This window comes from Escherichia sp. KCJ4928, from assembly GCF_004352695.1.
Lineage (GTDB): Bacteria > Pseudomonadota > Gammaproteobacteria > Enterobacterales > Enterobacteriaceae > ECMA0423.
This window is the reverse complement of the sequence record NZ_SJWV01000012.1, coordinates 1-48444: the sequence shown is the minus strand read 5'-3', so window position 1 is coordinate 48444 and position 48444 is coordinate 1. Positions and strand designations below refer to the sequence as shown.

The window sequence follows — 48444 nt, the reverse complement described above, 5'->3', positions numbered from 1 at the left end:
CATATCCTTCTGTTTACTTAGGATAATTTTATAAAAAATAAATCTCGACAATTGGATTCACCACGTTTATTAGTTGTATGATGCAACTAGTTGGATTATTAAAATAATGTGACGAAAGCTAGCATTTAGATACGATGATTTCATCAAACTGTTAACGTGCTACAATTGAACTTGATATATGTCAACGAAGCGTAGTTTTATTGGGTGTCCGGCCCCTCTTAGCCTGTTATGTTGCTGTTAAAATGGTTAGGATGACAGCCGTTTTTGACACTGTCGGGTCCTGAGGGAAAGTACCCACGACCAAGCTAATGATGTTGTTGACGTTGATGGAAAGTGCATCAAGAACGCAATTACGTACTTTAGTCATGTTACGCCGATCATGTTAATTTGCAGCATGCATCAGGCAGGTCAGGGACTTTTGTACTTCCTGTTTCGATTTAGTTGGCAATTTAGGTAGCAAACATGCAGACCCCGCACATTCTTATCGTTGAAGACGAGTTGGTAACACGCAACACGTTGAAAAGTATTTTCGAAGCGGAAGGCTATGATGTTTTCGAAGCGACAGATGGCGCGGAAATGCATCAGATCCTCTCTGAATATGACATCAACCTGGTGATCATGGATATCAATCTGCCGGGTAAGAACGGTCTTCTGTTAGCGCGTGAACTGCGCGAGCAGGCGAATGTTGCGTTGATGTTCCTGACTGGCCGTGACAACGAAGTCGATAAAATTCTCGGCCTCGAAATCGGTGCAGATGACTACATCACCAAACCGTTCAACCCGCGTGAACTGACGATTCGTGCACGCAACCTGCTGTCCCGTACCATGAATCTGGGTACTGTCAGCGAAGAACGTCGTAGCGTTGAAAGCTACAAGTTCAATGGTTGGGAACTGGACATCAACAGCCGTTCGTTGATCGGCCCTGATGGCGAGCAGTACAAGCTGCCGCGCAGCGAGTTCCGCGCCATGCTTCACTTCTGTGAAAACCCAGGCAAAATTCAGTCTCGTGCTGAACTGCTGAAGAAAATGACCGGCCGTGAGCTGAAACCACACGACCGTACTGTAGACGTGACGATCCGCCGTATTCGTAAACATTTCGAATCTACGCCGGATACGCCGGAAATCATCGCCACCATCCACGGTGAAGGTTATCGCTTCTGTGGTGATCTGGAAGATTAATCGGCTTTACCACCGTCAAAAAAAACGGCGCTTTTTAGCGCCGTTTTTATTTTTCAACCTTATTTCCAGATACGTAATTGATCGTCCATTGTAACTTCTTTACTGGCTTTCATTTTCGGCAGTGAAAACGCATACCAGTCGATATTACGAGTCACAAACATCATGCCGGCCAGCGCCACCACCAGCACACTGGTTCCCAACAACAGCGCGCTATCGGCAGAGTTGAGCAGTCCCCACATCACACCATCCAGCAACAACAGCGCGAGGGTAAACAACATGCTGTTGCGCCAGCCTTTCAATACCGCCTGCAAATAAATACCGTTCATTAACGCCCCAATCAGACTGGCGATTATCCATGCCACGGTAAAACCGATATGTTCAGAAAGCGCCAGCAAGAGCAAATAAAACATCACCAATGAAAGCCCCACCAGCAAATATTGCATTGGGTGTAAACGTTGCGCGGTGAGCGTTTCAAAAACAAAGAACGCCATAAAAGTCAGTGCAATCAGCAGAATGGCGTACTTAGTTGCCCGGTCCGTTATTTGGTATTGATCGGCTGGCGTCGTCACTGCGACGCTAAACGCGGGGAAGTTTTCCCAGCCGGTATCATTGCCTGAAGCAAAACGCTCACCGAGATTATTAGCAAACCAGCTGCTTTGCCATTGCGCCTGAAAACCTGACTCGCTAACTTCCCGTTTGGCTGGCAAAAAATCACCTAAAAAACTGGGATGCGGCCAGTTGCTGGTTAAGGTCATTTCGCTATTACGCCCGGCAGGCACCACAGAAAGATCGCCGGTACCGCTTAAATTCAGGGCCATATTCAGCTTCAGGTTCTGCTTCCGCCAGTCCCCTTCGGGTAAAGGGATATGCACGCCCTGCCCGCCTTGCTCTAACCCGGTGCCGGGTTCAATGGTCAGCGCCGTTCCGTTAACTTCAGGCGCTTTCACCACACCAATACCACGCGCATCCCCGACGCTAATCACAATAAATGGCTTGCCAAAGGTGATATTTGGCGCGTTGAGCTCGCTAAGACGCGAAACATCGAAATCGGCTTTTAGCGTTAAATCACTGTGCCAGACCTGACCGGTATAAATCCCTATCTTGCGTTCTTCCACGTTCTGATTGCCATCAACCATCAATGACTCAGGTAACCAAAAATGGATAAAACTTCGTTTCCGCTCCACGGTTTTATCCTCTTCCTGCACCGTATAAAGCTCGGTCACAGGAATAGCGATAAGCGGCCCAACGAGTTTTTGCGGCCCGCTGGTACTTTGGCGAATCGCATCTTCCACATCGCTACGGTAATCGGCACGTTCGACAATCACTTGCCGAATCAGCATTATCGGAATCAACAACAGCAATACTGCAACAAACAGGGTGGTCATTTTCCAGAACAGGGGGGATTTCAACATAGTCTTCTCCTTTGCAATGGCAGCAGGATACGAAGGCTATGTGGGAAGAATTTGAAGCTATGTGAAGTGACGGTGAAGTCGTAGCGAGGCCAGCACGCCACCTTCCTGCACGTTGCGCAGCGTGACTTCGCCGTTAAACAAACGGGCGACCTCACTGACGAACGCCAACCCCAGACCGCTGCTTTTTTGCCCATTTGCACGCGGCAAAGAGTAAAAGCGTTCAAAAATACGTGACAGCGCGTAGTCAGGAATACCACTACCGGTATCCAGCACCTTAAGCGTGACGTGTTCCTGATCCACTTCGGCGCTTAGCGTTATACGACCGCTCTCGGGGGTAAAATCGATGGCGTTATCCAGTAAATTCCCCAGCGCCTGATCCAGTAACGCCGGTTCAGCAGCAACATTAACCTCGGTGGGCGTAACATGTAGAGTGATGTTTTTTTCTGCCAACTGCACGGTGCGCGCTTCGCTGACGCGGCGGAATAATGCCGCCACATCAACAGCAGTCAAAACGACTTCCTGACGATTCTCCAGTCTTGCCTGGCGTAGTAACGTTTCCACCAGTGCCTGCATTCGCGCATTTTGCGTCAGAATGTTGTCAGTAAAACGAGCCACTACTTCAGGCGGCGGACCTTCGCGTAAAATTTCCGCCGCGCCACGAATCGCCGCCAGTGGGCTTTTTAGCTCATGGGTTAACGCATAAACATACTGCTCAATATAGTTTTTCCCTTCCAGCTTCACGCGCATACTTTCCAGCGCCTGCGCGAGTTTACGCAGCTCGCTACTACCGAGATCGGGAAGAGGAACGGGCTTATTGTCAGTGACGGAATCAGCATAGCGAGTGAGCCGGGCAATGGAGCGGTTGATCCACCAAACCATGCCTGCGCCAATCACCAGTGCGATCCCCAACAAAATGGCGCTGGCCCATAAAATTCGCCGCTCGCTGCGTTTAATGACCGGAGCCATCGCCGCGTTCGGTTTGCCTACGCTCAAAACGCCAATAAGCCGCGAGCCGTCCATAATCGGCGCGGCAACATACATCACCGAACTTTCGGGATCGGCAGGATTTTGCAACGTGCTGCGCGCACCATACTGACCACGCAACGTTAGCCAGACGTCATTCCAGCGCGAATAATCCTGCCCAACGGCTTTATTTGCCGAATCGAACAATACTTTACCCTGCGAATCGGTCATATAGACATGATATTCATTGCGCACTTTGTTAATGCCACCGATATTGGCGCGAAACGGGCGATGTTGTAGCTGATTAAACGCCTGCGCCAGTTGCCCATGCGTTGGGTCCCCAGAGAGCAAATCGGGACGCGCCAGCTCCGCCAGCAACGTTGCGGTATCGATTAACGTCCCCTCCGTTGCTCTTCGCACGCCCGGTTTAACTTCTTTGACAAAAATAGCCAGTACGAACCAGGCCGCCACCGCCACCAGTAAAAAATAGCCCAGCAGCAACCGCATGCCGATACGCATTACAGGCCCCTCAGGCTATATCCCATGCCGCGATGAGTATTAATCGGTGAAAGATCGGGGTTGATGGCGCGCAGCTTGGCACGCAACGTTTTAATGTGGGTATCAACGGTGCGATCGTAGGTGTCCTGCGCATCTTCCCACACGCTATCCATCAGTTGCTGGCGGGACCAGACGCGGCCTGGCGACTTGAGTAACGTCTTCAGCAATAAAAACTCATACCGCGTCAGCGTTAATGGCGTGTCAAACCAGCTGATCTGCGCCGCGGGTTCATTCAATTCAAAATGACCAATACGGATGACGGGAGACGGCGACGAGAACTTCTTCACCCGACGCAGTAAGGTGCGCACCCTGGCGCACACTTCGCGGGGTGAAAACGGTTTAGCCACATAGTCGTCAGCGCCAATTTCCAGCCCAAGCAGGCGATCGACCTCTTCACTTCGGGCCGTCAGGAACAGTACAGGTAACGCCGGATGGAGCGCCAGTAACTGGCGGCACAATTCAAAGCCGCTGATATCAGGCAAACCAACGTCGAGAATCATGACGTCGGGAACCAGCTGGCGAGCTTTATCCAGCACCGGCAAGCCTCGCTCAAAGACCTCGACGGCAAAACCTTCCTGCTGCAACATGTAGACCAGCGTGTCGGCTATCCCTTGCTCATCTTCCACTAACCAGACCGTTTCCCGTTGCATAAATCGCCTCTGTTATTGCCGCCACGGCATGACAGGAACCGCGCTAATCGCGTTTTTCGGCGAACCTTCTACAACTTTGTCGGAGTAAGCCAGATAAGCGAGCGCGTTGCGTTTGGCGTCATAAAAGCGCACGACCTGTAACGACTTAAAGACCAGGGACGTGCGTTTTTTGAATACTACCTCGCCCTGAGCTTTGCCGTTTTTAATACGATCCGACAGTTCAATCGGCCCGACTTGCTGACAAGAAATAGCCGCATCGGAGGTATCTTCCGCCAGACCCAATCCCCCTTTAATACCACCTGTTTTCGCCCGGCTCACATAACAGGTGACATTTTTCACATCGGGATCGTCAAAGGCTTCCACAACAATTTTGTGATCCGGGCCGATCATTTTAAATACGGTGTCGACCGAACCAATCTCTTCTGCATGAGCCAATGGCCCCAGCATTATCAGGCTTAAAGACAGGATCAAATGCTTGTATTTCATATTGTTACCATTTTTATCTATTACACGAGCAATTAGTTCGTCACGGTAAATAACATATTGATTAAGAACAAAATCTCAATACTTTTATTTCCGTCAAGCCCTAAAACATACTCTACTAAGAAAAAAACACTGAATGCTAAAACAGCAAAAAATGCTATTATCCAATTACCTGATGTCAGGTGCTCGTTGTTGAAAGGATGAGGATATTTTATGGATCAGGCCGGCATTATTCGCGACCTTTTAATCTGGCTGGAAGGTCATCTGGATCAGCCCCTGTCGCTCGACAATGTAGCGGCGAAAGCAGGTTATTCCAAGTGGCACTTACAGAGAATGTTTAAAGATGTCACTGGCCATGCTATTGGCGCGTATATTCGTGCTCGTCGTTTGTCGAAATCGGCGGTCGCACTACGCCTGACTGCGCGTCCGATTCTGGACATCGCGCTGCAATACCGCTTCGACTCTCAACAGACATTTACCCGCGCATTCAAGAAGCAGTTTGCCCAGACTCCTGCACTTTACCGCCGTTCTCCTGAATGGAGCGCCTTTGGTATTCGCCCGCCGCTACGTCTGGGTGAATTCACAATGCCAGAGCACAAATTTGTCACCCTGGAAGATACGCCGCTGATTGGTGTTACCCAGAGCTACTCCTGTTCGCTGGAGCAAATCTCTGATTTCCGCCATGAAATGCGTTATCAGTTCTGGCACGATTTTCTCGGCAACGCGCCGACCATTCCGCCAGTGCTCTACGGCCTGAATGAAACGCGTCCGAGTCAGGATAAAGACGACGAACAAGAGGTATTCTATACCACTGCGTTAGCCCAGGATCAGGCAGATGGCTATGTACTGACGGGGCATCCGGTGATGCTGCAGGGCGGCGAATATGTGATGTTTACCTATGAAGGTCTGGGAACCGGCGTGCAGGAGTTTATCCTGACAGTATACGGAACGTGCATGCCAATGCTCAATCTGACGCGCCGTAAAGGTCAGGATATTGAGCGATACTACCCGGCAGAAGATGCCAAAGCGGGAGATCGCCCAATTAATCTGCGCTGTGAACTGCTGATTCCGATCCGTCGTTAACGCTGCAACTCATCTAATGCAGGGGCGTCCAGATGCGAGATGTCCCCTGCGGTTTCAACAACCCAGCCAGACGCCAGCCACAGGCTTTCCTGATAATCCACGCGCGAAATAGAACAGTTACGCAGACGTAAGCGGCGCTCTGCCCATGCTGGTAATCCGAGAATCGTACTCACCAGACATCCCAGTGCAATACCATGGCTCACCAGCAGCGGTCGGCTTCCCTGCGGTAAGTCCCGGCAAGATTCCAGTGCCGCATTGACGCGATCGCTGAGCTCCTGCATTGACTCGCCTTCAGGAATACGCCCGTCAACGGTGCCATTGACCAGCTGCCGACGCCAGTTCTCTTCTTCTTCGGTCAGAGAATCGATATGTCTTTTTTCCAGCACACCCATGTTTAATTCACGCAGGCGAGAATCAAAGATGATGTCACAGCCGCAGGCCTGGGCGATGATTTCCGCCGTACGCCGGGTGCGTCCTAAATCGCTACTGATAATATGCGTAATGCCAAGCTCTTTGGCACGGGTTGCCACCTGCATCGCCTGTTGCTCACCTTTGGCGGTCAGCGGGCTGTCAGACTGGCCCTGAATACGTCGCTCGGCGTTCCACTGCGTTTCACCGTGGCGGACTAGGTATACCTGTAACATGCTTTTTTTCCGTATACTGCTGTAACGTTAATTTTCTGAGTAATGCTGATTATGCACCAAGTTGTCTGTGCGACCACCAATCCCGCTAAAATTCAGGCCATTCTGCAGGCATTTCACGAGATCTTCGGCGAAGGATCCTGCCATATTGCATCCGTTGCCGTCGAGAGCGGTGTACCGGAACAGCCCTTTGGCAGTGAGGAAACGCGCGCTGGCGCACGAAATCGGGTAGCAAATGCCCGCCGTTTACTTCCAGAGGCTGATTTTTGGGTGGCGATTGAAGCTGGCATCGATGGTGACAGCACTTTCAGTTGGGTGGTGATTGAAAACACCAGCCAGCGCGGCGAGGCGCGTTCGGCTACTTTGCCGTTACCTGCGGTGATTCTGCAGAAAGTGCGTGAAGGTGAGGCGCTTGGTCCCGTAATGTCGCGTTATACCGGTATTGATGAGATTGGTCGTAAGGAAGGGGCGATCGGCGTGTTTACCGCCTGGAAACTCACTCGCGCCAGCGTCTATCACCAGGCGGTGATCCTGGCGCTGAGTCCGTTTCACAATGCCGTGTATCAGGCATTGTAGGACGGATAAGGCGTTCACGCCGCATCCGGCATTCGGTGCACGATGCCTGATGCGACGCTGCCGCGTCTTATCAGGCCTACAAAATCAATCGCTTTTCAGCAACACCTCTTCCAGCCACTGGCGCAGCTCCACGGGCGCGGCTTTCAGGCTGTTAGATCCACGCGTAATCGTCGCGATGCCCGCGCCGAGTTCATTTTTTAACTCACGCTGGCTCATTTCGCCGCGCAACAGCTCTTCGACAATACGCACGCGAGTCCCCAACGCTTCGCGCTCATCTGGCGTCAGCATCAGATTTAACAACGGTAAATGGAGATCGTTTTGGTAGGCATTCTTAAGCAGGTCGACAAAACGTAACCACTCCTGGTGACGCTGTTCTGCCATCGCTGCTGAATAGGGTGATTGTTGGGCCATAATATGTCGCCATTGTTAGCGGGGGAAGCAAAATGCCTCCCCCGGTTGTACTCGCTAAAGAGTACGATAGCATATCATAAACGTGCGGATCAGTAACGACGTCCCCATTCCGTGGCGCTCATCAACGTCGGTTTATCCCCCATGAAATAGCGGTAGTAAGCGTCATAAGCCAGCACGTTCTTCACATAACCGCGCGTCTCGGAGAACGGAATACTCTCGACAAATGCCACAGCGTCGATACGCCCGGCGCTGTTGCCAAGCCAGGTTCGCACCCGCCCTGGTCCGGCGTTATAAGCTGCTGAGGAGAAAATACGGTTATTGCCAAACTGCTGATAAACATATTGCAGATAACTGGTGCCAATGTTGATATTCGTTTCCGGATCCAGCAATTGCCCAGGGCTACTATAACCGGGAATAGAGAACATCTTCACCGTATGGGTCGCTGTACCAGGCATAATCTGCATCAGGCCGCTGGCCCCTACCGGTGATTTCACTTTTGGATTCCAGGCGCTCTCCTGACGGGCAATCGCCATCGCATAGCTTTGCGGGATCTCCTTACCGCTGGTGTAGCGTTTGAAAAGATCGTTGTAAGCCAGCGGGAATCGCTCTTCCAGATGATCCCATAGCTTCCCGGCGATCGTTGCCTGAACGCTAAGATCCCACCATTGGTTGTTGAAAGCATACCGCGCCAGTTGAGCCTGCTCTGTTTTTGACTTGCTCTTCACCAGATTGGCCCACTCGCTACGCGCGGTGTTATCGAGATTCCAGTACATCAACTCGCGCACGCGCGCCATCTCCGGCCCCTGAGTCAGGGCGCTGTCAACATTCTGCGGCGCTTTATCAATCTTCAGCTCATACTCTTCTCCGATGCGTTGTGCTGCAACCATCGGGTAGAAACCACGCTGTTGCATGAGTTGATGCAAAATCTCTTTCGCTTCAGCTTCACGTCCGCGTTCCAGCAATAAATCCGCCTGCCAGTAACGCCATTCATCTTTCTCTTTTGCTTCCATCGGCAGACGCGCCAGCCAGGTATTCAGGCCGCGACGATCGCCGGTGCCAAGTGCCATTCGCACACGGCGTTCAATCAACGACGTGGATTGCGAGCGCATAATGGCGTCATCGCGCCATTTCGCCTGCTCGTCGGTGACATCGTTGCCCATCAAACGCCAGGCGACGATATCGCGCAGCTCCTGAATCTGATCTTCATTAAGCTGCTGCGCCTGGGCAAGCGACGGGATCATCAGCCGTGCATTTTCAGCATCCTGCCGCGCCACACTGGCAAACGCCACCGCTGCCATTTGACGGGTAAAATCGGTCGCTCCGGTTGTACGCGCGAAGGTCAGTACCGTATTAGGGTTGTTCGCCAGTGAAATGATTGCCGAGGCGATAGTCTGGTAATCGGCAGGCATCTGCCCTGCCAGCACTGTTACCAGGCCAGTGTTACCCGCTTTCATCGCCAGACGGATACGCTCTAAATACGCCAGCGGATCTTGTTTACCTGACGCACGCCAGACGCTAAATAACTTGTCACAGGCGTTAGGCTGGCTCTTGCCGGTTAGCCACAGCTCTTTCGCCCCTTGCCAGGCTTCTTCACTCTGCCCGGTGTTCCATTTCGCATAGTAGTAATTACATTGCGCTTCGGTAGTTCCGGGCTTTTCCGGGCTAAAGGCTAACAAGCCACGCCAGTCTTCACGCCGCGCCAGTTCATTGACGAAACGAGATTGCAGCGTGCGAGCGGGAGGAAGCGTGGGGTTAGCGCGAACAAAGTTAGTGACCGTCACCGCCGGTTGATTCATCAGATCATCGGTGATCTGGCGGTATTCCAGGTAGGGATAAAGCGGATAATCCTTCAGTCCAGGCATCATTTGTTCGACCACATCCATTTGTCGATTATCCCAGGCCTGCTTGATTTGCGCGTAACGGCTACGCTGCTCATCCAGTGAGTCGGCTCGCGCCACGCTGCTGACCGTCAGCAGACAGACACCGGCAGCCAACAGCCGCCAGGTAACTTGTTTGGCTTTTTCCACAAGCGCATCCTCTAAGTGTAAATACATCAATGCAGCGTCATGCCGCGTAATAGATTTATGCTAACCAGTCATTGCCGTTTACGCCACGTTACGGACACTTTTTTACTTTTACTGCGAAGGTGATCGACCAACTGGGATTAGGCGGGGAAAAAGGCTACACTTCGCCTTTGAAAACTCATCATCACGATAAACATAGAGGCGAAGTCCAACGTGGCTCAATTCGTTTATACCATGCATCGTGTCGGCAAAGTTGTTCCGCCGAAACGTCATATTTTGAAAAACATCTCTCTGAGTTTCTTCCCTGGGGCAAAAATTGGTGTCCTGGGTCTGAACGGCGCGGGTAAGTCTACCCTGCTGCGCATTATGGCGGGCATTGATAAAGACATCGAAGGTGAAGCGCGTCCGCAGCCAGACATCAAGATTGGTTACCTGCCGCAGGAACCGCAGCTGAACCCGGAACACACCGTGCGTGAGTCCATTGAAGAAGCGGTTTCTGAAGTGGTTAACGCCCTGAAACGCCTGGATGAAGTGTATGCGCTGTACGCCGATCCGGATGCCGATTTTGACAAGCTGGCCGCTGAACAAGGCCGTCTGGAAGAGATCATTCAGGCTCACGACGGTCATAACCTGAACGTACAGCTGGAGCGTGCGGCGGATGCGCTACGTCTGCCGGACTGGGACGCGAAAATCGCTAACCTCTCCGGTGGTGAGCGTCGTCGCGTAGCGTTGTGCCGCCTGCTGCTGGAAAAACCAGACATGCTGCTGCTCGACGAACCGACCAACCACCTGGATGCCGAATCCGTGGCCTGGCTGGAACGCTTCCTGCACGACTTCGAGGGCACCGTGGTGGCGATTACCCACGACCGTTACTTCCTCGATAACGTTGCAGGCTGGATCCTCGAACTTGACCGCGGTGAAGGTATTCCGTGGGAAGGCAACTACTCCTCCTGGCTGGAGCAGAAAGATCAGCGCCTGGCGCAGGAAGCTTCACAAGAAGCGGCGCGTCGTAAGTCGATCGAGAAAGAGCTGGAGTGGGTACGTCAGGGAACTAAAGGCCGCCAGTCGAAAGGTAAAGCACGTCTGGCACGCTTTGAAGAGCTGAACAGCACCGAATATCAGAAACGTAACGAAACCAACGAACTGTTTATTCCACCTGGACCGCGTTTGGGCGATAAAGTGCTGGAAGTCAGCAACCTGCGTAAATCCTACGGTGATCGCCTGCTGATTGATGACCTGAGCTTCTCGATCCCGAAAGGGGCAATCGTCGGGATCATCGGTCCGAACGGCGCGGGTAAATCGACCCTGTTCCGTATGATCTCTGGTCAGGAACAGCCGGACAGCGGCACCATCACTTTAGGTGAAACGGTGAAACTGGCATCGGTTGATCAGTTCCGTGACTCAATGGATAACAGCAAAACCGTTTGGGAAGAAGTTTCCGGCGGGCTGGATATTATGAAGATCGGCAACACCGAGATGCCAAGCCGCGCCTACGTTGGCCGCTTTAACTTTAAAGGGGTTGATCAGGGTAAACGCGTTGGTGAACTTTCCGGTGGTGAGCGCGGTCGTCTGCATCTGGCGAAGCTGCTGCAGGTTGGCGGCAACATGCTGCTGCTCGACGAACCAACCAACGACCTGGATATCGAAACCCTGCGCGCGCTGGAAAACGCCCTGCTGGAGTTCCCGGGCTGTGCGATGGTTATCTCGCACGACCGTTGGTTCCTCGACCGTATCGCCACGCACATCCTGGACTACCAGGATGAAGGTAAAGTTGAGTTCTTCGAAGGTAACTTTACTGAGTACGAAGAGTACAAGAAACGCACGCTGGGCGCAGACGCACTGGAGCCGAAGCGTATCAAGTACAAGCGTATTGCGAAGTAATGCGTAAAATGCCGGATGCGGCGTGAACGCCTTATCCGGCCTACAAACCAAGAAATTTCAATACGTTGTGAATCTCCAGGCCTGATAAGACGCGGTAAGCGTCGCATCAGGCATTGAGCACCGAATGCCGGATACGGCGTGAACGCCTTTTCCGGCCTACAACAGCCTTAGTATCCGCAAATTCGTAGCGGGTCACCCGTGCTGATTCTTTTAAACCTTGTTTAATCTCGACAGCCTCTTCCAGAGAGGTTTTCAACTCATCAAAAAACTTATTTTATACCTCGCCTTTGAGCCGTTTCATCGCGGTTATCTCTGCTCCCCCATCATCTCCCGCACCAGCTCCACGCAGCGCAGGAAACGGCTGTCATAATCGTCCTCTTCAACCCGCACGAATTCGATATTGTTCTCTTCCAGCATCTCCACCAGCAAGTTCTGGAACTCTTTGCGATCCACCGAACTGCCGAGGCTGCGTAAACCATCCGCCACCCACGGCGTGTTGTTCTCCAGCAGGATCACCAGATCGAAACGGTATTCATCAATCAACGCCTGTACGAACGGATGCTCACGCCCTTCGTACTTTTTGCAGAACGCCTGGGTAGTGACAAAATCAGTGTCAATAAACGCCACTTTATTGGCATATTTCACTGCAAAATCAATGTATTGTGCGTGGCCCAGCGCGATTTTATCGTAATCGGAATACTGCAATGCGATCTCATCACCGCCGAGGTGTGAAAAGACATAATCGCGACCATATTCCCACGCACTGGTGGTATTGAAGATATTGGCAAGTTTGTTTACCAGGGTGGATTTACCGCTCGACTCGCCACCAAGGATCGCCACGGTACGTACAAAGAACGGCTTCACTTCCGTAGGAATATATTCCCAGTAGCGGAACGGGTTTTCGCGGATCTGCGCACCGCTGATACTCATAAAGGTACGTTTCGGATCGACCAGCACCGTATCGATCCCCAGATGTTCCATATACTGTGGCGCATCGGCTTCTTCCGAGGTGTAGATCAGGTCCGGCTGAATCCCCTTTTCAGCCATAAACTTTTTGATGCCGTTGCTCCACACATCCCAGCCGTGCGGATACGGCTCCATGCCCTCTTCGTTGAAAGCATGAATGCGAATATTTTTCTGATATTTAAAAGTTTGTAATAACCAGCGCAGACGATCCGGCACCGTGGGCTGCTGCGACATGGCGCTGTCTTCAAACAACGCGCGGTCGCGGGTATCGTCAAAACCCATAATGATATGCAGCTCGTCAACCTGGCTACAGGCGCGCTGGATAAGGTAGATATGTCCGGTATGCAGCGGGTAGAACTTACCGAATACGACACCAATGGTTTTCTTCTGTCGGGGAAATTCAAGCCCCAAAAAACGGTGCAACGCCTCCAGCTTTTGCGCGCTGGGGCTTTTAATTTTGGCATTCAGTAACTGGCTTAAATACCCTTTGGTCATACCGCTGGCATCAGCTACCTGCTGTAGCGTGCAGCCCTGTTGCTTGATGGCAGTTTTCAGGTAATCAAATGACGACATATCTCCCTCCGTATCTCTCATTATAAGTCGTCGAACACGCTAAGCGCGTCGGAGAGTTTTTTAACGCCAAAAATCTGCATCCCTTCCGGCGCTTTTTTCGGTACGTTAGCCGCCGGAACAATCGCCCGGCGAAAACCGTGTTTCGCCGCTTCTGAAATTCGTTCCTGACCGCTGGGCACCGGGCGGATCTCCCCTGCCAGCCCGACTTCACCAAACACCACCAGATCCTGTGGCAGCGGTCTGTCACGCAGGCTGGAAACCATCGCCAGCAGTAACGCTAAATCGGCACTGGTTTCGGTTACCTTCACGCCGCCGACCACGTTCACAAATACATCCTGATCGGCCATTTGCAGACCACCGTGACGGTGCAAGACAGCCAGCAGGATTGCCAGACGGTTTTGTTCCAGCCCCACTGCCACGCGGCGCGGATTCGCCATCATCGAGTGATCGACCAGCGCCTGAATCTCCACCAGCAACGGACGCGTTCCTTCCCACACCACCATCACGGAGCTGCCGGAGGTCACTTCATCTCCGCGACTTAAGAAAATTGCCGAAGGGTTGCTGACTTCACGCAGCCCCTGTTCGGTCATCGCGAAGACGCCCAGCTCATTCACCGCGCCGAAGCGGTTTTTATGGCTGCGCAAGGTGCGAAAACGGGAGTCGGCATCACCATCCAGAAGCACCGAACAGTCGATACAGTGTTCCAGCACTTTAGGGCCAGCCAGCGAGCCATCTTTGGTTACGTGCCCAACCATGACAATCGCCACACCGCGCGTTTTGGCGAAGCGCGTCAGATAAGCCGCCGTTTCACGCACCTGCGCCACGCTGCCAGGCGATGACTGTACATCCGCCATATGCATCACCTGGATCGAGTCAATTACCATCAGCTTCGGTTGCTCTTCTTCGGCAATCAGGCAGATCTGCTCGATGCTGGTTTCCGACAACATATTGAGATTGTCAGTCGGCAGGCCAAGGCGATGAGCGCGCATTGCCACCTGTTGCAGCGACTCTTCGCCGGTGACATACAGCGTTTTCATCTGCTGGGCCAGTTTGCACAGCGTTTGCAGCAACAGCGTGGATTTCCCCGCACCAGGGTTACCGCCAATCAGAATGGCACTTCCTGGCACCACGCCGCCGCCTAGTACGCGGTCGAACTCTTTAAATCCGGTGGAAAAACGCGGCAGCTCTTCAAGGCTGATATCGGAGAGTTTCTGGACTTTTGCCACCCCGGCGCTACCGGCATAGCCGCTGAGACGCTCGTTACGCGCCACCGTTGGCGACGCAGCAAGACGCACCTCGGTGATGGTGTTCCAGGCATGACAGGCACTGCACTGCCCCTGCCAGCGCGGATAATCGGCCCCGCATTCATTACAAACAAAGGCGCGTTTTGGAGCTTTTGCCACGGTGTACCTCGTTAATGCTGTGCCGCCCGCAGGATGGCGGGCGAGCAATTACTTCTGATTCAGGCTGCCTGAGAGGATGCAGAATACCCCCATCAGGTCAGCGTGACGGATGGTGACTTCCGCCTTTTCATTCACTTTTGGCTTGGCATGGTAGGCAATCCCCAGCCCTGCTGCTTTGATCATCGGCAGGTCATTAGCTCCATCGCCAATCGCCACGGTCTGCGCCAGCGGGATTTCATACTCCTGCGCGAGGCGAGTCAAAGTTTTCGCTTTGTACTGCGCGTCTACGATGTCGCCGATCACATTGCCGGTAAATTTACCGTCCATGATCTCCAGTTCATTGGCTACCACGGCGGTCAGGCGCAGCTTGTCGCGCAGATATTCAGCAAAGAAAGTAAAGCCGCCGGAGGCAATCGCCACTTTCCAGCCCAGCGTTTCCAGCTTGAGCACCAGTTGCGTTAAGCCTGGCATCAGCGGCAGATTTTCACGCACCTGTTGCAGAATATTGGCGTCAGCGCCTTTCAGCGTCGCCACACGGCTGCGCAGGCTGGCGGTAAAATCGAGTTCGCCGCGCATCGCCCGTTCGGTTACTTCCGCCACCATCTCGCCCGTTCCGGCCAGTTTGGCAATTTCATCAATACATTCAATCTGGATGGCGGTGGAATCCATGTCCATCACCAGCAAACCCGGCGTGCGCAGGTGCGGGATTTTCCCCAGCGGGGCGACATCCAGTTGCGCTTCATGGGCCAGGCGCGTAGCCCGTGCGGTGAGTGAACCTGCCAGACGAATCACCTGATAATCTTCCACGCACCAGGCGGCAACAATCACCATCGCCGCACCCAGTTTGCTCTGGTATTGGGTCAGACGCTGTTTATCCAGCCCACGACCATACAGCAGCCAGCCGCTACGACCTGCGTGGTAATCCAGTGGCATCACTTCATCACCACTTAATGAAAGAGGCAGACCAGGCCATAAAGAGACATCTTCAGGCAGGTCGCACCAGGTAATGTTAGGCATTAAGGCTCCTGTAAAATCGTTCGAAGCAGGGAAAATAACGCATGAGGCTACCTTGTATCCATTGCTTCTGGCAACATTAAGTCTCAAATTTTCAAAGGGTGGAAGATGGCTCGCACAAAACTGAAATTCCGGCTGCATCGGGCAGTGATTGTCCTGTTCTGTCTTGCCTTGTTAGTGGCGCTGATGCAGGGAGCGTCATGGTTTAGTCAAAACCACCAGCGACAACGTAATCCACAGCTGGAAGAACTGGCCCGCACCCTGGCGCGTCAGGTAACGCTGAACGTTGCACCGCTGATGCGTACCGACTCACCGGATGAAAAACGCATTCAGGCGATCCTCGATCAGTTAACGGATGAAAGCCGTATCCTCGACGCGGGTGTGTATGACGAACAAGGCGATCTTATCGCACGTTCTGGCGAAAGCGTCGAAGTGCGCGACCGGCTGGCGCTCGACGGTAAAAAAGCGGGCGGCTATTTTAACCAGCAGATTGTCGAACCAATTGCCGGGAAAAACGGACCGCTCGGCTATCTGCGCCTGACGCTCGACACCCATACGCTCGCCACCGAAGCCCAACAGGTGGATAACACCACTAACATTTTACGCCTGATGTTGCTGCTTTCACTGGCAATCGGCGTAGTGCTGACCCGCACGCTGCTACAGGGTAAACGTACCCGCTGGCAGCAATCGCCCTTCCTGTTAACCGCCAGCAAACCGGTGCCGGAAGAGGAAGAAAGCGAGAAAAAAGAGTGACCCATTACTACAAGAAAGGAAATCGTTATGTCCACATTACGCCTGCTCATCTCTGACTCTTACGACCCGTGGTTTAACCTGGCGGTGGAGGAGTGTATTTTTCGCCAGATGCCCGCCACGCAGCGCGTTCTGTTTCTCTGGCGCAATGCCGACACGGTAGTGATTGGTCGCGCGCAGAACCCGTGGAAAGAGTGTAATACCCGGCGGATGGAAGAAGATAACGTCCGCCTGGCACGGCGCAGTAGCGGTGGCGGCGCGGTGTTCCACGATCTCGGCAATACCTGCTTTACCTTTATGGCTGGCAAGCCGGAGTACGATAAAACCATCTCCACGTCGATTGTGCTCAATGCGCTGAACGCGCTTGGCGTCAGCGCCGAAGCGTCCGGGCGTAACGATCTGGTGGTGAAAACCGCCGAAGGTGACCGCAAAGTCTCAGGATCGGCCTATCGCGAAACCAAAGATCGTGGCTTCCACCACGGCACCTTGCTGCTCAATGCCGACCTTAGCCGCCTGGCAAACTATCTCAATCCGGATAAAAAGAAACTGGCGGCGAAAGGCATTACCTCAGTGCGTTCCCGCGTGACCAACCTCACCGAGCTGCTGCCGGGGATCACCCATGAGCAGGTTTGCGAGGCCATAACCAAGGCCTTTTTCGCCCATTATGGCGAGCGTGTAGAAGCGGAAATCATCTCCCCGGACAAAACGCCAGACTTGCCAAACTTCGCCGAAACCTTTGCCCGTCAGAGTAGCTGGGAATGGAACTTCGGTCAGGCTCCGGCATTCTCGCATCTGCTGGATGAACGCTTTAGCTGGGGCGGCGTGGAACTGCATTTCGACGTTGAAAAAGGCCATATCACCCGCGCCCAGGTGTTTACCGACAGCCTCAACCCCGCGCCGCTGGAAGCCCTCGCCGGGCGACTGCAAGGCTGCCTGTACCGCGCGGATATGCTGCAACAAGAGTGCGAAGCGCTGTTGGTTGACTTCCCGGACCAGGAAAAAGAGCTACGGGAGTTGTCGACGTGGATAGCGGGGGCGGTAAGGTAACTCGCTGATTAAAATACCAAAGGAAGGGAATATGATCGATCTGGAAAACCAGGAGCGGGAGATTATCAATTTAATGTTAAGCCAGCGTATTTCCTGGCTAGCCGCCGTGCGTATCAGGCATAAATTATCGCTTGCTGAAGTAAGTAAAATGTTAGGTATCTCGATTAATTCTCTAAAATAGATCGAAAAGACGGAACGGTTTAGCTCAAACATCAAAAGCAAAATGGCAGAAATTTATGGTTGTCCACCAGAGTTGCTGATATGCCCTTCCTGGATGACGGCTGAACATAAATGAATAGATTCGTGAATAGATACTTGAATAGATTTTATTTTCTATCCATATGAAAAATAATAGTAAATCTATAAATCAGTTGCTATTGATGAATAGATACTAAAAAGCCGGAGCAGTCTCCCACTCCGGCTTCACACGACAATCGCCTTTCAGCGAAACACAATTACTCTTTATCGCCCAGCAGAACGGATTCCAGTGCGATTTTGATCATGTCGTTGAAGGTGGTCTGACGCTCAGCGGCAGTGGTCTGCTCGTGAGTGCGGATGTGGTCAGACACGGTACAGATGGTCAGGGCTTTCGCGCCAAATTCTGCAGCGACGCCGTAGATACCAGCCGCTTCCATTTCCACGCCGAGGATGCCGTATTTTTCCATCACGTCGAACATTTCGCCGTCCGGAGAGTAGAACAGGTCAGCGGAGAACAGGTTACCAACGCGAGCATCAATGCCCAGTGCTTTAGCCGCGTCTACCGCGTTACGCACCATGTCAAAGTCAGCGATAGCGGCAAAGTCATGATCTTTAAAACGGATGCGGTTAACTTTGGAATCGGTGCAGGCACCCATACCGATAACGACGTCGCGCAGTTTTACGTGCGGCAGAACTGCGCCACAGGAACCCACGCGGATAATTTTCTTCACGCCGAAATCGGTGATCAGTTCTTTGGTGTAGATGGAGCAGGACGGGATACCCATACCGTGACCCATTACGGAAATTTTGCGGCCTTTGTAAGTACCGGTGAAGCCCAGCATACCGCGAACGTTGTTCACTTCACGGGCATCTTCAAGGAAAGTTTCAGCAATATACTTCGCACGCAGCGGGTCGCCTGGCATCAAAACTACGTCAGCGAAATCGCCCATTTCTGCATTAATGTGTGGGGTAGCCATTGTTTTATCCTTATCAACATGTTTTCACCCTCTCCCTGTGGGAGAGGGCCGGGGTGAGGGCATCAAGCCGCACCCATTATCAGAACATGGCTTTGCCATATTCCATATCAGAAGTACCAAAATATTTTGCCAGAGTCTGGCCGATATCCGCGAAGGTTTCACGGTGACCCAGTGAACCCGGTTTTACTTTCGGGCCGTAAACCAGTACCGGAATGTGTTCACGCGTGTGGTCAGTACCGGTCCAGGTCGGATCACAACCGTGGTCAGCAGTGAGGATCAGGATGTCGTCATCGCGCAGCAAAGACATCAGCTCCGGCAGACGGCGGTCGAACAGCTCCAGACCCGCAGCATAACCGGCGACGTCGCGACGGTGGCCCCAGGAAGAGTCGAAGTCAACGAAGTTGGTGAAGACGATGGTGTTATCACCCGCTTCTTTCATCTCTTTGATGGTGGCGTCAAACAGCGCGTCCAGGCCAGTTGCTTTCACTTTCTTGGTGATACCGCAGTTGGCGTAGATGTCTGCAATTTTACCGACAGAAACCACCTGACCGTGTTTTTCATCAACCAGTTTCTGCAGCACGGTCGGTGCTGGCGGCTCAACAGCCAGGTCGTGACGGTTACCGGTACGCTGGAAGTTACCGGCTTTGTCACCGATAAACGGACGAGCGATAACACGACCGATGTTGTAGCCGCCGTTGGTCAGCTCTTCACGGGCGATTTCGCACAGTTCATAGAGTTTATCCAGACCGAAAGTTTCTTCATGGCAGGCAATCTGGAACACGGAGTCAGCGGAGGTATAGAAAATCGGCTTGCCGGTTTTCATGTGCTCTTCGCCCAGTTGATCCAGAATGACCGTACCGGAAGAGTGGCAGTTACCGAGGTAACCCGGCAGATTAGCGCGTTCGACCAGTTTATCCAGCAGCTCTTGCGGGAAGCTGTTTTCGTGATCGGAGAAATATCCCCACTCAAACAGAACCGGGACACCGGCGATTTCCCAGTGACCAGACGGGGTATCTTTACCGGATGACATTTCGTGCGCCCATGCGTACGCGCCGATAACTTCAGCGTTGCCGTCCATTCCCGCCGGAATGAAACCGGTAGAACCTTCGTGTGCTTTCGCCAGCCCCAGACGGGTCAGATTTGGCAGATTGAGCGGGCCTTTACGACCGTTATCAGCTTCGCCTTTGGCACAAGCTTCTGCGATATGACCCAGGGTGTCAGCCCCGACGTCACCAAAGCGTTCTGCATCTTCTGTAGCGCCGATGCCGAATGAGTCCAGCACCATAATAAATGCACGTTTCATATGTTCTCCGTACTCAGTGCTTCAAATTTAAATGATCAGATCAGTATACCGTTATTCGCTGATACGGCGATAGACAGTTGGTGTGCTTTCCGGTGCTTTATCGGCAAGTTTAATTGCCGCTTTCACCGCTTTCGCCGCTTCCTGCCAGCTGTTTTCGTCTTTCGCGTGGATAACCGCCAGCGGACGCTGACCGTCTACCTGGTCGCCCAAACGCGCCATATCAGTAAAGCCGACGCTGTAATCAATGGTGTCAGATGCCTGACGACGACCGCCGCCCATTGCAACCACTGCCATCCCCAGCGCGCGGGTATCCATTTCACTGACAAAACCTTCGGTATCAGCATAGACTGCTTTCGTCAGCATCGCTGTCGGCAGATACTTCGCGTAGTTCTCAACGAAGTCGGTTGGGCCTTTTTGTGCCGCTACCATACGACCAAAGACTTCTGCCGCTTTACCGTTGTCCAGCACCGCCTGCAATTTCGCGCGCGCTTCGGCGTCATCTTTCGCCAGTTTGCCGGAGATAAGCATCTCCACGCACAGCGCCATCGTGACATCAAACAGACGCGGGTTACGATACTCACCCGTCAGGAACTGCACCGCTTCACGAACTTCAACCGCGTTACCTGCACTGGAGGCCAGTACCTGATTCATGTCGGTGAGCAGCGCGGTGGTGCGCACGCCAGCGCCGTTAGCCACGCCAACAATCGCTTCGGCAAGGGCTTCAGAGAGTTCGTAGGTCGGCATAAACGCGCCGCTACCCACTTTCACGTCCATCACCAGCGCGTCCAGACCTTCCGCCAGTTTCTTCGCCAGGATCGAGGCAGTGATCAGCGGGATGGAGTCCACGGTTGCGGTAATATCGCGGGTCGCGTAGAAACGTTTATCTGCCGGAGCCAGTGAGCTGGTCTGGCCGATAATCGCCACGCCGACGTCTTTAATAATTTCGCGGAAACGGTTGTCATCCGGGAAAATGTCGAAGCCAGGGATGGATTCCAGTTTGTCGAGCGTACCGCCAGTATGACCGAGGCCGCGACCAGAGATCATCGGAATATAGCCGCCGCAGGCTGCGACCATCGGCCCCAACATCAGCGAAGTCACATCGCCGACGCCGCCGGTGGAGTGTTTATCAACAATCGGGCCATTCAGATGCAGGCTTTTCCAGTCGAGAACGGTTCCTGAATCTCGCATCGCCATGGTCAGCGAGACACGCTCAGGCATTGTCATATCGTGGAAGAAAATGGTCATCGCGAGGGCGGCAATCTGCCCTTCGGAGATAGTGTTGTCGCGAATGCCGTTGATAAAGAAACGAATTTCTTCATCGCTCAGCGCATGACCATCACGTTTTTTACGAATAATTTCTTGTGCGAGAAACAAGGTAACCTCCCGAGGAAAAGAGTATGAGGCGGCTTTTGCCGGATGCGTCTACGCCTTATCCGGCCTACGGGTAGATACGTCTCGTAGGCCTGATAAGCGCAGCGCATCAGGCGTAAAGCATCTTACTTAGTAGCTGCTGGCGCTCTTACCGTCACCGTGGCCCAGCGCTTTCAACAGGCTTGCCAGCAGGCTGGAAGCACCAAAGCGGTAGTGACGCGCATCTGCCCAGTCAGCACCGAACAGTTCATCTGCGATGGCGAGATATTTCTGCGCATCTTCCGCAGTACGCACGCCGCCCGCTGGTTTGAAACCAACGGTTTTTTCTACGCCCATATCACGGATCACTTCCATCATGATGCGCGCGCTTTCCGGCGTCGCGTTCACAGCCACTTTACCGGTAGAGGTTTTGATGAAGTCCGCACCCGCTTTGATGGAGATTTCAGACGCTTTACGGATCAGCGCTTCGTCTTTCAGTTCGCCGGTTTCGATGATCACTTTCAGCAGTACATTCGCTGCCGCGCAAGCCTCTTTACAGGCTTTCACCAGGTCAAAACCAACCTGCTCGTTACCCGCCATCAGCGCGCGGTACGGGAACACAACGTCAACTTCATCAGCACCGTAGGCGATTGCCGCACGGGTTTCTGCCAGCGCGATTTCGATGTCATCGTTACCGTGTGGGAAGTTGGTTACCGTAGCGATTCGGATTTCCGGGGTGCCCTGCTCTTTCAGCGTTTTGCGAGCAATCGGGATAAAGCGAGGATAGATACAGATAGCGGCGGTATTGCCGACCGGAGTTTTGGCCTGATGACACAGAGCAATTACTTTCTCGTCGGTGTCGTCGTCATTCAGGGTGGTCAGGTCCATCAATTTCAGTGCACGCAGGCTGCTTGCTTTCAGATCAGTCATTTCATTCTCCTGGCTTGTCGCCAATAAAATTCACCTTGCGAGTTTGTTAGTATTCTAACATCTACTCCGCAACACACTTCGATATACATCACAATTAAGGAAATCTACTTACAAGTTTGCATCACTGTAATGCGATCTGGTTCAAATAATTCACTTTCAAATGAATGCGTCAGTGGTGGCAAACGCATCAGGATCAAAGTGAACATCACGAAACTTCTTACAATGGCGCATCACCTTCGGCATAAAAGGAAAAGAAGATGCCCACTTCTCATGAAAATGCACTGCAACAACGTTGCCAGCAAATTGTCACCAGCCCAGTGCTTAGCCCGGAGCAGAAGCGCCATTTTCTGGCTCTGGAAGCAGAAAACAATCTGCCTTATCCGCAGCTTCCTGCCGAAGCCCGCCGCGCGCTGGATGAGGGTGTAATCTGCGATATGTTTGAAGGTCATGCGCCGTACAAACCGCGCTATGTCTTACCCGATTACGCCCGTTTTCTGGCGAACGGTTCCAAATGGCTGGAGCTGGAAGGCGCGAAAGATCTTGATGACGCACTCTCTCTGCTGACCATTCTTTACCACCACGTACCGTCGGTCACATCGATGCCGGTCTACCTGGGGCAACTGGATGCGTTGTTGCAACCGTATGTTAGAATTCTAACACAAGACGAGATCGATGTTCGAATAAAACGTTTCTGGCGTTACCTCGACAGAACCCTGCCAGACGCCTTTATGCACGCCAATATCGGCCCATCTGATTCGCCCATTACCCGCGCGATCTTACGTGCAGACGCAGAGTTGAAGCAGGTTTCACCGAACCTGACCTTTATCTACGATCCTGAAATCACCCCTGATGACCTACTGCTGGAAGTGGCGAAGAACATCTGTGAATGTAGCAAACCGCACATCGCCAACGGTCCGGTGCATGATAAAATTTTCACAAAAGGGGGCTACGGGATTGTGAGCTGTTACAACTCACTGCCGCTGGCGGGTGGTGGCAGCACGCTGGTACGCCTTAACCTGAAAGCCATTGCCGAGCGCAGCGAATCGCTGGATGACTTCTTTACGCGCACTCTACCGCACTACTGCCAGCAGCAGATCGCCATCATCGATGCGCGGTGTGAATTCCTCTATCAACAATCACACTTCTTTGAGAATAGCTTCCTGGTGAAAGAAGGGCTGATTAACCCTGAACGTTTTGTGCCAATGTTTGGCATGTATGGGCTGGCGGAAGCGGTTAACTTGCTGTGTAAGAAAGAAGGGATTGCCGCGCGCTACGGTAAAGAAGCCGCCGCAAATGAAGTGGGTTATCGCATCAGCGCGCAACTGGCGGAGTTTGTCGCCAATACCCCCGTGAAATATGGCTGGCAAAAACGCGCCATGTTACACGCACAGTCGGGGATCAGTTCCGATATCGGCACCACGCCGGGCGCGCGTTTGCCGTATGGCGATGAGCCAGATCCGATCACCCATCTGCAAACTGTCGCCCCGCATCATGCTTATTATTATTCCGGCATCAGCGACATTCTGACGCTCGACGAAACCATCAAACGTAACCCGCAGGCGCTGGTACAGCTTTGCCTCGGTGCCTTTAAAGCCGGAATGCGTGAATTTACTGCCAATGTCAGCGGTAACGATCTGGTTCGCGTTACCGGTTATATGGTGCGTTTGTCGGACTTAGAAAAATATCGCGCCGAAGGTTCACGCACCAACACCACCTGGCTGGGCGAAGAAGCCGCACGCAACACTCGTATTCTGGAACGCCAGCCGCGCGTGATAAGCCATGAACAGCAGATGCGCTTTAGTCAGTAAGATTATCCCCTTCTCCTGCGTTGACGGGCCAGGCAGTCGTCTGGCTCTGTTTTTGCAGGGCTGCAATCTGCGCTGCAAAAACTGTCACAATCCGTGGACGATGGGACGTTGCAATGACTGTGGGGAGTGCGTGCCACAGTGTCCGCATCAGGCGTTGCAGATTGTTGACGGCAAAGTGGTGTGGAACGCTGTGGTTTGCGAGCAGTGTGATACCTGCCTGAAGAGGTGTCCGCAACATGCCACGCCAATGGCGCAATCCATGAGCGTGGATGAGGTGCTTAGCCATATCCGCAAAGCGGTGCTGTTTATTGAAGGGATAACGGTAAGCGGCGGCGAAGCCACGACCCAACTGCCGTTTGTAGTGGCGCTATTTACAGCCATCAAAAACGATCCGCAACTGCGCCACCTCACCTGCCTCGTGGACAGTAACGGTATGTTGAGCGAAACCGGCTGGGAAAAATTACTCCCGGTGTGCGACGGCGCGATGCTCGATCTCAAAGCGTGGGGGAGCGAATGTCATCAGCAATTAACCGGACGCGATAATCAGCAGATTAAGCGCAGCATCTGTTTGCTGGCAGAGCGCGGTAAGCTGGCGGAACTGCGTTTGCTGGTAATTCCAGACCAGGTGGATTATTTGCATCACATCGATGAGCTGGCGACGTTTATCAAGAGACTTGGCGATGTTCCGGTTCGCCTGAATGCGTTTCATGCCCACGGCGTGTATGGCGAGGCGCAAAGCTGGGCGAGCGCCACGCCGGAAGACGTTGAGCCGTTGGCTGATGCGTTAAAGGTGCGCGGGGTGAGCCGGTTGATATTTCCGGCGCTCTATTTGTGACATGCCGGATACGGCCTACGGTTCGGCACAAACCTGTAGGCATGATAAGACGCGACAAGCGTCGCATCAGGCATTATGCGCCGACTGCCGGATGCTGCCTACGAAGGGTAAACTACCCACTAACGCTAAACAACGCATACGTATTATTAAGCAACACTTCGGCAATCTCATCTTCTGGTTCCGGGCGCAACTCGCAAAGCACGTCAAACACCCGCACAGCCTGTTCCGGTCGGTTAGGCTGCCCCTGAAAGCCGTTGAGCGGCATATCCGGCGCGTCGGTTTCCAGCAACAACGATGCCAGCGGTAATTTTGCGATGACATCGCGGGTTTTACTGGCGCGTGGATAGGTGATAGTACCGCCTACGCCGATTTTGTAGCCCAGCTGTACAAACCGCTCGGCCTGTTGCAGGCTGCCGGAAAAACCGTGAACCACGCCAGTGCACGGTAAATCGTGACGTTTAAGATACATCGCCAGTTTGTCGTGTGTACGCCGGGAATGAAGGATCACCGGCAGATCGTAGCGTTTCGCCAGTTTCAGCTGTTCGTCGAGTAACCACTGCTGCCTCTCAAATTGCGGATCGTCGCCGAAGAGATCCAGACCGATCTCCCCCACCGCCACCACCTTCGCCGGACGCCTTTCCAGCGCCTGCTGTAGCTGATCAAGAGACACATCGCTATGTTTTTCCAACATCCCCGGATGCAACCCCAATGCGGCATACAGCGGTTGATATTTTTCCGCTAACGCCTGCACGCGGGCAAAATTTTCCGCCTCTGTCGCCGGAACAATGATCTTGCCTACGCCCGCTTGTGCCGCGCGTTGCAGGCTGGCCTCTTCATCGCCACTAAACGGCGGGAAATCAAAATGGCAGTGGGTATCGATAAAACGGCAAATCAAGCCAGATCCTCATTGTTAAATGTCGGGTCGTTCGCCTGCGGAGCATCGCTCACTTCGGCAACCAGCGTATCGTTGGCGACTGGCGCAGGCGGAATAACGATCGATTCCGGCGTCACCACTGGCACCAGATGGCGGGTAAGCGGCGCTTTTTCAGTTAATAGCTTGCCAACCGTGGCGAGGAAATAACGACCGCATAAACGCCCAAGTTTATAGTCTTCACGCAGCGCCGGAATCCGACTGCCAAGCGCGATACTATGTAATGGCTTCGGTGGATAAATTTCGAATATCCGCAGCTTGCCCGGTGGTTTCTCAATAAATTGCTGAATGTCACGATAGCTGGTTTCATGATGCTGCACCAGATTGACCAGCGGCTGCAGGCTACTGTCACCCAGCCAGCGTTCCATGCGTTTGAACCACTGCGGCGTGTAGTACATTTGTGACGGCACAGTGCGGATGACGACCAACGTTTTAGCGCCCTGCCTTGCCGCCTCTTTAACCGGAATCGCATCACTGATCCCGCCATCCAGGTAGTTAATGCCTTCCAGCGACACGCCGCTACGATAAAAGCCAGGTATCGCACTGGAGGCGCGAATCACATCCAGCCAGTTTTGTTTGGTTGGTAAAAAGTAATTAGGCGCGTAGTCATCCTGACGACAGGCGCACATATAAAACGATTTGCCGCTGTCAAACAACCGCGCGGCGGTATCCATTTGCAACGGCATCTGGCTTGCGGTGGCCTCCACCAGCCAGTCGAGATCGATAAGATTTCCTCCACGGACAAAGCGCAATGGATCGAAAAATTCGCGTTTTGTGGTATAGCGCATGATGACTTTGCGCGCGTAACCGGGCTGATTGCAGATAAACGCCGAGAGGTTCTGCGCCCCGGCAGATGTGCCGAGATAAAGATCGAAAGGATTAAACTGCGCGCGCATAAACTCATCCAGCACGCCAGCCGTGAAAATTCCACGCTGTCCGCCGCCTTCGCACACCAGAGCTATTCGTCCAGGCTGGAACGGCCTTAGCGACAACGGCGCAATATTACCAAGCGTTACAGGTATTCGCTGCCCCACCTCTGCCTTCCTGTTTTTGTTGTGAAAGAATGACAAAGTAACGCAATTTATTATTCGCTAAAACCGCAAAAGCCAGTCCGCTGGACTGGCTTTGGATAAAATTTTCTTAATGGTCTGAAATCTAGGGTCGTTTTCGGCCCATGAACAAACTCACCAGGAACAGAATAATCCCGACGACAAAGACAATTTTAGCTGCGCCTGCAGCGGTACCGGCCAGACCACCAAACCCAAGTGCGGCGGCGATTAACGCGATAACCAGAAATATGATGCCCCAACGAAACATAAGCGTCTCCTTTACCATAGTTAATGTCACCGCTTGATATGAGCGTGAAAATCACTCAATGCGATATTTTTAGTGTGGTGCACATCGCGCCTCCCGACAAAGTTCGGGAGGACGAATTACGACGAATTACTTAGTTTTCAGATCATTTTTAACGCTTTTCACACCATCTACCGCTTTGGCGATACTTTCAGCACGGTCGCTCTGTGCCTGGGAATCGACGGTACCGGAGAGCTGAACCACGCCGTCGGTGGTTTCAACTTTCACATGACGGGAAGGGACGATATCGTCCGCCAGCAGTTTGGCTTTGATTTCACTGGTGGTGGCGGTGTCACCCGCGTAGCCCTTCACCGAGCCTTCTTTAGCGTCGCGAACGTGCAGTTTGTCGCTGACAGAGGTCACCCCTTCAACGCCTTTCGCCACTTTCACTGCCTCTTCGGCCTGAGCCTGGCTTTCAACGAAACCGCTCAGGGTCACGACTTTTTGATCGGTTTTGACAGAGATATCGGTGCTCTTGATGTTGTCATGATCCACCAGCGCCGCCTTCACTTTCGCGGTGATGGCGCTGTCATCCATGAAATTACCGACTTTATTCATAGAGCTATCGACTTTTTGCCCTGCGCTTTCATTGGTAGTCTGTGCATTGTTTTCCGCGTAGGCAGAGCCGGTCGCGACGGCAGAGGTCAACATTACAGCCAGCAGAGTTTTCGAAATCTTCAGTCTTGTCATAGTCATCGATTTATTCCTGTATGTTTGCTCGTAATTTGAGCCTGGCAACACGAGGTTGCATTGCTGAATAGGGAGAGACTTCACCCTCTACAGAAGTCAATGGTCGCCATCACAAAAGCGATGGGTGATGAATAACGACCATTACAGCCTCTGAATCAGTTATTAATATCGGTAGAATGACAATCGACGGCTTTAGATACTGATATCTACGCATTGAACGGTATTTAACGCCGTCAGAAATGTCATTACTTTGTTAAATATAGATCACAATTTTGAAACCGCTCGGGATATCAGCGAAAACATAAGCAAAAGTGAATGTTTTAAGAACATTCCGTAAGCGGCTAATAAGGAAGGGAAATTGACAGGGCGCAGCGGCTACCGCGCCCTGGAGGCAAGAATTAATGCTCGCGGGTCTGGTGGAACTGAACGTCGGGATAACGTTCCTGCGCTAGGCGCAGGTTGACCATGCTGGTAGCGATGTAAGCGAGGTTATCGCCGCCATCAAGCGCCAGTTGGCTTTCGTTCTTACGCTTGAACTCTTCGAATTTCTTCGCGTCCGCACATTCTACCCAGCGGGCAGTGGCAACGTTGACTGATTCATATACTGCTTCAACGTTGTATTCGCTCTTCAGGCGCGATACCACCACATCAAACTGCAGCACACCAACAGCACCAACGATCAAATCGTTGTTGGAGATCGGACGGAACACCTGCACCGCGCCCTCTTCGGAAAGCTGTACCAGCCCTTTGAGCAGCTGTTTTTGCTTCAGCGGATCTTTCAGGCGGATACGACGGAACAGTTCTGGTGCGAAGTTCGGAATACCGGTGAACTTCATCATCTCACCCTGGGTAAAGGTGTCGCCGATCTGAATAGTGCCGTGGTTGTGCAGGCCGAGGATATCGCCCGGATACGCTTCTTCAACGTGCGAACGGTCGCCCGCCATAAAGGTCAGCGCGTCGGAGATAACCACATCTTTCGCAGTACGCACCTGGCGCAGCTTCATGCCTTTTTCATATTTACCGGATACTACGCGCATAAACGCCACGCGGTCGCGGTGTTTCGGGTCCATGTTGGCCTGAATTTTAAATACGAAGCCGGTAAATTTGTCTTCGCTCGCCTCTACGGTACGGGTATCAGTCTGACGCGGCATCGGCGCAGGAGCCCACTCCACCAGGCCATCCAGCATATGATCAACGCCGAAGTTACCCAGCGCAGTACCGAAGAATACCGGAGTGATTTCGCCCGCAAGGAACAATTCTTTGTCGAACTCGTTAGACGCGCCTTTCACCAGTTCCAGTTCGTCACGTAGCTGCTGTGCCAGATCTTCACCAACCGCAGCGTCGAGATCCGGGTTATTCAGCCCTTTAACAATACGGACTTCCTGAATCGTGTGGCCTTTACCGCTCTGATAGAGATAGGTTTCGTCTTTATAAAGGTGGTAAACGCCTTTAAACAGCTTGCCGCAGCCAATCGGCCAGGTGATCGGTGCGCAGCCGATTTTCAGCTCGTTCTCAACTTCATCGAGCAGTTCCATCGGGTCGCGGATATCACGGTCAAGTTTGTTCATAAAGGTGAGGATCGGCGTGTCGCGCAGACGGGTAACTTCCATCAGCTTACGGGTACGATCTTCAACACCTTTTGCAGCGTCGATAACCATCAGGCAGCAGTCCACCGCCGTCAGGGTACGATAGGTATCTTCCGAGAAGTCTTCGTGCCCCGGGGTGTCGAGCAGGTTAACCAGGCAATCGTGATACGGAAACTGCATCACAGACGTAGTAATGGAGATCCCACGCTGCTTTTCCATCTCCATCCAGTCCGACTTAGCGTGCTGGTTGGAACCACGGCCTTTTACTGTACCGGCGGTCTGAATGGCCTGTCCGAACAGCAGCACCTTCTCGGTGATGGTAGTCTTACCGGCATCCGGGTGAGAAATAATGGCAAAAGTGCGGCGCTTCGCCACCTCTTGCAAATAAGGAGACAACGTCATAATTCTTTCTTCTTGAGTAAGCGGCATCGCGCCGCGCTTGTTGAAAACGAAAAATTGCGGCTATTTTACCCATCAACGGGGGGGAGGCAATCAGTGTTTACACAGGAGCTGCTCCAGTTCGTGCAACGAAGAAACGGTCCAGGTGGGCGCGATGCCTTCTGGTTGCTCGCGATGGTGCGCATTCAGCCAGCAGGTCGCAAGCCCGGCGTTGATGCCACCGAGAATATCGGACTCGGCAGTGTCGCCAACCATCAGCACGCGTGAACGGTCAGGATTGCCCGCCTGTTCCAGCGCATAATCGAAAATTTTCTTATTCGGTTTGGCAACGCCAACTTCTTCGGAAATCACCAGCAAATCGAAGTAATCACGCAGGCCCGTGCGTTCCAGACGCACTTGCTGCAAGGCGCTAAAGCCGTTGGTGATGATGCCGATTTTGGCGTTGCCACGAATGGCGTTAAGCAGAGAAACCGCGCCCGGCAGCGGCGTGCAGATTTCCGCCATCGCATTAATAAAGGCATCGTTAAGCAAGCCTGCTTCAACTTTCAGCCGTTCGGCCCAGCTCTCAAAACGCCCGTGCTGAAGCTGTAATGAAGTGATCGCGCCGTTTTGATAATCCACCCACAGTGGCTTGTTAACGGCCTGATAGTCCTGAAAATCTTCAGCGGTAAAGGTGACGCTGTAATCAAGAAACATCCGCTGCAGGCCGGTGAATGAGTCAAAGGTAAACAGCGTTTCATCGGCATCAAAGAAAATCCAGTCCCACTTCATTATTCCACCTTGTCTTACATACTGATTGGCAACGCCATGATGATGGCGTCTTCGCGACCGTCCGTGGTGGGGTAGTAATTGCGGCGAATCGTCGCCTCGTTAAAGCCTAAACTTTCGTACAGGGCAATGGCGGCAGCGTTTGAAGCACGGACTTCCAGCCATAGTGTCGCCACGCCGCGTTTTTCCAGTTCGTCGATCAGATGTTCCAGCAGCGCCCTTCCCAATCCCTGACGCTGATAGTCAGGATCGACCGCAATATTGAACAATGTAGCTTCATCCAGCACCACTTGCGTAATCGCAAACGCCGCCATTTTGCCGTTTTGCGTTAACTGAAAGTTGAGATAACGCTCGCCCTGGTTGCTGGCAAAGGTTTTTTCACTCCACGGAAAGGCGTGGGCGCGTTGTTCAATGTGGTAAGCCGCCGGTAAATCAGTCGTTTCGAGGGAAGAAATCGTGTTCATATGTGCAAATTTGTTGCCATAACGCGGCGCGTGCCGTTGGGTTTGCCCGTAAATCGGTGAGCGCCGGTGATGCCACCTGAGCGCCTTCCAGTGATAGCGGTTCGTCAGTACCCAACCGCCAGCTGTTGCAGCGACTGCCTTGCGGCAGCATCGCGATTTTTTCTGGCGTCAGTTGCAGCACCTGGTCGGGGCTGACGGTTAATGCGCGCAGAACATCGCTCACTAAAGGATCAGTCAGGGCGGGAAGATCGTTTGCCACCATCACCAGACGGACGTGTGCCGGGATCGCAATGGCAATCTCCCCCTGCAACGCGCCAGGGCGACGCAGCGACCACTGGGTAATGCCCAGTTGCTGTAACTGCCAGTCTCGTCGGGATGTCATAGCGAATCGCTCCTGTTGTCAGGGGCGCAAATATAGCAAATTCGTCGATACCGCGCCAACATATGGCTATAATCGCCGCCAGTATCAATTGAGGAGCATTCCATGTCTGCATTTACCCCGGCAAGTGAAGTCTTGCTGCGTCACAGTGATGATTTCGAACAAAGCCGTATTCTGTTTGCCGGAGACTTACAGGATGACCTGCCCGCGCGTTTAGATACCGCGGCCAGCCGTGCTCATACCCAGCAATTCCACCACTGGCAGGTATTAAGCCGCCAGATGGGGGATAACGCCCGTTTCAGTCTGGTCGCCACGGCGGATGACGTCGCAGATTGCGATACGCTGATTTACTACTGGCCGAAGAACAAACCGGAAGCCCAGTTCCAGTTGATGAATTTACTTTCTCTGCTGCCGGTGGGGACGGATATTTTTGTCGTTGGCGAGAACCGCAGCGGCGTGCGCAGCGCCGAGCAGATGCTGGCAGATTATGCGCCGTTGAATAAAGTCGACAGCGCTCGTCGCTGTGGCCTCTATTTTGGTCGTCTGGAAAAACAGCCGGTATTTGATGCCGATAAATTCTGGGGCGAATACAGCGTCGATGGCCTGACGGTCAAAACGCTGCCTGGCGTGTTTAGCCGCGACGGTCTGGATGTCGGTAGCCAGTTGCTGCTCTCGACGTTAACTCCGCACACGAAAGGTAAAGTGCTGGATGTCGGCTGTGGCGCGGGGGTGCTTTCAGTTGCCTTTGCGCGCCATTCGCCGAAAATTCGTCTCACCTTGTGCGATGTCTCTGCGCCAGCGGTAGAAGCCAGCCGCGCAACACTTGCGGCCAACTGTGTTGAAGGTGAAGTCTTTGCCAGCAACGTCTTTTCCGAGGTGAAAGGTCGTTTTGATATGATCATCTCCAACCCGCCGTTCCACGATGGGATGCAAACCAGCCTGGATGCGGCGCAAACGCTGATTCGCGGCGCGGTGCGTCATCTTAATAGCGGCGGCGAGCTGCGAATTGTAGCGAACGCCTTCCTGCCTTACCCGGACGTGCTGGATGAGACATTTGGCTTCCATGAAGTGATTGCGCAAACCGGGCGTTTCAAGGTGTATCGCGCCATTATGACCCGCCAGGCGAAGAAAGGTTAATTATCTCGCCGAATACCGTGTCGGATGCGGCGTGAACGCCTTATCCGACCTACAAAACCTGCACGTTAGCCCTTCGTAGGCCAGATAAGACGCGCCAGCGTCGCATCTGGCATCTGCCCCCGCATGCCTACCAAACCTGCACGCTAGTTTCCTGATGGACATTTTTCCAGCAATTACACCTCCGGCGATAATTAACTATTGACGAAAAGCTGAAAACCACTAGAATGCGCCTCCGTGGTAGCAATTCTTTTTAAGAATTGATGGTATGCGAAGGTGGCGGAATTGGTAGACGCGCTAGCTTCAGGTGTTAGTGTCCTTACGGACGTGGGGGTTCAAGTCCCCCCCCTCGCACCAAAAACCACGTTGATATTACTCGCACTGGGCGAAGGTGGCGGAATTGGTAGACGCGCTAGCTTCAGGTGTTAGTGTTCTTACGGACGTGGGGGTTCAAGTCCCCCCCCTCGCACCAAACGAGGCGATATCAAAAAAAGTAAGATGACTGTGCGAAGGTGGCGGAATTGGTAGACGCGCTAGCTTCAGGTGTTAGTGTCCTTACGGACGTGGGGGTTCAAGTCCCCCCCCTCGCACCAATTATCTTTACTTCCTTTCTTGTTTCTTCCTTGATTTTTCATCCCTGATTCAAATTCATTATCATCAGCATGATGCCAGCAATAAGCGCCAGGCACGATGGTAGCAAAACGTAATGCCGTAACTGTTTGTGATACAGCATCACCGGCGTCAATACTAATCCCATCAGAATGACAATCCGCCATTGATCAGGCGATAAATCCGCATACATCAGCCCTGCAATCAGCAATCCTGGCAGCAACACTCCCCAGCCACTGCCCAGCGTACGTTGCAACATGGTTTCATCTCTTTCATTGATAATGATAACCAATATCATATGATAATTTTTATCATTTGCAAGCCAGAGAAATCCCTTGCTATCGGATAAACCTATCGCTAGGATTAGCAATCATTATCATTTAGATTACTATCCCGATTATGGCCTATCGTTCCGCACCGCTCTATGAAGATGTTATCTGGCGAACGCATCTCCAGCCACAGGATGCTGGGCTTGCACAAGCCGTACGTGCGACGATCGCCGAACATCGTGAACATTTGCTGGAGTTTATCCGCCTGGATGAACCCGCTCCGCTTAACGCCATGACGCTGGCGCAATGGTCATCACCGAATGCGCTAAGTTCTCTACTCGCGGTCTATTCCGATCATATCTATCGCAACCAACCAACGATGATCCGCGAGAACAAACCGCTGATCTCACTATGGGCACAATGGTATATCGGCCTGATGGTGCCACCATTAATGCTGGCGCTACTGACGCAGGAAAAGGCATTAGATGTGTCGCCGGAACATTTCCATGCTGAGTTTCACGAAACCGGCCGTGCCGCCTGTTTCTGGGTCGATGTGTGTGAAGATAAAAACGCAACACCACATTCGCCGCAGCAGCGAATGGAAAGGTTAATCAGCCAGGCGCTGGTTCCGGTTGTGCAGGCACTAGAAGCGACCGGAGAGATCAACGGCAAACTTATCTGGAGTAATACCGGTTATTTGATCAACTGGTATCTTACTGAGATGAAGCAACTGCTCGGCGAGGCGACGGTTGAATCGCTGCGCCATGCCCTCTTTTTTGAGAAAACGCTTACTACCGGTGAAGATAATCCACTCTGGCGTACCGTGGTGCTACGCGACGGCCTGCTGGTGCGCCGGACCTGCTGCCAGCGTTATCGCTTACCGGATGTGCAGCAATGTGGCGATTGTACGCTGAAATGAAAGCACTGCCGGGGAAGTAAACCCGGCATCATGCGGATTAATAGGGATGCAACACATTACTTGCTTCGCAATGCCGCATACATAACAGAATATCTGCGGCCTCCAACAACCCTGCATCAGAACTGACGCCCAGTTTCGACATCACATTAAATTTATGTGCACGGATCGTTTTGATATTGCGTTTAAGCTGCTCGGCAATTTGTGTCATTGAGTAGCCACGCGACATAAAGCGCAATATTTCTCTCTCCGTCGGGCTTAGCGTCCGGCTTTGGTTAATGTACCACTGATTGTTCAGTCGGTCGGTCGCCTGACGTACACCATTTAATGACAAAAAGAGTTCCTGATGAAAAATCTCCAGCGTTGACGCTTTACTTAATACACCGTCCAGCGGTGATGGCGACAATGAACCAATCAGCCGAGCTTCAATATCATCATCCGCAATAACTAAACGCCGGGTACGCGGAAACTTAATCGCCAGTTCAGTCAGGCAAGATAATCCCTCTCTGCGCTCACTTCTCATGGCAGAAAAAGAAAAAATGACCGCCGCAAATGAGATCCGCGACATGGCATCCTGAAATGACTCCTGACTGGTATAGGTATGGAGCTTATAAGGGTTACCCGCAAACTTTCTGAATAAACTCTCAATACCGATACTGCTCATGACGCATTTTTCTATGAGTGCGACATTTCTCTTCTTAATTCGGCTGTGTTCCATTCTGCGGCATCTCCATAAACAGAAGGCAAGTTAAGTTCTCTTGCACCCTGCGCGCTATTTATCCATGCATACATTTCAGCGTTGCTGTGAATTGCCAGTCGACGCATCGCACTGTTTTTTTGGGCGCTGATAGTTTTATTACTTTTCTTAAGCAACGAAGCTATCTGGTTGATGCCCCATCCTTTACCTAATAGCCGCAGTACCTTGCGCTCTGAAAGAGTGAGAATGACGGAGCGATAGCTAAAATCATGAGTTTCATTCATTGCCGGAGAGGTCAGCATGGCGCTGATACGCTCTGCGTGCGTATTGCCGGAACGTACGGTCTTGACCAGATTCTCAATGGGTTCAACATCAGACAATAACGTCGCCGTAGGGCACATGAGCAATTCTACTGCCTGGGAATACCAGGAGCGTGACACCATGAAAACCCAGTGAATTTCCCGATATTGTGAGATTAAAGAATAATAATGTTCACAAACAGAACGAGGATCTTCACTTTCACCGGCTAAATCAGCAATGACTAATCCGGAACGACGTAATTGTAATAAGGTAAGGTCCTCCGCAGAGGCGCTGGATATTATTTCATATTCAGGGAAGTGAGTCCTCATGACCTCTTTTAACCCTGCTTGCATAACAGGTATTTTACTGATAACAATTCCATTTTTGCAGCATCCTGGCAACATATTTCCTCCACATCCACTGTCTAAAAATCATGATGGTTTATTCAGGATATTCATTCCTTAAATGTTTCCAGCAAATTAATAGATTAAGCGAATAAATTATCCTTAGCATTCACTTTCATATCAGCATACTCCTGCTGCACAACAACTCCACTGCATGTGTCAGAAGGTTAGCATCAAATGATAACCTGGTGAAATAGCCTGGAGACATTTAAAATATCTACATTAAGTTGTTAGGAATACTTAATGAAAAACAGAAATCACATTCATTTAATTTATAATTAAATGATATCCCTTCCCGCAGAATGAAAAATCACACAACCAATATTTATTCAATGAAATCTGATGGTTTTAACTTGTTAACATTAAAAAACGTGCCCGGTTATCTATTATCCTGATTCGTAAAGGCCAAACAATAAATTCATTATAGTGATAATATTCATGTGATAGTTTGTTTGCGGCGAGAGATAATTCGCTTTTTATCACCGAGCTTGTCCCGATAACCAGGATTAATCAGCGCAATTTTGATCTTAACCTACCGCAAAACAACCGTGCTTCATGATACAAATGGATTCTCATTATCTGAACAATACGCAGCACGTCTATGACAAAGGGCGAGTTATGCAAACTGAGCAACAGCGAGCCGTAACACGGCTTTGTATCCAGTGTGGATTATTTCTTTTGCAACATGGTGCGGAAAGCGCGTTGGTTGATGAGCTTTCCTCACGACTGGGTCGGGCGTTGGGGATGGACAGCGTCGAAAGTTCTATCTCTTCGAACGCCATAGTGCTGACAACCATTAAAGATGGGCAATGCCTGACATCGACACGTAAAAATCACGATCGCGGCATTAATATGCATGTGGTGACTGAAGTCCAGCACATTGTGATTCTGGCGGAGCACCATCTGCTGGATTACAAAGGCGTAGAGAAACGATTTAGCCAAATTCAGCCATTACGTTACCCAAGATGGCTGGTAGCCTTAATGGTTGGCCTTTCTTGTGCCTGTTTCTGTAAACTCAATAAAGGTGGCTGGGATGGTGCCGTCATCACCTTCTTTGCCAGTACGGCCGCGATGTATATCCGCCAGCTGCTGGCACAACGTCATCTTCATCCACAAATCAACTTTTGCCTTACCGCTTTCGCCGCCACCACCATTTCCGGATTGCTTTTGCAACTTCCCACTTTCAGCAATACACCCACTATCGCGATGGCCGCCAGCGTTCTGCTGCTGGTGCCGGGATTTCCGTTGATTAATGCCGTCGCCGATATGTTTAAAGGCCACATCAATACCGGACTGGCACGCTGGGCGATCGCCAGTCTGCTGACACTGGCTACCTGCGTCGGCGTAGTGATGGCACTGACGATTTGGGGGCTACGCGGATGGGTGTGATCGAATTTCTGTTAGCGTTGGCGCAGGATATGATCCTCGCCGCCATTCCTGCGGTCGGCTTTGCGATGGTGTTCAACGTTCCCGTTCGGGCGTTACGCTGGTGTGCGCTGCTTGGCGCGATTGGTCATGGTTCACGAATGATCTTAATGACCAGCGGGCTGAATATTGAGTGGTCAACTTTTATGGCTTCTATGCTGGTCGGCACCATTGGTATTCAATGGTCGCGCTGGTATCTGGCGCATCCGAAAGTGTTTACCGTGGCGGCCGTTATCCCTATGTTCCCGGGCATATCGGCTTATACCGCAATGATTTCGGCGGTAAAAATCAGCCAGTTAGGTTACAGCGAACCGTTGATGATTACCCTGTTAACCAACTTTCTTACAGCTTCATCGATTGTTGGTGCGTTATCCATCGGTCTTTCCATTCCTGGATTATGGTTGTACCGCAAGCGCCCTCGCGTATAAAATTGCCTCGCTTAAGCACACGGATGAGAGACAGCCTCCTCTCCTCCGTGTGTTACTATAAAAGTTATCTCCCTTCTCGTTCATCGTTCCATATTTGAGAAACAGTATGTCTTCCAGAGTTTTGACCCCGGACGTCGTTGGTATTGACGCCCTGGTACACGATCACCAAACCGTTCTGGCAAAAGCTGAAGGCGGTGTGGTTGCCGTATTTGCTAACAATGCCCCGGCGTTTTATGCCGTCACGCCTGCACGCCTGGCTGAACTGCTGGCGCTGGAAGAAAAGCTGGCGCGTCCGGGAAGCGATGTCGCTCTGGACGATCAACTCTATCAGGAACCGCAAGCCGCTCCCGTTGCTGTCCCCATGGGGAAATTCGCCATGTATCCGGACTGGCAACCCGATGCCGACTTTATCCGCCTGGCGGCGCTATGGGGCGTGGCGCTAAGAGAGCCGGTGACCACCGAAGAACTGGCCTCATTCATTGCCTACTGGCAGGCGGAAGGTAAAGTCTTTCACCATGTGCAGTGGCAACAAAAACTGGCGCGCAGCCTGCAAATCGGTCGTGCCAGCAACGGCGGACTGCCGAAACGAGATGTGAATACGGTCAGCGAACCTGACAGCCAAATTCCACCAGGATTCAGAGGGTAACGATGAAAAACGTTGGCGACCTGATGCAACGCCTGCAAAAAATGATGCCTGCCCATATCAAACCTGCATTCAAAACGGGTGAAGAGCTACTGGCCTGGCAGAAAGAACAAGGAGCGATCCGCTCCGCCGCTCTCGAACGTGAAAATCGGGCGATGAAAATGCAGCGCACCTTTAACCGCTCCGGTATTCGGCCACTGCATCAGAACTGCTCCTTTGAGAACTATCGCGTTGAGTGTGAAGGGCAGATGAATGCGTTAAGCAAAGCGCGCCAGTACGTCGAAGAGTTTGACGGCAACATCGCCAGCTTCATCTTTTCTGGTAAGCCAGGAACCGGCAAAAACCATCTGGCGGCGGCAATCTGCAACGAGCTGCTGCTACGCGGTAAATCCGTATTGATCATCACCGTGGCCGATATTATGTCGGCGATGAAAGATACCTTCAGGAATAGCGGTACCAGTGAAGAACAACTGCTTAACGATCTGAGCAACGTTGATCTGCTGGTGATCGATGAGATCGGCGTGCAGACCGAATCGAAATACGAAAAAGTGATCATCAACCAGATCGTCGATCGCCGCTCTTCTTCCAAACGCCCAACCGGGATGCTGACCAACAGTAATATGGAAGAGATGACCAAGTTGCTGGGCGAACGCGTGATGGACCGTATGCGCCTGGGTAACAGTTTGTGGGTGATCTTCAACTGGGATAGCTACCGTAGCCGGGTAACAGGTAAAGAGTATTAATCCCCGTTTCTGGCGGTATACTGCGACACAATTCCACCTTGAGTAATGATGATGAAAACTGTTAAACATCTTCTGTGCTGTGCCATTGCCGCCAGCGCATTAATTTCCACCGGGGTGCATGCTGCGTCCTGGAAAGATGCGCTCTCCAGCGCCGCCAGCGAACTTGGCAACCAAAACAGCACGACACAGGAAGGCGGTTGGTCGCTCGCGTCATTAACTAACTTGCTTAGCAGCGGGAACCAGGCCTTAAGCGCAGATAACATGAACAACGCCGCAGGCATTCTGCAATACTGCGCGAAGCAAAAGCTGGCGTCGGTAACCGATGCCGAAAACATCAAGAACCAGGTGCTGGAAAAGCTGGGCCTGAACAGTGAAGAGCAAAAAGAAGACACCAACTATCTGGATGGCATTCAGGGTTTGCTGAAAACCAAAGATGGTCAGCAACTCAATCTGGATAACATCGGAACGACTCCGCTGGCAGAAAAGGTGAAAACCAAAGCCTGCGATCTGGTGTTAAAGCAGGGGCTGAACTTCATTTCCTGAACCGCGAAACGCCGCGTTTTAGCTGTTACCCGGCTGACGCGGCTCTCTCCTGCCCTTTTCCCTGCTCCTGGACGGTTTTCCCCCTGTTACACGGGAAGCGACCGCGATCAAAAAAGTCTGTTTATAAACTAATTCCTAACAACATCGCATTTTTTTGACACTAGAATTGCAGCAATATGGCGACGCCATTACATTGTGCTTCTCAAAAAGCTTAAACGTTGGCTAAACGGCCCGGTTTAGTGAGGATCGCCCGTTGTCAGAACTACTCTCTTTCGCCCTTTTTCTCGCCTCTGTGCTGATTTACGCATGGAAAGCGGGACGTAACACCTGGTGGTTTGCAGCCACATTAACGGTGCTGGGGCTATTTGTCGTTTTAAATATCACCCTGTTTGCCAGCGACTATTTTACTGGCGATGGTATTAACGACGCGGTTCTCTATACCTTAACCAACAGCCTGACCGGTGCTGGCGTCAGCAAATACATCCTGCCGGGTATCGGCATTGTGCTGGGGCTGACAGCGGTGTTCGGTGCGCTGGGCTGGATCCTGCGCCGTCGTCGCCATCATCCGCACCATTTTGGTTACAGCCTGCTGGCGCTCTTACTGGCGCTGGGTTCGGTGGACGCCAGCCCAGCATTTCGTCAGATAACGGAACTGGTGAAATCCCAGTCACGCGATGGCGACCCGGACTTTGCGGCTTATTATAAAGAGCCGTCGAAAACTATCCCTGACCCGAAACTCAACCTGGTTTATATCTACGGCGAAAGTCTCGAGCGGACCTATTTTGATAACGAAGCTTTCCCGGATCTCACGCCTGAACTGGGCGCGTTGAAAAATGAAGGCCTGGATTTCAGCCACACGCAGCAGCTGCCAGGAACGGATTACACGATTGCGGGCATGGTGGCTTCTCAGTGCGGCATACCGCTGTTTGCCCCCTTTGAAGGCAACGCCTCCGCCTCTGTCTCCAGCTTCTTCCCGCAGAACATCTGTCTGGGCGATATCCTGAAAAACTCGGGTTATCAGAACTATTTCGTGCAGGGCGCGAATCTGCGTTTTGCCGGTAAAGATGTGTTCCTGAAGTCGCATGGCTTCGACCACTTATACGGCTCAGAAGAGCTGAAAAGCGTGGTGGCCGACCCGCACTATCGCAACGACTGGGGATTCTACGACGATACCGTTCTCGATGAAGCGTGGAAAAAGTTTGAAGAGCTTTCCCGCTCAGGTCAGCGATTCTCACTGTTTACCCTGACAGTCGATACCCATCACCCGGATGGTTTTATCTCGCGTACCTGTAACCGCAAAAAATATGATTTTGACGGTAAGCCGAACCAGTCATTCAGCGCGGTAAGTTGCAGCCAGGAGAATATCGCGGCGTTTATCAACAAAATCAAAGCGTCACCGTGGTTTAAAGATACCGTCATCGTCGTCTCTTCTGACCATTTAGCGATGAACAACACGGCGTGGAAATACCTTAATAAGCAGGATCGCAATAACCTGTTTTTTGTCATTCGTGGCGACAAGCCGCAGCAAGAGACGCTGGCAGTGAAGCGTAACACGATGGATAACGGCGCGACGGTGCTGGACATTCTCGGTGGCGATAACTATCTCGGACTTGGTCGTAGCAGTTTATCCGGGCAGTCGATGTCGGAAATCTTCCTCAATATCAAAGAGAAAACATTGGCGTGGAAGCCGGATATCATCCGCCTGTGGAAATTCCCTAAAGAGATGAAAGAGTTCACTATCGACCAGCAGAAAAACATGATTGCCTTCTCGGGTAGCCATTTCCGTTTGCCGCTGCTGTTGCGGGTTTCAGACAAGCGCGTAGAACCGCTGCCGGAAAGTGAATACTCAGCACCGCTGCGTTTCCAGCTGGCCGATTTCGCTCCACGCGACAATTTCGTCTGGGTTGACCGTTGCTACAAGATGGCACAACTTTGGGCTCCGGAACTGGCACTCTCCACCGACTGGTGTGTCTCGCAGGGGCAGCTTGGCGGTCAGCAAATTGTCCAGCATGTTGATAAAACAATGTGGAAGGGCAAAACGGCATTTAAAGATACGGTCATCGACATGGCGCGTTACAAAAGCAATGTCGATACGCTGAAAATTGTTGATAACGATATTCGCTACAAAGCCGACAGTTTCATCTTCAACGTCGCCGGTGCGCCAGAAGAGGTGAAACAGTTTAGCGGGATTTCCCGTCCGGAGTCGTGGGGCCGCTGGTCCAACGCTCAGCTGGGCGATGAAGTAAAAATCGAGTACAAGCATCCGCTGCCGAAGAAATTTGACCTGGTGATTACCGCCAAAGCATACGGCAATAACGCCAGCCGTCCTATTCCGGTACGCGTAGGCAATGAAGAACAAACTCTTGTGCTGGGCAATGAAGTAACCACCACCACACTGCATTTCGATAACCCAACCGATGCCGACACACTGGTAATTGTGCCGCCGGAACCTGTCTCAACCAACGAAGGGAATATCCTCGGACACTCGCCGCGTAAGCTCGGGATCGGCATGGTGGAAATTAAAGTTGTGGAACGTGAAGGGTAATTCCTGACTGATGTGTAGGTCGCATAAGGTGCGACCTACACACCTTCTCCGGCCTACAAAACATCATTGAGAAACAGAAAAAAACAGCGCCCAACACTTCCCCGGACGCTGCATGGCAACTTTAATAATCTCGCCTTATCAGAAAGTAATTACACCCTTAATCAACTCACGATTGTTAATCACATCGCGCTCGTAGGTTTCTGCCAGCGTGGCGAACGGATAGCGATGGGTTAACATCATGTCGGCAGTGATTTTCCCTTCTGCCATCAGTCGACCGACTTTAGCGAAATCTTCCGGCGTGGCGTTGCGGCTGCCCATCATCGTCGTTTCTTTTTTATGGAATTCCGGATCGGAAAACTGCAACTCACCTTTAAACAGGCCGACAAATACCACCGTGCCGCCGTGACGAATCAGATTCACGGTGTTATTCATCGCATGTTGATTACCTGTCGCGTCGATCACTTTCTGCGCCAGCGAACCACCAAACTGCGCCCGTAGCTGCGCGTCAAAATCTTCGGCTGACGGGTCCAGTACAGGTAATTCCAGACGCGTTGCCACATGTTCACGGCGCGCTGGACTGGTATCCGCCACCACCACCTGTGCGCCATCGGCTTTAGCGATTGCCGCCGCGCCCAGACCGATTGGCCCCGCCCCGACCACCAGCACCTGCTCGCCGGGAGCAATGGCTGCGCGACGCACCGCATGAGCGCTAATAGCGAAAGGTTCAATCAATGCTGCCGCCTGCGGGTCAATACCGTCTGCGGGCAAAATGTTCGCCACCGGCACGCTCAAATACTCACTAAAACCGCCATCCTGATGCACGCCAATGACTGAAATTTTTTCACAGCAATTGGTACGCCCGCTTTTACACGCCGGGCATTGCTGACAGGCAACATAAGGGATCACAGCAACTTGCTGACCATTTTTAAGATCAGCAATATTTTTACCCAGCCCAACAATCTCCCCACATATTTCATGGCCTAAAACACGTGGATAACTAAAAAATGGTTGATTTCCACCCCAGGCATGAATATCGGTACCGCAAATCCCGACAGACTTAATTTTTATTAATGCTTCATTGTCACCCGGAATAGGTATCTCGCGTTGTTTCCAGACTAATTCTTTCGGCTGCTGGCAAATTAAAACATTCATCGTAGACATGATTCGGCTCTCCATTTTTTGTTGCCTTAGATATCAATGAAAATGAAAAATGGCAGCGGAACGGAAAATCTGTTTTGTGAAAACACACGCATAAAAATGTTTTAAATCGGGTTTTAATGGACTCACAAGGAGGAAAATATGAGTCGTTCACAAAATTTACGCCACAATGTGATTAACCAGGTCATTGATGATATGGCGCGGGGTCATATCCCTTCCCCACTTCCATCGCAAAGTGCGCTGGCGGAAATGTACAACATCAGCCGCACCACAGTGCGTCATATTCTCAGCCACTTACGCGAATGCGGCGTCTTGACGCAGGTTGGAAACGACTATGTTATTGCGCGTAAACCTGACCATGATGACGGTTTCGCCTGTACTACCGCTTCAATGAGTGAACAAAACAAAGTGTTTGAGCAGGCTTTTTTCACGATGATAAACCAGCGCCAGTTACGCCCAGGGGAAACGTTTTCTGAACTGCAACTGGCTCGGGCCGCGGGTGTCAGCCCGGTTGTAGTAAGAGAATATCTTTTAAAATTCGGCCGTTATAATCTTATTCACAGCGAAAAGCGCGGCCAGTGGAGCATGAAGCAATTCGATCAATCCTACGCCGAGCAGCTGTTTGAGCTACGCGAAATGCTCGAAACACATTCACTTCAGCACTTTCTCAACCTGCCTGATCATGATCCCCGCTGGCTGCAGGCGAAAACCATGCTCGAACGTCATCGGCTACTGCGTGACAACATCGGCAATAGCTTTCGCATGTTCTCGCAACTTGACAGAGATTTTCACTCCTTACTGCTTTCAGCTGCCGACAATATCTTTTTTGATCAATCGCTTGAGATCATCTCAGTCATCTTTCATTTTCACTATCAATGGGACGAAAGCGATCTTAAACAGCGCAATATCATTGCCGTCGATGAGCATATGACCATTCTCAGCGCTCTGATTTGCCGCAGTGACCTTGATGCCACCCTTGCGCTCCGTAACCATTTGAATTCAGCTAAACAATCAATGATTCGATCCATTAATGAGAACACGCGTTATGCTCATTAAGTACGGATTAAAAACAGCAAACTATTAGCGGGTGCACGGTTTTATCAAAAGATAAATACCGGGAAATTCCCGCTTACCTATGCTCACAATCAGTCGACTAAAAATGTTTTTGTGAGCGGTAGTAAAGTCCTAAAACTTTAACCTGCCGTTAATGTCAACCTTGCGTAATGCACAATTACGTAAACAATTAAAATTATAAATACAGGAGTCCGGCGTGGAAAAAGAAAATATCACCCTCGATCCGCGTTCTTCATTTACTCCATCTTCGTCGGCAGATATTCCCGTGCCACCAGATGGATTAGTTCAACGCAGTACCCGAATTAAACGCATTCAAACCACCGCCATGTTGTTATTATTTTTTGCGGCGGTAATCAATTATCTCGACCGCAGTTCGCTGTCGGTAGCAAATTTAACGATTCGTGAAGAATTGGGATTAAGTGCCACCGAAATCGGCGCTTTGCTCTCCGTGTTTTCACTCGCTTACGGGATTGCGCAACTTCCTTGCGGCCCACTATTGGATCGTAAAGGCCCACGCCTGATGCTGGGACTGGGGATGTTCTTCTGGTCACTGTTCCAGGCAATGTCTGGCATGGTGCACAACTTTACGCAGTTCGTGTTGGTGCGTATCGGTATGGGGATTGGTGAAGCGCCGATGAACCCATGCGGTGTAAAAGTCATTAACGACTGGTTCAACATCAAAGAGCGCGGACGCCCGATGGGCTTCTTCAACGCAGCTTCTACCATTGGCGTTGCCGTAAGCCCACCGATTCTGGCGGCGATGATGCTGGTGATGGGCTGGCGCGGGATGTTTATTACCATTGGTGTACTGGGGATTTTTCTCGCCATCGGCTGGTATATGCTCTATCGCAACCGCGAGCACGTAGAACTGACTGCCGTTGAACAAGCTTATCTCAATGCAGGTAGCGTCAATGCCCGCCGAGATCCGCTCAGTTTTGCCGAATGGCGCAGCCTGTTCCGTAACCGTACAATGTGGGGAATGATGCTCGGATTCAGTGGCATCAACTACACTGCGTGGCTGTATCTGGCCTGGCTTCCTGGTTACCTGCAAACAGCCTATAACCTGGATTTAAAAAGCACAGGGTTGATGGCGGCTATCCCTTTCCTGTTTGGGGCTGCCGGGATGCTGGTCAACGGTTACGTTACTGACTGGCTGGTCAAAGGGGGAATGGCTCCGATTAAAAGCCGTAAGATCTGCATTATTGCCGGGATGTTCTGTTCTGCCGCCTTTACGCTGATAGTACCACAAGCGACAACATCCATGACGGCGGTTCTGCTGATTGGCATGGCACTGTTCTGTATTCACTTTGCCGGAACATCCTGCTGGGGCTTGATCCACGTCGCAGTTGCTTCTCGCATGACTGCGTCGGTGGGCAGTATCCAGAACTTTGCCAGCTTCATCTGCGCCTCTTTTGCGCCGATCATTACTGGTTTTATTGTTGATACCACCCACTCATTCCGTCTGGCACTAATCATCTGCGGTTGCGTCACCGCAGCGGGGGCACTGGCGTACATCTTCCTGGTTCGTCAGCCGATCAACGACCCACGTAAAGATTAATCTCCTTATGCCCGATAACATTTTGCTTATCGGGCATTTTCATGGCGATTAAAATGTTTCCCAGTTCTCCTCGCTATCTGCCACGGCCATTTTACGCGGCGCAGCTGGCGTCACGGTTTTTACCACAGCCGATGTTTCACGCTGCTGTTGCTGCTGTTGCTGAATCCGGAACACTGCCACAGCTTCGGTCAGGCGACTGGCCTGCTCTTCCAGCGCGGCGGCGGCAGCGGCAGATTCTTCCACCAGCGCGGCGTTCTGTTGAGTTACCCGGTCCATCTCAGCAACCGCTAAGCCAACCTGATCGATACCACGGCTCTGCTCATCAGAAGCAGAAGCAATTTCGCCCATAATGTCCGTCACGCGGGTCACGGCGCTGACAATCTCCGCCATTGTTTCCCCGGCGCTTTCGACCAGCGTAGAGCCAACATCCACTTTCCCCACCGAGTCTTCAATCAGGCTTTTAATTTCACGAGCCGCCTGAGCGCTACGCTGGGCCAGATTACGCACTTCTCCCGCAACCACCGCAAAACCGCGCCCTTGCTCACCCGCACGCGCTGCTTCAACCGCCGCGTTCAAAGCCAGAATATTGGTCTGGAAGGCAATGCCGTCAATTACGCTGATAATATCGGCGATTTTCTGCGAACTGGTGGAGATATCGCGCATAGTCTGCACCACGTTATCTACCACTTTGCCGCCCCGTTGCGCCGTTTCAGAAGCACTTAATGCCAGATGGCTGGCCTGGCGCGCATTCTCGGCGTTCTGTTTCACCGTTGCGGTCAGTTGCTCCATGCTGGCTGCCGTCTCTTCCAGCGAAGCGGCCTGTTGCTCGGTGCGCGAAGAGAGATCGTTATTGCCGGTAGCGATTTCGCTGGCACCGCTATAGATGGCATTGGCCCCGTTGCGCACATCACCGACGGTACGCATCAGCTCTCCCTGCATATGGCGCAAACTCTCTGCCAGTTGCCCCATCTCATTAGAGCCATCCACCTCAATCGGTTTCACCAGATCGCCGCCTGCAATATGACGGATGCTGTCAATCAGGCGATTCATTGGCGCTACCAGCGAGGCTTTAATACCGAACCAGACGGCGAAGATGACCGCCAGTACGACGATCATCACGCCCACCAGAATCCACATCGCCTGGCTGTAGGAGGCATTGTTATCGCTGACGGCGATATCATAGAGCCGATCGTTTTGCTCCATGTAAGCCACATACTGCTTCTCGAAACCGTCTTGATATCCCTGGGTCGGCTGATCAAAGAACTCGTTGATTTTGCCTGCACCTAACAGTTGGATCAGCTCCGCCAGCGCATTGTGATAAATATCGTAATTACGTTTGATCTCTGCCGCTGCGGCGGTGCTCTGACGCGGGTCACGCGGCAACGCTTCGTAATCCGCCCAGTTTTTTTCCGCCTGTTTCAGCGAAATACTGGCACTCTGCATCAGCTCAGCAACGGTTGAACCGCTACCAATATTATTCTGATCCATCATGTAGCGGATACCCGCGCGGTTGAGGGTGTTACGCGTCTGCAACAACGCGACCCAGCTGCCATTCAGCGTGGATTGCTGCTGGCGAATGGTTTGTAAAACAGTGAAATTTTCTTTGTCATTCTTTAAGGCATTAAAGAACAGACCGCCTGATGTCAGTTGTAAAAGGCCAAAAACGGCCAAAACCAGCAGTAAGCTGGTCACGATCTTGATACGTTTTAACATGGTTTCTCTTTCCTGTGGACCGATGCAAGATTTTCGGCCTGGAAAGCAAAAACTTTATGAAAAGGTGTAACCCGCCATCCATGGAAAAACCAGGCGCTGGTTATCAGATACTAAAAAGTTATTCATTATCGCCCGGGATGGCTTCTTGTCGGGAATTGCCCAGAGCAATAAATTCCTCTAACAGATGGGTTAACTGTTGCATTTTCTCGGCAGTAAACTGAGCTTCAATCTGCCGATAGGCTTCTTCAATCTGTGTCTGAGCGCGGTTATACAGCGCCTGCCCCTCTTTGGTTAGCGAGATATAGAGCTTCCGCTGATCATTGATCGGCTTTAATCGCAACACTAAACCGTCGCGTTCCATCCGCGTAAGGATCCCGGTCAGGCTTGGGCGCAAAATGCAGGCGCGATACGCCAGATCGTGAAAATCCATTGATGGGCTTTCCGCCAGAATACGCACGATGCGCCACTGTTGCTCAGTCAAATTATGCCGTTTAACGATTGGGCGAAAATAACTCATCGCCGCTTCTCGCGCCTGGAGCAACGCAATGGTTAGAGAGTCGTGCATTATCTTTCCCCTGAAAAATTCAAAATCATTAATATAGAAACAGTTAATCATCACGTTACCGGGACTGCGCTGCCCCTGCAATTCTTCATTTTATCAAAATTGAGCATGTTTTGTTAACTTGCTGATATTTAATAT

47 protein-coding genes, 3 tRNA genes and 1 pseudogene are annotated in these 48444 nt (G+C 52.0%); 22 read left to right on the top strand and 29 right to left on the bottom strand.

Annotated features, from left to right (window positions below; translation table 11 throughout):
* Positions 1-226 precede the first annotated feature (226 nt).
* Positions 227-367 (bottom strand): protein YjjY, encoded by a 141-nt coding sequence (gene yjjY / locus E0D98_RS03655; protein ID WP_001303782.1) that lies wholly within the window; start codon positions 365-367, stop codon positions 227-229.
* Between the two features lie 95 nt (positions 368-462).
* Between yjjY and arcA the strand changes: the two genes are divergently transcribed.
* Positions 463-1179 carry a two-component system response regulator ArcA gene (arcA, locus tag E0D98_RS03650; protein ID WP_001194358.1) on the top strand — a complete coding sequence of 239 codons (717 nt, stop codon included), beginning with the start codon at positions 463-465 and terminating at the stop codon, positions 1177-1179.
* A gap of 59 nt (positions 1180-1238) precedes the next feature.
* Here the strand turns inward: arcA and creD are convergent, their stop codons facing one another.
* From creD to creA, 4 genes are read right to left on the bottom strand one after another with little or no spacing between them, the layout of a single operon-like run.
* On the bottom strand, positions 1239-2591 hold the full coding sequence (gene creD / locus E0D98_RS03645) for a cell envelope integrity protein CreD (RefSeq protein WP_000920373.1): 1353 nt from the start codon (positions 2589-2591) through the stop codon (positions 1239-1241).
* 57 nt (positions 2592-2648) lie between these two features.
* Positions 2649-4073, bottom strand: coding sequence for a two-component system sensor histidine kinase CreC (creC, locus tag E0D98_RS03640; protein ID WP_001219604.1), 1425 nt, complete (start codon positions 4071-4073; stop codon positions 2649-2651).
* Positions 4073-4762 carry a two-component system response regulator CreB gene (creB, locus tag E0D98_RS03635; RefSeq protein WP_001188659.1) on the bottom strand — a complete coding sequence of 230 codons (690 nt, stop codon included), beginning with the start codon at positions 4760-4762 and terminating at the stop codon, positions 4073-4075. The genes creC and creB overlap by 1 nt, the downstream gene beginning before the upstream one ends.
* A gap of 12 nt (positions 4763-4774) precedes the next feature.
* A complete protein-coding gene (gene creA / locus E0D98_RS03630; protein ID WP_000875487.1) occupies positions 4775-5248 on the bottom strand; it encodes a protein CreA in 474 nt (157 codons plus the stop codon).
* A 210-nt stretch (positions 5249-5458) separates the two neighbouring features.
* On the opposite strand from creA, the gene robA reads away from it, so the two are divergent.
* Positions 5459-6328: an MDR efflux pump AcrAB transcriptional activator RobA gene (robA, locus tag E0D98_RS03625; protein ID WP_000371666.1), complete on the top strand. Its 870-nt coding sequence runs from the start codon at positions 5459-5461 to the stop codon at positions 6326-6328.
* On the opposite strand, the gene gpmB is transcribed toward robA, so the two are convergent.
* On the bottom strand, positions 6325-6972 hold the full coding sequence (gene gpmB, locus E0D98_RS03620) for a 2,3-diphosphoglycerate-dependent phosphoglycerate mutase GpmB (RefSeq protein WP_000942344.1): 648 nt from the start codon (positions 6970-6972) through the stop codon (positions 6325-6327). The genes robA and gpmB overlap by 4 nt on opposite strands.
* Before the next feature lie 51 nt (positions 6973-7023).
* On the opposite strand from gpmB, the gene yjjX reads away from it, so the two are divergent.
* Complete coding sequence (gene yjjX / locus E0D98_RS03615) at positions 7024-7545, top strand: inosine/xanthosine triphosphatase (protein ID WP_001378619.1); 522 nt, start codon at positions 7024-7026, stop codon at positions 7543-7545.
* 84 nt (positions 7546-7629) lie between these two features.
* Here yjjX and trpR read toward each other — a convergent pair whose 3' ends face one another.
* Positions 7630-7956 (bottom strand): trp operon repressor, encoded by a 327-nt coding sequence (gene trpR / locus E0D98_RS03610; protein WP_000068679.1) that lies wholly within the window; start codon positions 7954-7956, stop codon positions 7630-7632.
* 89 nt (positions 7957-8045) lie between these two features.
* Positions 8046-9983: a murein transglycosylase gene (sltY, locus tag E0D98_RS03605; RefSeq protein ID WP_000409451.1), complete on the bottom strand. Its 1938-nt coding sequence runs from the start codon at positions 9981-9983 to the stop codon at positions 8046-8048.
* Positions 9984-10193: 210 nt separating this feature from the next.
* Between sltY and ettA the strand changes: the two genes are divergently transcribed.
* Positions 10194-11861: an energy-dependent translational throttle protein EttA gene (gene ettA / locus E0D98_RS03600; protein WP_000046749.1), complete on the top strand. Its 1668-nt coding sequence runs from the start codon at positions 10194-10196 to the stop codon at positions 11859-11861.
* Between the two features lie 306 nt (positions 11862-12167).
* On the opposite strand, the gene nadR is transcribed toward ettA, so the two are convergent.
* The 3 genes from nadR to serB are packed head-to-tail and all read right to left on the bottom strand — an operon-like array spanning position 12168 to position 15820.
* Positions 12168-13400, bottom strand: a complete 1233-nt coding sequence (gene nadR / locus E0D98_RS03595) for a multifunctional transcriptional regulator/nicotinamide-nucleotide adenylyltransferase/ribosylnicotinamide kinase NadR (RefSeq protein WP_000093810.1) — start codon at positions 13398-13400, stop codon at positions 12168-12170.
* Positions 13401-13420: 20 nt separating this feature from the next.
* The gene (gene radA / locus E0D98_RS03590) at positions 13421-14803 is read right to left on the bottom strand and encodes a DNA repair protein RadA (RefSeq protein WP_001029698.1); all 1383 of its coding nucleotides are present in this window, start codon (positions 14801-14803) and stop codon (positions 13421-13423) included.
* Positions 14804-14851: 48 nt separating this feature from the next.
* Complete coding sequence (gene serB, locus E0D98_RS03585; protein WP_001132955.1) at positions 14852-15820, bottom strand: phosphoserine phosphatase; 969 nt, start codon at positions 15818-15820, stop codon at positions 14852-14854.
* A 105-nt stretch (positions 15821-15925) separates the two neighbouring features.
* Between serB and E0D98_RS03580 the strand changes: the two genes are divergently transcribed.
* From E0D98_RS03580 to E0D98_RS27795, 3 genes and pseudogenes are all read left to right on the top strand, one after another.
* Positions 15926-16570 (top strand): YtjB family periplasmic protein, encoded by a 645-nt coding sequence (locus E0D98_RS03580; RefSeq protein WP_000124615.1) that lies wholly within the window; start codon positions 15926-15928, stop codon positions 16568-16570.
* 27 nt (positions 16571-16597) lie between these two features.
* A complete protein-coding gene (gene lplA, locus E0D98_RS03575) occupies positions 16598-17614 on the top strand; it encodes a lipoate--protein ligase LplA (protein WP_000105861.1) in 1017 nt (338 codons plus the stop codon).
* 31 nt (positions 17615-17645) lie between these two features.
* Positions 17646-17909 (top strand): annotated as a pseudogene (locus tag E0D98_RS27795) (helix-turn-helix transcriptional regulator).
* Positions 17910-18069: 160 nt separating this feature from the next.
* On the opposite strand, the gene deoD reads toward E0D98_RS27795, so the two are convergent.
* From deoD to deoC, 4 genes are all read right to left on the bottom strand, one after another.
* Positions 18070-18789, bottom strand: a complete 720-nt coding sequence (deoD, locus tag E0D98_RS03570; protein ID WP_000224877.1) for a purine-nucleoside phosphorylase — start codon at positions 18787-18789, stop codon at positions 18070-18072.
* A gap of 79 nt (positions 18790-18868) precedes the next feature.
* On the bottom strand, positions 18869-20092 hold the full coding sequence (gene deoB / locus E0D98_RS03565) for a phosphopentomutase (RefSeq protein WP_000816471.1): 1224 nt from the start codon (positions 20090-20092) through the stop codon (positions 18869-18871).
* A gap of 51 nt (positions 20093-20143) precedes the next feature.
* Complete coding sequence (gene deoA, locus E0D98_RS03560) at positions 20144-21466, bottom strand: thymidine phosphorylase (RefSeq protein ID WP_000477811.1); 1323 nt, start codon at positions 21464-21466, stop codon at positions 20144-20146.
* 126 nt (positions 21467-21592) lie between these two features.
* The gene (gene deoC / locus E0D98_RS03555) at positions 21593-22372 is read right to left on the bottom strand and encodes a deoxyribose-phosphate aldolase (RefSeq protein WP_001295412.1); all 780 of its coding nucleotides are present in this window, start codon (positions 22370-22372) and stop codon (positions 21593-21595) included.
* Positions 22373-22629: 257 nt separating this feature from the next.
* Here deoC and E0D98_RS03550 point away from each other — a divergent pair, with 257 nt between their 5' ends.
* A complete protein-coding gene (locus E0D98_RS03550) occupies positions 22630-24180 on the top strand; it encodes a YjjI family glycine radical enzyme (RefSeq protein ID WP_001143279.1) in 1551 nt (516 codons plus the stop codon).
* A complete protein-coding gene (locus E0D98_RS03545) occupies positions 24152-25015 on the top strand; it encodes a YjjW family glycine radical enzyme activase (RefSeq protein WP_001088395.1) in 864 nt (287 codons plus the stop codon). The genes E0D98_RS03550 and E0D98_RS03545 overlap by 29 nt, the downstream gene beginning before the upstream one ends.
* Before the next feature lie 112 nt (positions 25016-25127).
* Here the strand turns inward: E0D98_RS03545 and E0D98_RS03540 are convergent, their stop codons facing one another.
* From E0D98_RS03540 to holD, 8 genes are all read right to left on the bottom strand, one after another.
* Positions 25128-25910, bottom strand: a complete 783-nt coding sequence (locus E0D98_RS03540; protein ID WP_000563073.1) for a metal-dependent hydrolase — start codon at positions 25908-25910, stop codon at positions 25128-25130.
* Positions 25907-26980 carry a patatin family protein gene (locus E0D98_RS03535; protein ID WP_001299799.1) on the bottom strand — a complete coding sequence of 358 codons (1074 nt, stop codon included), beginning with the start codon at positions 26978-26980 and terminating at the stop codon, positions 25907-25909. Before E0D98_RS03535 ends, E0D98_RS03540 begins: the two co-directional genes overlap by 4 nt.
* 121 nt (positions 26981-27101) lie before the next feature.
* Entirely contained in the window at positions 27102-27263 is a 162-nt protein-coding gene (locus E0D98_RS03530; RefSeq protein ID WP_000490275.1) for a DUF1328 family protein, read from the bottom strand.
* A 126-nt stretch (positions 27264-27389) separates the two neighbouring features.
* A complete protein-coding gene (gene osmY / locus E0D98_RS03525) occupies positions 27390-27995 on the bottom strand; it encodes a molecular chaperone OsmY (RefSeq protein WP_001295748.1) in 606 nt (201 codons plus the stop codon).
* Positions 27996-28387: 392 nt separating this feature from the next.
* Complete coding sequence (prfC, locus tag E0D98_RS03520; protein WP_000175943.1) at positions 28388-29977, bottom strand: peptide chain release factor 3; 1590 nt, start codon at positions 29975-29977, stop codon at positions 28388-28390.
* Between the two features lie 90 nt (positions 29978-30067).
* The gene (gene yjjG / locus E0D98_RS03515; protein ID WP_000870700.1) at positions 30068-30745 is read right to left on the bottom strand and encodes a pyrimidine 5'-nucleotidase; all 678 of its coding nucleotides are present in this window, start codon (positions 30743-30745) and stop codon (positions 30068-30070) included.
* A gap of 14 nt (positions 30746-30759) precedes the next feature.
* On the bottom strand, positions 30760-31206 hold the full coding sequence (gene rimI, locus E0D98_RS03510) for a ribosomal protein S18-alanine N-acetyltransferase (RefSeq protein ID WP_001092461.1): 447 nt from the start codon (positions 31204-31206) through the stop codon (positions 30760-30762).
* A complete protein-coding gene (holD, locus tag E0D98_RS03505) occupies positions 31175-31588 on the bottom strand; it encodes a DNA polymerase III subunit psi (RefSeq protein WP_000204016.1) in 414 nt (137 codons plus the stop codon). Before holD ends, rimI begins: the two co-directional genes overlap by 32 nt.
* A gap of 102 nt (positions 31589-31690) precedes the next feature.
* Between holD and rsmC the strand changes: the two genes are divergently transcribed.
* From rsmC to E0D98_RS03485, 4 genes are all read left to right on the top strand, one after another.
* Entirely contained in the window at positions 31691-32722 is a 1032-nt protein-coding gene (gene rsmC / locus E0D98_RS03500) for a 16S rRNA (guanine(1207)-N(2))-methyltransferase RsmC (RefSeq protein WP_001272319.1), read from the top strand.
* Positions 32723-32989: 267 nt separating this feature from the next.
* A tRNA-Leu gene (locus E0D98_RS03495) sits at positions 32990-33076 on the top strand.
* 28 nt (positions 33077-33104) lie between these two features.
* Positions 33105-33191 (top strand) — tRNA-Leu (locus E0D98_RS03490).
* A 34-nt stretch (positions 33192-33225) separates the two neighbouring features.
* Positions 33226-33312 (top strand) — tRNA-Leu (locus tag E0D98_RS03485).
* 38 nt (positions 33313-33350) lie between these two features.
* Here E0D98_RS03485 and E0D98_RS03480 read toward each other — a convergent pair.
* Positions 33351-33587 (bottom strand): DUF1435 domain-containing protein, encoded by a 237-nt coding sequence (locus E0D98_RS03480; RefSeq protein WP_001350368.1) that lies wholly within the window; start codon positions 33585-33587, stop codon positions 33351-33353.
* A 140-nt stretch (positions 33588-33727) separates the two neighbouring features.
* Here E0D98_RS03480 and fhuF point away from each other — a divergent pair, with 140 nt between their 5' ends.
* Complete coding sequence (fhuF, locus tag E0D98_RS03475) at positions 33728-34516, top strand: siderophore-iron reductase FhuF (protein WP_000331602.1); 789 nt, start codon at positions 33728-33730, stop codon at positions 34514-34516.
* A gap of 37 nt (positions 34517-34553) precedes the next feature.
* Here fhuF and bglJ read toward each other — a convergent pair whose 3' ends face one another.
* Both bglJ and E0D98_RS03465 read right to left on the bottom strand, forming a co-directional pair.
* Positions 34554-35231: a DNA-binding transcriptional activator BglJ gene (gene bglJ, locus E0D98_RS03470; protein WP_001300509.1), complete on the bottom strand. Its 678-nt coding sequence runs from the start codon at positions 35229-35231 to the stop codon at positions 34554-34556.
* Positions 35189-35914 (bottom strand): response regulator transcription factor, encoded by a 726-nt coding sequence (locus E0D98_RS03465; protein WP_000936630.1) that lies wholly within the window; start codon positions 35912-35914, stop codon positions 35189-35191. Before E0D98_RS03465 ends, bglJ begins: the two co-directional genes overlap by 43 nt.
* Positions 35915-36532: 618 nt before the next feature.
* Between E0D98_RS03465 and E0D98_RS03460 the strand changes: the two genes are divergently transcribed.
* The 6 genes from E0D98_RS03460 to opgB all read left to right on the top strand — a co-directional run bounded on the left by E0D98_RS03460 (position 36533) and on the right by opgB (position 42241).
* Positions 36533-37303, top strand: coding sequence for a threonine/serine exporter ThrE family protein (locus E0D98_RS03460; protein ID WP_001340933.1), 771 nt, complete (start codon positions 36533-36535; stop codon positions 37301-37303).
* Positions 37294-37767, top strand: a complete 474-nt coding sequence (locus E0D98_RS03455) for a threonine/serine exporter (RefSeq protein ID WP_000538188.1) — start codon at positions 37294-37296, stop codon at positions 37765-37767. Before E0D98_RS03460 ends, E0D98_RS03455 begins: the two co-directional genes overlap by 10 nt.
* 106 nt (positions 37768-37873) lie before the next feature.
* Positions 37874-38413 carry a primosomal protein DnaT gene (dnaT, locus tag E0D98_RS03450; RefSeq protein ID WP_000098818.1) on the top strand — a complete coding sequence of 180 codons (540 nt, stop codon included), beginning with the start codon at positions 37874-37876 and terminating at the stop codon, positions 38411-38413.
* A gap of 2 nt (positions 38414-38415) precedes the next feature.
* Positions 38416-39153 carry a DNA replication protein DnaC gene (gene dnaC, locus E0D98_RS03445; RefSeq protein ID WP_000799911.1) on the top strand — a complete coding sequence of 246 codons (738 nt, stop codon included), beginning with the start codon at positions 38416-38418 and terminating at the stop codon, positions 39151-39153.
* A gap of 48 nt (positions 39154-39201) precedes the next feature.
* Positions 39202-39696: a DUF2501 domain-containing protein YjjA gene (gene yjjA / locus E0D98_RS03440; RefSeq protein ID WP_001308243.1), complete on the top strand. Its 495-nt coding sequence runs from the start codon at positions 39202-39204 to the stop codon at positions 39694-39696.
* 253 nt (positions 39697-39949) lie between these two features.
* A complete protein-coding gene (opgB, locus tag E0D98_RS03435; protein ID WP_001292657.1) occupies positions 39950-42241 on the top strand; it encodes a phosphatidylglycerol--membrane-oligosaccharide glycerophosphotransferase in 2292 nt (763 codons plus the stop codon).
* Between the two features lie 138 nt (positions 42242-42379).
* Here the strand turns inward: opgB and lgoD are convergent, their stop codons facing one another.
* Entirely contained in the window at positions 42380-43402 is a 1023-nt protein-coding gene (gene lgoD, locus E0D98_RS03430) for an L-galactonate oxidoreductase (protein WP_000106033.1), read from the bottom strand.
* Positions 43403-43540: 138 nt separating this feature from the next.
* On the opposite strand from lgoD, the gene E0D98_RS03425 reads away from it, so the two are divergent.
* The gene (locus E0D98_RS03425) at positions 43541-44455 is read left to right on the top strand and encodes a GntR family transcriptional regulator (protein ID WP_000091570.1); all 915 of its coding nucleotides are present in this window, start codon (positions 43541-43543) and stop codon (positions 44453-44455) included.
* A 214-nt stretch (positions 44456-44669) separates the two neighbouring features.
* Positions 44670-46031: an MFS transporter gene (locus tag E0D98_RS03420; RefSeq protein ID WP_000410127.1), complete on the top strand. Its 1362-nt coding sequence runs from the start codon at positions 44670-44672 to the stop codon at positions 46029-46031.
* A gap of 48 nt (positions 46032-46079) precedes the next feature.
* On the opposite strand, the gene tsr is transcribed toward E0D98_RS03420, so the two are convergent.
* On the bottom strand, positions 46080-47744 hold the full coding sequence (tsr, locus tag E0D98_RS03415) for a methyl-accepting chemotaxis protein (RefSeq protein WP_000919567.1): 1665 nt from the start codon (positions 47742-47744) through the stop codon (positions 46080-46082).
* Positions 47745-47862: 118 nt separating this feature from the next.
* Complete coding sequence (hpaR, locus tag E0D98_RS03410) at positions 47863-48309, bottom strand: homoprotocatechuate degradation operon regulator HpaR (protein ID WP_000543915.1); 447 nt, start codon at positions 48307-48309, stop codon at positions 47863-47865.
* Between the last annotated feature and the right edge of the window lie 135 nt (positions 48310-48444).

Excerpts from the sequence above, each read along its gene's own strand:
- prfC (WP_000175943.1), bottom strand. The coding sequence starts at position 29,977 with ATGACGTTGTCTCCTTATTTGCAAGAGGTGGCGAAGCGCCGCACTTTT.
- creC (WP_001219604.1), bottom strand. The coding sequence starts at position 4,073 with ATGCGTATCGGCATGCGGTTGCTGCTGGGCTATTTTTTACTGGTGGCG.
- E0D98_RS03545 (WP_001088395.1), top strand. The coding sequence starts at position 24,152 with ATGAACAGCAGATGCGCTTTAGTCAGTAAGATTATCCCCTTCTCCTGC.
- yjjG (WP_000870700.1), bottom strand. The coding sequence starts at position 30,745 with ATGAAGTGGGACTGGATTTTCTTTGATGCCGATGAAACGCTGTTTACC.
- E0D98_RS03465 (WP_000936630.1), bottom strand. The coding sequence starts at position 35,914 with ATGTTGCCAGGATGCTGCAAAAATGGAATTGTTATCAGTAAAATACCT.
- deoB (WP_000816471.1), bottom strand. The coding sequence starts at position 20,092 with ATGAAACGTGCATTTATTATGGTGCTGGACTCATTCGGCATCGGCGCT.
- holD (WP_000204016.1), bottom strand. The coding sequence starts at position 31,588 with ATGACATCCCGACGAGACTGGCAGTTACAGCAACTGGGCATTACCCAG.
- creB (WP_001188659.1), bottom strand. The coding sequence starts at position 4,762 with ATGCAACGGGAAACGGTCTGGTTAGTGGAAGATGAGCAAGGGATAGCC.
- yjjX (WP_001378619.1), top strand. The coding sequence starts at position 7,024 with ATGCACCAAGTTGTCTGTGCGACCACCAATCCCGCTAAAATTCAGGCC.
- rimI (WP_001092461.1), bottom strand. The coding sequence starts at position 31,206 with ATGAACACGATTTCTTCCCTCGAAACGACTGATTTACCGGCGGCTTAC.
- deoD (WP_000224877.1), bottom strand. The coding sequence starts at position 18,789 with ATGGCTACCCCACACATTAATGCAGAAATGGGCGATTTCGCTGACGTA.
- hpaR (WP_000543915.1), bottom strand. The coding sequence starts at position 48,309 with ATGCACGACTCTCTAACCATTGCGTTGCTCCAGGCGCGAGAAGCGGCG.
- arcA (WP_001194358.1), top strand. The coding sequence starts at position 463 with ATGCAGACCCCGCACATTCTTATCGTTGAAGACGAGTTGGTAACACGC.
- rsmC (WP_001272319.1), top strand. The coding sequence starts at position 31,691 with ATGTCTGCATTTACCCCGGCAAGTGAAGTCTTGCTGCGTCACAGTGAT.
- yjjA (WP_001308243.1), top strand. The coding sequence starts at position 39,202 with ATGATGAAAACTGTTAAACATCTTCTGTGCTGTGCCATTGCCGCCAGC.
- serB (WP_001132955.1), bottom strand. The coding sequence starts at position 15,820 with ATGCCTAACATTACCTGGTGCGACCTGCCTGAAGATGTCTCTTTATGG.
- E0D98_RS03550 (WP_001143279.1), top strand. The coding sequence starts at position 22,630 with ATGCCCACTTCTCATGAAAATGCACTGCAACAACGTTGCCAGCAAATT.
- lgoD (WP_000106033.1), bottom strand. The coding sequence starts at position 43,402 with ATGTCTACGATGAATGTTTTAATTTGCCAGCAGCCGAAAGAATTAGTC.
- tsr (WP_000919567.1), bottom strand. The coding sequence starts at position 47,744 with ATGTTAAAACGTATCAAGATCGTGACCAGCTTACTGCTGGTTTTGGCC.
- lplA (WP_000105861.1), top strand. The coding sequence starts at position 16,598 with ATGTCCACATTACGCCTGCTCATCTCTGACTCTTACGACCCGTGGTTT.
- E0D98_RS03580 (WP_000124615.1), top strand. The coding sequence starts at position 15,926 with ATGGCTCGCACAAAACTGAAATTCCGGCTGCATCGGGCAGTGATTGTC.
- yjjY (WP_001303782.1), bottom strand. The coding sequence starts at position 367 with ATGACTAAAGTACGTAATTGCGTTCTTGATGCACTTTCCATCAACGTC.
- bglJ (WP_001300509.1), bottom strand. The coding sequence starts at position 35,231 with ATGGAACACAGCCGAATTAAGAAGAGAAATGTCGCACTCATAGAAAAA.
- osmY (WP_001295748.1), bottom strand. The coding sequence starts at position 27,995 with ATGACTATGACAAGACTGAAGATTTCGAAAACTCTGCTGGCTGTAATG.
- deoC (WP_001295412.1), bottom strand. The coding sequence starts at position 22,372 with ATGACTGATCTGAAAGCAAGCAGCCTGCGTGCACTGAAATTGATGGAC.
- gpmB (WP_000942344.1), bottom strand. The coding sequence starts at position 6,972 with ATGTTACAGGTATACCTAGTCCGCCACGGTGAAACGCAGTGGAACGCC.
- E0D98_RS03455 (WP_000538188.1), top strand. The coding sequence starts at position 37,294 with ATGGGTGTGATCGAATTTCTGTTAGCGTTGGCGCAGGATATGATCCTC.
- robA (WP_000371666.1), top strand. The coding sequence starts at position 5,459 with ATGGATCAGGCCGGCATTATTCGCGACCTTTTAATCTGGCTGGAAGGT.
- creD (WP_000920373.1), bottom strand. The coding sequence starts at position 2,591 with ATGTTGAAATCCCCCCTGTTCTGGAAAATGACCACCCTGTTTGTTGCA.
- E0D98_RS03425 (WP_000091570.1), top strand. The coding sequence starts at position 43,541 with ATGAGTCGTTCACAAAATTTACGCCACAATGTGATTAACCAGGTCATT.
- E0D98_RS03460 (WP_001340933.1), top strand. The coding sequence starts at position 36,533 with ATGCAAACTGAGCAACAGCGAGCCGTAACACGGCTTTGTATCCAGTGT.
- dnaC (WP_000799911.1), top strand. The coding sequence starts at position 38,416 with ATGAAAAACGTTGGCGACCTGATGCAACGCCTGCAAAAAATGATGCCT.
- fhuF (WP_000331602.1), top strand. The coding sequence starts at position 33,728 with ATGGCCTATCGTTCCGCACCGCTCTATGAAGATGTTATCTGGCGAACG.
- dnaT (WP_000098818.1), top strand. The coding sequence starts at position 37,874 with ATGTCTTCCAGAGTTTTGACCCCGGACGTCGTTGGTATTGACGCCCTG.
- trpR (WP_000068679.1), bottom strand. The coding sequence starts at position 7,956 with ATGGCCCAACAATCACCCTATTCAGCAGCGATGGCAGAACAGCGTCAC.
- creA (WP_000875487.1), bottom strand. The coding sequence starts at position 5,248 with ATGAAATACAAGCATTTGATCCTGTCTTTAAGCCTGATAATGCTGGGG.
- E0D98_RS03530 (WP_000490275.1), bottom strand. The coding sequence starts at position 27,263 with ATGTTTCGTTGGGGCATCATATTTCTGGTTATCGCGTTAATCGCCGCC.
- E0D98_RS03480 (WP_001350368.1), bottom strand. The coding sequence starts at position 33,587 with ATGTTGCAACGTACGCTGGGCAGTGGCTGGGGAGTGTTGCTGCCAGGA.
- nadR (WP_000093810.1), bottom strand. The coding sequence starts at position 13,400 with ATGTCGTCATTTGATTACCTGAAAACTGCCATCAAGCAACAGGGCTGC.